Origin of the sequence: Barnesiella sp. (genome assembly GCF_022723415.1) — a bacterium.
GTDB lineage: Bacteria > Bacteroidota > Bacteroidia > Bacteroidales > Barnesiellaceae > Barnesiella > Barnesiella intestinihominis.
In genome coordinates, this window is sequence record NZ_JAIJHU010000007.1 from 1 (window position 1) to 57,671 (window position 57,671).

Genomic DNA, 57,671 nt, shown 5'->3' on the forward strand with positions numbered 1-57,671 from the left:
CCTTTTCGTCTGCGATGTAAAACGTTGGAACGTAATAGTAATCATATTGGTCTGCAATATCGGGGTGTTCGGTTTCTTCAATGGTTTCGATGATAATGTCTTTATATTCGGGACGTTTTTTCAATTCGTCGATGTAATTGAATGCCCGTTTACAAAATGGGCAACGAGCTTGATAGAATAATTTGATGGGCTTCATTTTCGTAGATTGTTTTTTATATACAAATATACTTTCTATTTTGGAGTGTAGTATTTTTACTTGTATTATTTTTGTATGAAATGTAAAATATGAAAATATATGAAACGTTTTTATCAAATGGGTTTAATTGTTACGGTGATTTCAGTATTATCGCTCGTATCGTGCGGAGTGCACAGTAAAAATTCGTATTTGAAAGAGTTCGAATCATTTGTGGATAAAGTGGAGAATACCGATTTCGACACCGAGGCGGAGTGGAACGAGGCATTGAAAGAATACGAGCGGTTTACCACAACGTATTATGAAGAGTATAAAGATAAACTGACCGAAGAAGATTTAGTGGAGATTGGACGCTTGCAGGGACGTTTTATGAAAGCATCGATGACAAGAGGTGCTAAATTTATCGAAAAAAATTTCAATGATGCCATACAGCAGGCATCCGGATTACTCGATGGTCTATTCGAAGAGAATGAAGACGAAGAATAAGAAGCTGTTTTAAATTTATTGAGAAATAATATTATCATTTCAAGCAGGTATGTTCCGGCCATGTTGAGCCCCTGTCTCGCATCTTGAATCCCTTGATTTTTGTCAATAGCCCGCTATTGACTGCATATCTCGGACTCCAATCTGCTTCAACATGGGTCTCAATCTGTCTCGGAATAAATTTAAAACAGCTTCTAAATTTTAACGTCTTGTTTTTTATCCCCGGAGCGATCCTTCGGGGCTTTTTTATTAAAAGCCGGTTCGAATAAAAAATTACGGAGATAGACTTTGTTCCCTTGTGATGTTTCTTTGTGTTTGGATATAAGGTGCGATTCAATAGAAAAAATAAGTAAAACTCTTTTTTCTGCACTTACCTTTCACTACTTTTGTAAAGTATGTGAAAATGAAGTATGACTTGGCGGAATAAAATTCTGTGTTTGTCTTTCGTTATTTTTGCAGGGGAGAGGGGCAGCCCTTTCCATACATATTAAATTAAAAAGAAGCGTTATGCTTGTCTTGTAGTTTGAAAACCTGAGAAATTTTCTAAACGAGATACAAGGTTAGGCATGGTGGTTCTCGCGCATCACGGGCGTGGGCTGCTATCTCATATCTGTATCTCGGGTTTTCTCAGGACCTTCAAACTGCGGTGTGAGTGTTCAGTTCCACGCTTCGTTGTTATATTAAACCTTCTTATGGGGACGGTAAGAAGAATCTTTTCGCTATGAAACCGATAGGGGAACTCATTAAAGAGCGATTGAAAGCCGAGGAGCGCAGTGTCGCTTGGTTTGCCCGCAAACTCTCTTGCAGCCGGGCCAATGTGTACAAGATATTCTGCAAAGAGTATATCGATACCGAGTTGCTCACCCGTATTTCTCGAATCTTGAACTACGATTTTTTTCAATATTTCTCTGAACACTTGAAAGAGGAGTAAGCCGTTTGTTTGACTTTTTGACGGGATAAATGTTTCACGTAGAGGGCTGTGAAGGGGTTTCCAATCGGTGTTCAATTTCTACTTATTTGCGACAGTAGTGTCAATTTATAGATGATATGAGATTGTTCTTAATTTCTCTTTTTGGGATTTTATTTGCATAATAAAATAATAAAGAGGAAATGAGAAAATTCAAACTACTATTGATAAGTGTTTTGTTTCCGTGTATGTGTATGGGTGAAGGTGCTTATCATGAGGATAATGAGTTTATTATAAGGGCTGGATTCACAGGCTCTCATTTGCGTTATAAGGATAATATAGGGGGGACTGTAAATGTATCGTATATTCCATTTGAAATAAATTCTTGTGGGATTGGGTGGAATGCCAATTTTACAAAGACTAAGGATTATTATAGTATCAGTCCGTTGGGTGCGACAGCAACATTATTAACATTCTTGGGGTATACAGTGTCGTCAGAGATGGATAGTTGGATTCGGACTGTATTGTTTTGTATGGCCGCAGAAAGTATGGGATTGTATATTCCCATTGGGAAAAATTTTGAGTTACAGCCCTATTGGAGTTTATTAAGATTATCCAAATGGCAGAAAGAAAAAATACTTATTACCGGAGCTTTTGGTTTAGCCGCTACGGTTTATATAAAAAAGTTTTCTATAACTGCTTATGGAGAGTATTCCTATGGATATGGAAATTCCGATTGGTGGGGCGAAACACTTAGTAATGTTTTTACAGATGCAGAGGACACTTATTACAATAGGTATGAAAAGCCCTGTACCCCTTTCAAAGGTTGGATCTATGGGGTTACATTAGGATTTAGTTTTAATCTTTAATATTGTGATCCAGAGTTCTAAATAAATAGATAAGGACAAGCCGAAAACCTTATAGAGTAGGCATTAATATAAATTATTTATTATGAGAAAGTTGTTTTTATTAGGAATGCTGGTTGTTGTACCTTTTGTATTTGCAGTGCAATATTCTGGAACCGACGTGGAAGAAATGCAAAAAGAACGGTGTGGAGGCTATTCCAATCCTCCTTGTAAATGTTGTGATGGTAAGGGGCGTACTGAGTGTACAATGTGTGACGGTACTGGGTGGCGTATATGCTCTTTTTGTGGTGGTGAAGGAACTATTGATCGAGGAAATGGGAAAGAAACATGTGCTAATTGCAATGGAAAAGGGCAATTTAAGTGTGGATATTGCAAAAAAGGAGAACGTATATGTACCTGTTGTAATGGAACTGGTAAACAGAGACATGTAGGACGATGAGTTGTTATTCGGTTGTGCCTTTATTGTTTCGTTTTTTTAGTCTATTTGTGAGAGTTCAGCTCTAAGAATAAGCTAATTAACGAGATGACAGATGTGAAAAAGACTGTGTTGAACCGCATTATGAGATTAGAAATTTTATAGAGTAGGAGTAAATATGATTTTGATTATGAGGAAGATATATTCGAAATTGATTGTTTTATTCTATGTTTTATGTTGTAACACATCAATTCTGTTTGCCCAAAAGGATATAGAACAAGAGAAGATAGGCTGTTATTGTAATACAGTGGAAGTAGAAAAATCTTGTCATCGATGTGGAGGTAAATTAAAAAGTGCAGTGATAAAAGGAAAGAAGAAGTGTCCTAATTGTAAAGGCTCCGGAACTGTTAAAAGCTACGATAATGGAAGATCGGTGAGGGTGAAGTGTACGGTAGAGCATAATGGGTATGATGCCAGTGTTGGTGGTTATTTTATTTATGAGTATAAATCTGGATTGAAATGCGAAAATTGTGGCGAAGAATATAGCCGATAATAAAACAGACGGAATTGTAAAAAAAACAATTCCGTCTGTTTTATTATTGTATAAGTATTCAATACTTATTATACGAAATCACCTCGTCGGCAGATTTTCGTTTTTTCTCCCGAAGCGGTTGGGTGGAGTATCCCACTACGATGTCGAGAATGACTCGTTTCTTATCGGGAATATGCAGTAGTTTACGCACGGCTTTCTCGTCGAACCAACCGAGTATGCAACTGCCCAATCCTTCGGCAGTGGCGGCGAGGGTGATGTGTGCGGCAGCTATACCGATGTCGAGCAGCGGAAATTGTTTGTCCTTGATGAGCCCGCCTATGCCCGATGTGAAATTGGGTCGCTCCTCCACGACAAGGATATGCACGGGAGCCTGTTTGGTGAAGTGGTTCATGCCCAATATGCGGCTGGCCACGGCATCGGCCACTTGGTTTCGCAACTCGGGTTCGTCCACTACGATGAAGTGCCACGGTTGCGCATTGCAGGCCGAGGGTGCTATACGGGCGGCTTCGAGAATACGCCGTATTTTTTCGGGTTCGACCGGACGTTCGGGATCGTACTGGCGGTCGCTTTGCCGGTGGTTGATAATTTCGTAGATATCCATTTTGTTCTAATCTTTTTCGAAGTGCATGATACGGCTGATGTATTTGCCGATAATGTCGAATTCGAGGTTCACTATACTGCCTTCCTTGATTTGGTGGAAATTGGTATGCTCGTAGGTGTAGGGAATGATCGCCACTTGGAAACTGTTGTCTTGCGAGTTGCATACGGTGAGGCTTACCCCGTTCACGGTAACCGATCCTTTCTCTACGGTCATATAGCCTTTGGCAGCCATTTCGGGATTGAGGTCGTAGGTGAAGGTATAGTATCGGCTTCCGTCGACAAGATCGATTTTTGTGCAGCGGGCTGTCTGGTCCACATGGCCTTGCACGATGTGTCCGTCGAGGCGGCCGTTCATGAGCATGCTACGTTCGAGATTCACTTTGTCTCCGACAGAGAGAGTCCCTAAGTTGCTGCGTTCGAGGGTTTCTTGTATGGCAGTGACCGTATAGTGATCTCCTTCGATGTTTACGACCGTGAGGCACACGCCGTTGTGAGCGACGCTTTGGTCGATTTTCAATTCGTGAGCGAACGAACTTTTGAGCGTAAGGTGCAAATTCCCGTTATCCCGTTTCAAGGCAACGATGGGAGCGGCTTCTTCGACAATTCCTGAAAACATAATTTAATGAATTAGGGGTTATAAATAGACAAAGTCAAAAATACGAAAATTGTTCGGATTGTTATGCCGTTTATTCCCGAAAATAGTTATTTTTGAGAAAGGATTTCCTTTCATGTTAAAAAGTGCTACTATGGAAATATTGCTCCCGAAAAGAAACGATAGCGCACAAACCGAAAAACTGTTGTCGCGGACGGTAACGGTCGTTGGCGCGAATGGAGCCGGAAAAAGCCGGTTCGGAGTGGAAATAGCTCGACGGATACAAGACCATGCTTTTTGGCTTTCGGCTCAAAAGGCATTGTGCATTATGCCGCCTCACGAAGTTTGGCCGGGGTCTATCGAAGCCATGTATCAGGAGTTTATGGAGTATTCTTACTATGTATCGAAGGATACCCCTACCGAATTCGACCAGTTGCTTTTCTTGCTGTTGAGCGAGGAGTGCCGCAATCTGTTCGAGTATAAATTCAAAACGCCAAAGGGGGGGCATATCGACTTCCCCGAGACTCGTTTGGATAGAGTTCAAAAGCTGTGGGAACGGGTTTTCCCGAGAAATAAAATGTTGCGGGCCGAGGGGCGTTTGTTGATTCAAAGCGAGAATTCGGAGCCTTTCAATCCTTTGCGACTGAGTTCGGGGGAGAAGGCGGTGCTCTATTATATAGCAGGTGTGCTGTTTGCTATGCCCAATGCTGTGATTTTGGTGGAAGATCCTGAATTCTATCTGCACCATTCCATTATGAAATCGCTGTGGGATTCGATTGAGAACTTGCGCAAGGATTGTACTTTTGTTTATCTGACGCACGATTTGGATTTCGCGGCTTCGCGTGTCGAGAGTACTTGTATTTGGGTCCGTTCGTTCGATGCCGACCGCATGAGTTGGGACTATGAGTTTATCCGTAACGACGACTCTTTTCCCGAAGGCATGTATTTGGATATATTGGGCAGCCGCAAACCGGTATTGTTTATCGAGGGAGCAGCTACCGGAAGTATCGATGTGAAACTCTATCCCTATATTTTCCCTGAATACACCGTGAAGCCGTTGGGTGGTTGTAATAAGGTAATAGAAGCGACAAGGGCTTTTGCCGATTTGAAGGAGATACACCATCTCGAATCTAGGGGAATTGTCGACAGGGATCGGCGGACGGAGCGAGAAGTCGAGTATTTGCGCAGTCGTCATGTGTATGTGCCCGAAGTAGCGGAAGTGGAGAATCTGTTAATGCTCGAAGGGGTGATTCGCTCGGTTGCCCGACGTATGAAACGAAACGAGAACAAAGTATTCGAAATAGTAAAAAACAATGTCATTCAGTTGTTCGCACAAGAGATAGAGTCGCAGGCATTGTTACATACCCGTCACCGCATACGGCGTGATTTGGAATATAAAATCGACCGGAGGTTCAACGATATCGGTTCGTTCGAGGACCATATCGACCATTTGACGGACGATACCGATGTACGCGGACTTTATAATATGATTTGCAGTCAATTCCGTACATTTGTCAAGAACAGAGATTACCGGTCGATATTGAAGGTTTACAATCAGAAGTCGATGTTGACGAACAGTAATGTCTGTAACCTGTGCGGATTGGCGAATAAAGATAAATATTTGAGGGTGATACTTTCCATATTGCGGGAAGATAGACCGGAAGCCGAGGGCATACGCTCTACGATACGGGCCTGTTTCGGATTGGATAAAGAAGAGTCTCATGGTTAAGGATTGGATTTCGGCGGCTCGTCCGCGCACGCTGCCGGCATCGGCCAGCCCGGTGATCGCCGCTTCGGCTTATGCCTTTTATGCCGGTACATTTCGTTGGGTTCCCGCCGTGTTGTGTTTGTTGTTCGCTTTATTGGCACAAGTCGCCTCTAATATGGCGAACGACTACTTCGATTATGTGAAGGGGAGCGATAAAGCCGGTAGGGTAGGACCTCGTCGAGCCGTCGCTTCGGGCGATATAACTCCGCGAGCCATGCTTATGGGTACATTCTGCGTTTTAGGAGTGGCTTGTGCGGTAGGATTGGGACTTGTTTTTTTTGCCGGTTGGCAGTTGATACCGATAGGTGTGATTATAGCGGTGTTTGCATTGGCCTATACGGCAGGTCCTTATCCGTTGGCCTATCACGGATTGGGCGATGTAACCGTGTTTTTGTTTTTCGGTCTGGTTGCTGTGAACATGACCTATTATGTACAGGCTTTACAGTTCGATGCAGATGTGTTTCTGCTGTCGATCGCTATGGGATTGTTGTCTATAAATATTCTGTTGGTGAATAATTATCGGGACATGGAAGAAGACGCTGCGGCGAATAAACGAACGACGGTGGTGCTGTTCGGGAGGCGTTTTGCTTTGTGGTGGTATTTTGTGAACGGGGTGATCGCCGTTTTGTTGCTTTTACCTTGTTTGGCAGATTTCGGAATCGTGTATATATTTTTACCAGCCATTGTATATCTGTTTCTTCATATAAAGACAGGGTTGGCGATTAAGCAGCGGGTGGGTGAGGCATTGAATCCCCTGCTGGGAGCGACGGCTCGGAATCTACTCGTTTTTACGATTTTGGTTTCTGTGGTGTGGATATGTAAAGGATTAGGATTATGAGCAGGACGATTTTATTCATTGCCGCATTTTGGTTGGCTGTGCCATTGTGGGGGCAGTCGGGTATTATGCCGCGCCGAAGTTCTTCTATAAAAATTCCGAGTCAGGAAACAATGGAGAAAATAACCGAAGCCGACCCCGAGTTGGTAAGTCGGGAACCGGTATCGACATTATCCGATACGATATCTCGGGCGTTGCTGTTTTCTCCGGTAGCTGTCGATATGTTAGGGTTCGATAAACGTATGAGCGATACGAAAGAAAGTTTCCTTTTGCGAAACAATACACCTTATCGGTTGTCTCGGGTAGTCTTGAAAATGATTTATCGTACCCCAGACGGTCAAATGATCGATTATCGTACTCGCATGGTGGATTGTGATCTTTTGCCTCGTTCGACTCGCAAGTGTGAAATCGAGAGTTTCGACCGTTCGAAAAATTATTATCATGTCGATTCTCCCCCGTCTCGTGTGTCTGGACGTCCGTTCAAAGTGAGTTTCCTGCTATTGAGATATGATATTGTGATAGAGCCGTAACTCTTTTTTATAACTTCTCGTCAACTTTAACGCCTTACGGTTGACCCAAAAGGGGTATCTCCTTGTTTTAAGAGTGATTGTCGGAATAACCCGGCAACGTTAATTTATAAACTTATTTAGGAGGTATAATTATGACACCTGCAAAGCATCAACAAAACTGGCTCCCCGGAATTTTTAACGATTTCTTCGGAAATGAATGGATCGCTAAAACTAGCAGTGCGGCTCCGGCCATTAATATTGTAGAAACGGAAAAGGAATATGAGGTCCAAATTGCAGCACCGGGTATTACCAAAGACGACTTCGATATAACGGTCGACAAAGAAAATCATTTGGTCGTTACGGTAGAGCACAAACAAGAGGAAAGCGAAAAGGATAAAAAAGGACGTTATTTGCGCCGAGAATTTTCGTATTCGCAATTTCAACAGACTTTGATTTTACCGGATAATGTCAATACGGATGCCATTGAAGCACATCAGAACAACGGTGTATTGACAGTGATGATTCCGAAAAAGCAAACTCCTATGATGGCAGAAAAAAAGAAAATTATGGTAAAATAAACTTTTTCTGCATGGATAGCATACATAAAAGAGAGGGCTGCAATTTGCGGCCCTCTCTTTTATGTATTATCGCCACGTGAAATTCTTTTTTCTCGTTACAGAACCTATTACCTTGAAATAAAGGTTTATACATGGTTGTATGAAGGAAAAGAACGGTAAGGAGAAAAAAAGTCTCGGTTTGCGGAGTATTTTTGCAGCCCGTCGATAGACGATGACTTTGATCGAGAATAAAGACAAGGCCAGTATCGAGGCCAAAACAGCGGTTGTCCAATTATGTATGATGCCCTCTACCCATAGACAAACGAACAGAATATCGAAAGCATAATCAAAGAACTTAGCTATGCCGAATATCGATTTGGCTGTGGTATGAAGGTATTTGGAAGTAAAGTCGTATTGTAGCTTCAATTCTTTCCATGCTTCGTAGTTATCCTGATAAGTCGCGGTCATTTGTCCCGCTTCGGATATTTCTACACGGGTGTTGGTTCGGTTGGCTATCTCGTTGATGAACAGGTCGTCGTCTCCGTAGTGCAGATGTAGAAATTTGGAAAACCCTTTATTTTTGAAGAATAATTCTTTACGGTATGCCATGTTGGAACTTACTCCCATATAAGGCCGATTGATGAGGGCGAAAGACAAATATCGGATAGAAAATAACAGTTGGTCATAAGAGCAATACCAGAAAGAGAATTTTTCTTTTTCCTTTCGTTCAATGGCCGTATAGCCTAAAACAATGTCGATTCCGGGAACGAAGTTTCGGGCGATAGTGGCCAACCATTCGTTGTTTCTTGGATCGCAATTGGCGTTTGTGAATACGACTATATCGTATCGAGCGGCTTTTATACCGAGGGTCAGAGCCAGTTTTTTATGGCTTAGGTTGCGCGATCCTTCCGGTACGTAGGTGTGGTATAGATTTTTATATTGCGTCTCCAAAACGGAGAGTATGTCTTTGGAATCGTCGGTTGAATCGTCATTGACTACGATGACTTCGAATTCGGGGTATGCCTGATTTAGAATTTTGGGCATGTATTTAACGAGGTTTTCGGCATCGTTTTGGGCATAAACGATTACCGATACCGCAGGATATTGGTGGGTATATTCTATTTTTCCGTTTTTTTCTTTTTGATAAAAGTGAAAGGGGCGATTGAAAAGATAAAATTGATAGATTATTTCGATAATCCAAATCAGAATCAGTATCCCCAAGCAATATATTTCTGGGGTAGAAAAATCCCAAGAAAAGTTTAAATCCATAACGTGTGATAAAATGAATTACAAACGTACATAAACTTTTTCAAACAGACCGTTTGAAATGATTTTAATATTCTTTTTTATCGAAGACCGATAGAAAATAGTATATTAAGAAGCTGTATGTAAGAACTTTTCGTGAATGGTGAAAAATTGTAAGAAAAAAATTGTAATAAAGGTTCAAAAAGATGTTGAGATATGTATAATAAAAGGGCTTGGTACAACGTTATAAAATAGAATTATACCGGGCTAATCCGGACGGAAAAGAATAATGTAATGAAAATAAATGTGTTAAGTGCTATTGTCTTATTGCTTGTGGTTTCTTCCTGTTCAACCAGTAAGACTGCTTATTTTGAAAATTTGGATATTGAAGAGATGAGCGGAAAGATGGATGTAGGCAATTATGAATTGCGAATAGCTCCCGACGATATGCTATCGATAACGGTTTCGTCGGTTGTTCCCGATGCGGCCGCACCTTATAATTTACCGGCTGTTTCCTATTCTGAGCCGGGGAAGCAAGAGCTGACGATTGTGCCTAATTTACAAGTCTATACGGTAGATAAAAATGGCTATATCTATTTCCCGATAGTAGGGCGTATTCGAGCCGAAGGAATGACCCGCAATGAACTGTCGAAGTTTATAGAGGATAAAATTCGTCCTGAGCTGAAAGACCCTTTTGTATTGGTACAATTCATGAATTTTAAAGTCGTTGTACTGGGCGAAGTGAAAACCCCGGGGCAGATATCGGTACAAACAGAGCGTATGTCGATACTCGATGCCATAGGTGCGGCAGGAGATTTGACTATCTATGGTGAACGGAAAAATGTATTGTTGATGCGGGAAGAAAATGGTAAGCGGATTTTTCATCGTTTCGATTTGACCGATCAATCTCTATTTGAATCGCCCTATTTTTATTTAAGACAGAACGATGTCGTTTACGTTATGCCGAATAAAGCGCAGCGAAATAATTCGAATTACAATCAATTGGCACAATATCGCATATCTGTGGTGAGTACTGTTGTGAGTGCCATTTCGGTGTTGGCATCGTTGGCGATAGCATTGTTCATTAAGTAATGAAAAGATTTTTTTTATGGAAGAAAAATATACCTCGGAAAGAAGAAATGATAATATCGATATCGTCGCTTTATGGCGTGCCGCATGTAGAAAATGGTATCTCTTTGTAGGGTCGATTGTTGTTTGTGTAGCGTTGGTAGTTTGTTATTTGAAGATTGCCAAGCCTGTATATGAGGTTTCTGCCGATATTCTTGTCAATGAAGATGAGAAAAAAGGCGGTGGCGGATTGTCTTCATTGATGGGGGATATTGCAGGAGGCGGATTCTCGTTAGACGGTATGATAGGTGGTGGCTCGGTGAATGACGAGATATTGGTTATTTCGTCGCATTCTTTAATTCGAGAAATGGTTCAAAGACTCGATTTGAATATATCATATACGAGCAAAAAAAACTTTTTCAAAAAGAAAGAGTATTATCGTAATTCTCCCCTTACCGTAGAAATTCCCGAATCGATGGTGGATACATTGTCGAGTGGATTTGTAGTTAAAGTTCAAACGGGTGACTCTGACGATAAAATCAAGGTCTTGTTGAAGAAAGGGTTCTTTACGACTTTGGTCGAAATGGAAGCGACATCGTTCCCGATAAAGGTAGATTATGGAGAGGGGATTATTATCGATAAGACCCAATTTTATGAGCCGGGCAAGAAGTTGAAGTTTGTCGCTCATGTTAACGGGTATGACGGCGAAGCTGAAATATTGGAGAAAAGGCTGGATATCGATTTGTCGGATAAAAAAGCTAATTGCATTTCATTAAAAATAAGGGAATCGAATAAGCAAAGAGGAAAAGATATACTCAATACGTTGATAGAATGTTATAACGAGGATGCTGTGCTGAATAAAAACTTGAAGGCGCAAAATATGCTTTCGTTTATCGATGAGCGTTTGATAACGGTAAAAGAAGAACTCCATGAAGCCGAGAGGATTGTAGAACGGTATAAAAGAGAAAACGATTTGTCCGATATAGATGCCGAAGCCAAAATCATTCTTGAAGCAAACAGTCAATACCGCAAATTACTGTTGGAAGCCGAAACACAATATTCGATTATTTCGATGGTAGATAGTTTCCTGAATAAGCCGGAAAACAAGTATTCTTTGGTTCCTGTTACGACCGGTTTGCCCGATCGGGGAGCTGCCGAGGCGATTAATGAATATAATAAATTGCTATTGGAGAGAATGCGTTTGCTTCGTACAGCAAAGGATTCGAACTTGGCTTTACGTACACTTACCGCTCAAATAGATGTCATGCGTGAGAATATATTGAATACGGTGTCGAAAGCGAAAGAAAGTTCGGATATAGCCCGTACCGATTTGAAGAAACAAGAGGAGGATTTTCGGTCTAGGTTGCGGGGATTCCCTGAGCAAGAGAGAGAGTATATGGATATAAAAAGGAATCAGCTTATTAAGAATGAATTATATACTTTCTTGATGAAGAGGCGGGAGGAGAGCGCTATGACATTGGCGGCGACTTCGCCTAAATGTAGGATTGTCAATCCGGCTTATAGTAAAAATAAACCGGTTGCACCGCAATCTTTGATTCTTTTATTGATCGCTTGTGGAATCGGATTGGTACTGCCCGTTGTCTACTTATATGGAAAGACTGTTTTCTCTGTGAAGTTCAATAACAAAAATGATTTGCGCAGATTGACAGATTTGCCTATTGCTGGTGAAATTTGTCATAGTTCTACTTCGGGCTATGTCGTTTTGAGAGAAAACAGTGTTTCTCCTGCCGCTGAAATGTTCCGTTTATTACGGTCTAATTTACAATTTATGTTGCCGGGTGGAGGAAAGGGTATTCTGTTGGTAACCTCGTCAGAACCGGGAGAAGGAAAATCGTTCGTCAGTCTTAATCTGGCTTACTCGATAGCTTTAATGAGGAAGCGTACGGTTTTGATCGATTTGGATTTGCGGAATCCGAAAATTGCTGATTATTTGGGGCTCTCGGTGACTACTGGGCTGACGAATTATTTGGTTTCGAATAAAGAAGGTGGAGAGAACGATTTGATTCATCATGTGGCACAAGAAGGCTTTCTTGATGTCATAACGGCCGGCCCCGTTCCACCGAATCCTTCCGAGCTTTTATTGTCCGAAAAATTGGATAGTTTAATGGCTCGTCTTCGAGAAAAATATGATTATGTAATTGTCGATACAGCTCCTGTGGAGAGAGTTTCTGATACGTTCTCGTTGACTCGTTTTGTCGATGCCACGTTATATGTTTGCAGGGCTGATTATACGCATAAAAATAGTGTATTCAATGTCGAGGATTTTGTAGCAGAGGGTTCTTTGAAAAATGTAATGTTCGTCTTGAACGATACGGAAATAAAAAAGACTTATGGGTATTCGGTGAAACATACAAGGGGATAAGCGATGATTTCCTTGAATAAAATATTCTATGGGCTGTTTATTCTGATGCTTGTGGCGGGGATTTATACCTATCAATTGATGTGGTTTAAAAGTTCCGACGAGTTGATTACATTGCTTTTAGCTCTTTTATGTGTACTGGATATATTAAGTAATAAGAACCATCGGCGTTATAAAGGTCTTTTTTGGATCGTAGGGATAATGACGTTTTACCTGTTGTATTCGTTGGTTGGCGTTCATTATAATACCCCTAAGGCGATATTCTATGATTTTTTTATTCAAATCAAGCCCTTCATCGCTTTTTATGTAGCTTATGCTATGGGGGTAAGGTTTACGGGAGCTCAAAAACTTTTTTTGAAAAAACTATGCGTTGTTCTCAGTGTGGCGATGCTGGGAATAATACTTGTAGGCTTAGGAGAGGCTTTCTTCTTTCATGTAGCGTACTATGGTCTTATCAGTACGGTTTTATTTTTGATATATTATTATTGCTCTTGCCAGGATATGTGCCGTAAGGACAAGATTATCATGCTGTTTATCTTGTCTGTGGGGTTTTTTAGCACACGCTCCAAATTTTATGGATTTTATGTGGCCGCACTGTATCTCTTTTTGTGGTACAAACCGGGACAATTGTCGAAAGTAAAGTTAAAGCAGTGGGTAATGATGGCTTTGGTTTTCTGTGGCGTCTTATATGTAGCTTGGGATAAAATCAATTATTATTTTATTTCTTCCGGTTTGTTTTCCGGGGAGGAGAATATGGACGAATCCTTTGCTCGGGCTGCACTATATATCAGGGCTCCTCAGGCTTTGATGGACCATTTCTTTCTGGGTTCTGGATTGGCATCGTATGCCACCTATTCTTCGGGAATAATAGGCTATTCGCTTTTGTATAAAGAATACAATTTAGATGAGGTTTGGGGACTGTTGGAAGGCGATTGTCCGTTTGTTTCCGATACCTATTTCCCGGAGTTGGTACAATTTGGAATGGTAGGGATTGTATTGTTCTTTTATTTTTGGATATGGGTATATAAAAAACTGAAAATTATTATAGGTTCTCCTTATGCGGTGCACCTCCATAAAATAGGCTTGATGATCATTTTGTTTATATTCATTGAGTCGGTTGCGGGTAGTGCTTTCTTGCAAGGTTCCGGTATTGTTGTAATGATTCTGTTGGGCTTTGTCGTAAGAGATATTTCTGTGATAAGAGAGAAAGAAACAAGGGTATCAAAAGAAGCGATGGTGAAGAAATGAATAGAAGTACGAAATTTATAAACGATATTTTTATTTATGCCATAGGAAACCTCGGATCCAAATTGATCACATTTCTTTTGGTTCCTCTATATACATATTATATATCCCCCGATGATTTTGGATATTATGATATTGTCCTGACTCTTACGTTTTTGGCAATGGGGTTTATAACGTTTCAATTGCGAGACGGTACTTTTCGTTTTTTGCTCGATAATGAAGACGAATATACTCGTAAAGGAGTCGTTTCGTTTTCCTATAAATTGATGGCCCAATCCTCTTTGGTGGTATTGTTGGTGGGGATTGTTTTTTCTTTCTTTTACGATATACGGGATTGGGGGTGGATTGTCGCATTTGTAATCACGCTTTCGTTGTATGAGGTAGAAGTCCAAATCGTAAGAGGCTTGGGACAAAATAAATCTTTTGTCTTGGCCGGTATATTGACCGCCTTTCAGATAGGATTGTACAGTTTGATTTTTGTTGCTTGGTTACGAATGGGAATTGCGGGCATATTTTGTTCCAATATATTGTCCCGTTTGGTGACAATGGTTATTATAGAATTTCGGGCACGAGTATTTAAACGCTATTTTATCGTTAGTTTTAGAGATAAGTCTCTGAATAGAGCTCTGTTGAAATATTCTTTGCCTTTGTTGCCGAATGCTGTTTGCTGGTGGCTTTTGGGAAGTTCCAGTCGATTGTTTATAGAACATTTCTTAGGTTTGGAGGCCAATGGTATATTTGCGGTAGCCATGAAATTCTCTACTATATTAGAGACATTTTCGGTGATCGTATATCAAGCATGGCAAGAGACTGCTATTAAACAGTACGGGGCGGCAGACCGGTCGAAGTTCTTTTCCAGAATATTCAATACATATATTCTCATATTGTCCGTTTTAGCGCTGATTTTTGTTTTCGTGCTGAAAATCAATTATTCATGGCTGGTGGATTCTCGTTATTTAGAGAGTTTGCAATATTTATATCCGATGTTTATCTCGGTAATTTGTTTTGCATTGGCATCGTTTTACGATTTGGGCTATCAATGTTCGAAGCAGACCGTGAGAAATCTGCCGGGAGTGATTACTACAACGGGATTGAATTTAATCATGAATTATGTTTTCATTCGTTTTATGGGTATTTGGGGAATTGTCCTTTCGTCCATTCTTTCTTATCTGTTTATGCTTGGTTTCCGGATAATCGATACGTGGAAATTTTTTCCGGTGAAGGTATCGATGGAAATCATTTATCCGATTTTGTTCTTGATAGGAGGGGCGATAGTATTTTATAGGGTAGATTCGATTATATTGCAAATCATTTATATTACAGTGATTGTGATTCTTAGCTATTGTATTCAACCGAGAACGATTCGGCAGGAATTACAAATGAAGATAAAAGCCTTGTTTAATTGAATAAAATTTTGGCATAAATAAACGAGTTCGTTGGTAATCTTATTTATACGAAGACTTACAGCATGTTGCGAAAATAGGTTACACTTGGCAGGGCCAAATTTATTTGTTTCTGCTTTCGTTTGTGCTATCTTTGCGGTAATAAATAGACTTTACGTATGAAAATCATAGTTATCAATCCCATTCTTTTTACTCATGAAAAAGGAGTTATACCACATGTAACTACTATAAAAGAGACGATGATCTATGATTTGTGTTTGGCTTATCATCGAGCCGGGCATGCTGTCACATTGATAGCGGCAGCCGATTATGCACCTGAGAGAGAGGAGACGTATGATTTTGAAGTCGTCTTTTTGAAGTCGATTGGACGAAAAATATTTCAACCGAGTGTACTTCCCTTTTTACCGGGAGTATGGAGGTACTTACAGCAAAGAAAAGGTGATGTCGATATGGTTTTAGCAAGTGAGACTTTTTCTATACCGTCATTGTTTGCTTCGCTCATTGTCCCTCGTAAAACTGTAATTTGGCAGGAATTAGGAGCTCACAATCGCAAGATGAAAACTTGGCCTTCTCGCATTTGGTATAATATAATAGCTCGCTGTTTTATGCGTAAGGCTTGGATTATACCTCGGTCGTATGTCTCGCAGCGGTTCATTCGGCGATATATGCCTCGTGTCGGCGACCCCATAGGACATGGGGTAGTAGTGACATTGGAGAAAGAGATGTCGAATAAAAAGAGCCAGTTCTTGACTGTCGGACGTTTATTTTGGGAAAAGAATGTCATATCTGTTATTCGTAAGTTCGATGCTTTTCTTTCAAAATATCCTCAATACAGAGATTACATATTGTATATAGCCGGCGATGGCGTGTTGAGAGAAGAGTATGACCGACAAATAAAAGAAATGGGGCGAGAGCGGCAAATCGTCCTATTGGGGAAACTGCCTCATAAAGAATTGTTTCGGTATTATCGGGATTCGAAGGCTTCTTTGTTCGATTCTCTGCGAGAGTTGAATATGCTGGCGATTATGGAATCTGTGGCGATGACAACGCCGGTGGTTACGAATCGTGTGCCGTTTGATAGTGAGATAGTAGAGAAGCGAAAGTTGGGAATCGCTAAAAATGACTGGAACGAGGACGATATAGCTCGAATGATAGAGCGAAATGACGAGTATGTGGAAAATTGCAGGGAATATGCTTCTTTAATTACTGTCGATGCGGTCGCTCGACGAATTATAGATTCGTTTGAGAAGGCTTCGAAATATAATAGCTGATGGGAAAGATTCGGGATATAACGTTCGATATAGCAAAGGGAATAGGGATTGTATTGGTCGTTATCGGGCATTATATTCCCGATAACGCTCCTTCGTGGTATATCGGATTTGTAAGTTTTGTCTATCATTTCCACATGCCTCTTTTTTTCATGATCGCTGGTTTTTTTTATGAGCGTTCTATAAAAAAGATAGGTTATTGGCGGTTTGTACGCTCGAAGTTCGAGCGATTGATGTTTCCCTATTTTATTCTTTCTTGGGCGATTATAGGGATTAAAATACTGGTCGACGGGTTTATGCAAGTCGATCACCCGGTTTCGATAAGCGCTTTATATCGAGTGTTTTATTTTCCGGAAGCCGGGTATTTTTTATGGTTTGTTTATGTTTTGTTTTTAATATTTTGTATCGTCCCGGTTTTTAAGTCAGGGAATCGCTTGGTACTATTGTCTCTTCTTTCGCTGGGGCTCGCTTTTTGGGATACGGCTCCCGAATATTTTTGTATTGAACAGTTTTGTTTGAATTCGATTTTTTTTGTATCAGGAATGTGGGTGGCCCGAAAATCATGGATAGAGCAAGCGATATACCGGTATTCTATTCTTTGGATTGTAATTACGATCGGCTTCTCGATCATATATGAATTTATTTCCGATAAATTTTGGATCGAAACTTTGGCCGTCCTCCTCGGTGTCACCGGTAGTTTTATGATTCTGGGCATATCCAAGTCATTATCTCGTTTAACTGTCTCATTTGTAGAATGGTTGAAGTATATAGGAACTATGTCCATGACTATATATTTGTTTCATACTCTATTTATGGGTGTGGTAAAGTCAATTTTAACACATATATTGTCGGGCGGAAATATAATAGAATTTGTGTTCGTTACGTTATTTATAGTAGGAACGGGAATAGTCTGTCCCATTTTATTGTATAAATGGGTATGGATAAAAAATAAATTTACGTCCCGAATATTTAAATAACCTGAACACGACCCATGAAGCGAATGCCACGTATCCTTTTGGTAAATAAATTTTACTATCCGAGAGGGGGAGATTGTATTTGTATGATCAATCTCGAAGCCTTGTTACGTCGTCTCGGATATGAAGTGGCCGTGTATTCTATGGTTTATTCTCAGAATTTGCCCAGTGAAATGTCGGGCTATTTTGCATCGGAAATTTCATTTTCCGATGGACTTAAAAATAAGACAAGAGCGGCTTGCCGTATCTTTGGATTAGGAGATATAAAAAAATCGTTTAAGAAGATATTGAATGATTTTCGTCCTGACATAGTCCATTTTCACAATATTCATTCTTATCTTTCTCCGGTCGTCGTAAAATTGGCGAAAGAATATGGCTGTCGTACTGTTTGGACGCTACATGATTATAAATTGTTATGTCCATCGTATAACTGCCTTTGTCAAGGGAAAATTTGTGAAGCCTGCTTTACCGATCGTTTTCAAGTATTTCGTCGGAAATGTATGAAAGGAAGCCGGATAGCCAGCGCATTGGCTTATGGAGAAGCCTTATGGTGGAATCGGAAAAAACTGCAACGCTGGGTCGATACTTTTGTTTGCCCTAGTTCTTTTATGGCACAGAAGATGAGAGCCTGCGGTTATGATTACACGAAATTATCCGTAATTTGTAATTTTATAGAACAGGATAAATTGGATTTTTTTCATTCGACAGAGATAAATGAAGGGGAAAAGTCGCGCTACTATTGCTATGTAGGTCGTTTGTCCGAGGAAAAAGGTGTACGCATGTTGCTCGAAGTGGCAGAGTCTCTGCCATTCCCTCTGTATATTGCGGGAGATGGGCCGTTGCTGAATGAGTTGCAGGCAAAATATAGTTCGGGAAATGTCATTTTTTTAGGACACCTTTCGTCTATGGAGATAGTACGATTGGTGAAACATGCGCAGACGATGGTAGTTCCTTCCATTTGGTATGAAAATAATCCGTTAAGTGTGATAGAGTCTTTGTGTATGGGAACGCCGGTTATCGGAGCCGAAGTCGGTGGAATACCGGAACTGATACGTGAGGGCGATGGTATGTTGTTCCGCATGGGAGATAAGGAAGAATTAGCCTCGGCTATTGTTTCTGTGATGTCTAAGGACAACGTGGATACACAAGGTATTGCACGACGAGCCCAAAAACGATTCTCGGAGGAACGATATTGGGCGGAATTGAAGAGTGTGTATGACTTGTGAAAACAAGATGTTCGATATATAAAATTTTTGATAGACCGGTGAAAAAGGTTTATCTTTGCATAATATTTGTAAGAAATGAAAGTTTTTGCGCCTACCGATATAAGCATTATTACCACTTATCGCTGCCCCATGCAGTGTAAGATGTGTAATATCTGGAAAAATCCGACAGATCCGCGGCTGGAAATTCAACCGGAAGAATTGGAGATTTTGCCGCATGTGAAATTTATCAATATAACAGGGGGAGAACCTTTTATTCGTGAAGATTTAGATAAGATTGTGGAGGTCGCTTTTCGAAAAGCCCCCAGAGTTGTTATTTCCACGTCGGGGTGGTTCGAGGAGCGAGTATTGGAGTTGGCGAGAAAATTCCCCAAAATAGGAATACGTATCAGTATCGAGGGTTTATCCCAAAAGAATGATGAATTACGGGGAAGAGCCGGAGGTTTTGATAAAGGGTTGAGGACTCTCTTGTCACTTAGGGAAATGGGCGTGAAGGATATTGGGTTCGGTATAACGGTGTCGAATAATAATTCCGAAGATATGCTTTCCCTATATCGTCTTTCCAAAGCCTTGAATATGGAGTTCGCTACCGCTGCGTTTCATAATTCGTATTATTTTCACAAAGATGACAATGTGATTACCAATCGCGATACCGTTTGTGGTAACTTTGCCGAGCTGATCAATATGCAAATGAGGGAAAAACACCCCAAATCATGGGCACGGGCATTTTTTAATATGGGATTGATAAACTATATCGAAGGAAATCGCCGTATGTTGCCGTGTGAAGCAGGTTTGATGAATTGTTTCATAGATCCTTATGGCGAAGTTTATCCTTGCAATGGGTTGGAAGCTAAGTATTGGAAAGAGAGTATGGGAAACATTCGACAGGCGAACTCTTTTTCGGATATTTGGAGCAGCGAACAAGCCCAACATGTGCGTAGTTTAGTACGCAAATGTCCGAAGAATTGTTGGATGGTCGGCACGGTCTCTCCGGTTATGAAGAAATTTGCTTATGCCCGTCACCCCATGGGGTGGATTATCAAAAATAAATTACGTTCTCTTTTAGGGAAACCTGTTTGTCTGGATAAGAAATGGTACGACGTGGGGCAAGATCCCATGCAGGGGAATTTAGGACGTGAGTAAACGGGGGAGGGGAGTGTTGCGATGAAGATAGTTGTAGTCGGTACTCGTGGTATCCCCGATATTCAGGGAGGTGTGGAAACACACTGTGAGGAATTATATCCCCGATTAGCTGCTATGGGACATGATGTGACGGTTGTTCGTCGTTCGTGTTACGTCACTCCCCAAAATAAGATTAAGGAGTATAGAGGTGTTCATCTAAAAGATATTTATGCTCCCCGCAGAAAAAGTATAGAAGCCATTGTTCACACTTTTTTAGCGATTATTTATGCTCGTTGGGTCGGTGCTGACGTTTTACATATCCATGCTATCGGCCCGGCTTTGTTAACCCCGTTGGCCCGGTTGTTGGGATTACGAGTGGTGATGACCCATCACGGTCCCGATTATGATAGGCAGAAGTGGAATAAGACAGCTAAGTCTGTGCTCAGATGGGGCGAACGAATGGGGGCGAATTATGCCAACGAAGTGATTGTAATTTCTACTGTGATAGATAATATTTTACGTGAAAAGTATGATCGCACGGACGCGCACTTGATTTATAATGGCGTGAATAAGCCTGTGCCGGCAAAAAACGACAGTTATATTCGGTCGTTGGGGTTGACACCTCGACGATATGTTTTGGCCGTAGGACGTTTTGTGGAGGAGAAAGGATTCGATTTACTCATAAAAGCATTTGCTCGTATTTCCGATTCGAACTGCAAATTGGTCATAGCTGGTGATGCCGACCATGAAGATCATTATTCTGTCTCTTTAAAACGGCTGGCAGAAGAACACCATGTCGTTCTCACAGGCTTCGTAAGGGGGGCTAAATTGAATGAGCTCTTTTCCCATGCGCGTTTGTTTGTCCTTCCGTCTTTTCATGAAGGACTGCCCATTGTGCTGCTCGAAGCGTTGAGTTATCGGTTGCCGGTATTGGTCAGCGACATTCCGGCAAATAGGCTTGCCTGCCTCGATGCCTCCGATTTTTTCGTCACGGGGAACATCGGCTCGTTGGAAGAGAAATTATCTTGTAAATTAGAGGGAGAAATGGAAGAACGTCATTATGATTTATCTCCTTATAATTGGGACTATATTGCGTCTCAGGTAGATTCTGTATATCGGTTAGGTAAGAAACCCCGATAATAAAAAATATTCCTTCGATAAAAATTTCCGCTATTTTCGAACTATCTTTTGTCGGTTTTGTTTTTGGAGTATAACAATGGTGTTATTACATAACAATCAAAACAAAACTGATATGAAAAAACTAATCCCAATTCTTTTTGTCGTAGCGGTATTAGCTGCATGCCAAAAAGAGCCCAGCCTTTCCAAGCTGGATGATGATTATGTGGTGTTTACCGATTATGATAAATCGGCCGACTTCGGCGAATATCTCACCTATTATATGCCGGATAGTGTCTTACTCATTACGAATAATGAAAAAGCGACCTATTGGACAAATGAAGATGCCGATTATATTCTCGAAACATTTGCCGACAATATGGCTGCTCGGGGATTCACATTGGTCGATTCGAAAGAAGATGCCGATTTAGGGTTACAGGTAAGCTATATTGAAGACGTACGTTATTTCGTCGATTATCCCAATGACTATTGGTGGTGGGGATATCCCGGATATTGGGGACCCGGATATTGGGGATCATATTGGAACAGTTGGTATTATCCCTATCCCGTAGTATATAGTTATAGTGTGAATTCATTTTTGGCCGAGTTAGTCGACTTAACGAATAAAAACAGTAGCAATCGACGGTTAACGATTCTTTGGGATTCCTATATGGCCGGATTGAAGAGTGGCTCCCCTAGATTAAATAGAAATTTAATAATCCAAGCGATAGACCAGTCGTTTGTTCAGTCTCCTTATTTGACGAATAAATAACGGGCTACCCCATTTTGTATATTAATAAAAAGAAAACGAATTATGAAAACTATTAAACACATATCGTTATGGGTGGTAGTCGCTACTTGTATGGTAGCCGTGTCGACCCGGGGAAACGCACAAGCCGTTTCGAGTACTTATTTTAATGTCGATTGGCAGTTTAACGCTCCTGTTGGGAACAGTTATGCCGATAAAGCCAGTGGATGGGGTATGAATTTTGAAGGTGGTTATTATGTAATGCCTAAAATGGCTATTGGAGCTTTTATTTCTTATCACACGAATAATAAATATATAGACAGGCAGACTTTGATGTTAAAGAGCAATTCGGCTCTTACGACCGACCAGCAACATTCGTTGTTTCAGCTACCCTTTGGTCTGTTGGCAAAATATCGCTTTACGACCGACGGAATTTTAGAACCTTATGCAACGGTGAAATTGGGCGCCAATTATAGTCGCATGTCTTCTTATTTGCAGGCTTGGGAGATTTATGATGATACATGGGGTTTTACCGTGTCTCCCGAAATCGGAGTGAGTATTTTCCCGAATCCGAGTGTCCGTTATGGTTTCCACGTAGCTTTATATTATAATTATGCTACTAATAAGAGTAAAGTATTGACCTATGATATCGATGGTCGTAACAATATAGGGTTCCGTTTAGGTGTCTCTTTCTAAAAAGGTTAGTCTCGGTATAAAGGGGGAATAAATGTATATTCATACACTTTATTCCCCTTTTTTGTTAAATAAAGAAAGGGGAGTTGTGCCGTAGTGCTTTATATATTATTTTTGTCTCGATTATCAATAATATTCATACATTATGTATCATCGTTTGAGAGTAGGATTATTAGTCGTTTTCTGTTTATCTATCGGAAATTTATTCGGGGTTTTTGCCCAACATTCGACAGATTACTATTCTTTGTCGATGGCCGGAAATGCCGGAAACGGGATTTTTGCACCGTATTATTTGTCTGCCAATAAGCATGGGTTGGTAACACACAGTAAAAGCGGATATTTGCGAGCCTCGGTTTTTAAAGGCTTGGAGATGAACAAACGGTTTTCCTATGAGTTCGGTATCGATTTGGTTGGATTGATGTCTTCTACATCTCCGGTATCCTATTATTCAGACGGAAACCTGAAAACGTATAATCCGGGTGTGTCGTCTTTCCTCATACAACAAGCCTATATAGGCATGAAATACCGCATGATTTTTATATCGGCAGGTTGTCGGGAGCTTACCGATGAAGTAGTGAATTTTGAGTTGAGTTCCGGCGGGTTGGTCTGGTCGGGTAATGCACGGCCTATACCCCAAGTTAGAGCCGGATTTATCGATTTTGTAGATATTCCGTTTACGAAGGGCTGGGTACAGATTAAGGGTGAGCTCGCGTATGGAAAGTTTATGGACAACGATTTTTTAAGAGACCATTACAATTATTATAATCAGTATATTACGACCGATGCTTTATATCACCATAAATCCATTTCGTTTCGTTCCAATCCCGACAAACCCTTTGTCGTAACGATCGGAGCCGAACTGGCAGCACAGTTCGGAGGCACAAAACGGTATTATAAAGAGGGCGTTTTGATAGATTCTCTCACGATGAAAAGTCCGACACGCTTGAAAGATTTTTTTAAAATCTTGTTTCCGTCGTCTGGTGATGGTCAGTCCAATAAAGGCGATCAGGCCTACTACTATGGAAACCATGTGGGACAATGGAATTTATCGGCGGAATACAGGTTCAAAAACAATTCTTCTGTAAGAGGTTACTTCGAATGGTATTACGACGATGCATCGGGAATGGGGAAGTTCAATGGTTGGGACGGTCTATGGGGGCTTGAATATAAGAGCGGTAAGAAAAACTGGCTGTCGAATGTCGTTTTAGAATATTTGGATATGACCAATCAAAGTGGGCCTCTGAATTGGTGTCCGAGTGATTATAATGATCCTAAATTGGATATAGAAGCCACAGGAGCCGATGATTACTACAATAACTATTTCTATAACGGTTGGGCGCATTACGGCCTTTCCAATGGTACGGCAATGGCTAAATCCTTGTTGTACAATACAGATGGTTATATGAGATACAAGCATAACAGAATACGAGGAGTCCATTTAGGAGCGTCGGGTTATATCGCTCCTGAATGGAAATATAAAATATTAGCGTCGTATCGAACCTCTTGGGGAACGACTTTTCTTCCGTTAGCCGATACCCAACACGATATGTCGGGGCTGATAGAATGTGTTTATTCTCCGATAAAACTTTCGGGGTGGTCGTTTTCCGCTTCTTTGGCCGGAGATTGGGGCGAATTGTATGGAGATAAATGGGGTGTTGCTATCGGTATCAGGAAAAGTGGAATTTTAACAATTGGAAAATGAAGAACAAGATGATGATTCGCCGTATTTTAATAGGATTGTTTTTGGGGATTGTTGTCACCTCTTGTACTCATAATGATGGGTATATAGGTCCTCTTTTCGGGAAATGGCAATTGATTGAGATGTGGGAGAATGGTACAATGACCCCACATGATAGTCTTTACTATAATTTTCAGAGTAGTGTCATAAAGTTACAATTGGTTCATCGGGGAGGAATAGAAAATGCAACAGACAATTATTTCGGGAGTTACGTTCGCGAAGATGACATACTGAAATTTAAAATAATGGAACCCTCTTGGTTTGAAACAGAACTACCTCCTGTTTTCAAGTTGAAAATGAACGAGGAATATACTTTTTACATTGAGAAACTTACCTCTTCCAAAATGATTTTGACCCGGGGTGAAGATGAACGCTTTGTTTTCCGAAAGTTCTGAATTTACAGATATCGGATTTCCCGATTTTCAGAATTCTCCGAGATTTGCTTGGGATATAATTTAATGAATCCTGACCGGGGATCGAATAAGTCTTCTAATTTTTTAGCGCTGTTTCCTGAGAATAAAATGCCGTTGAGGTCAGAAGTTAGTCTGGCCGAAAACCTTTTGGGGGCGTAAAGTATTGCACCTGTCAGTTTATGTTTATAGAGCCAGATGAAACAAGTGTTAGGATTTACTCCGCGAGTTAAGTACCCTAAAATAGTTCCGACGGGAATTTCACTGCGTACCGACGAATCCAATTTAACGATTCGGTGTGTAAAGATTTCGGAAAATCGAATGTCTTTAAACCGTTCGATAGCGACTCTTTCTCCATTTTCTGTCAGGAGCCAAATACCTTCCCAACTGTCGATTGGAGCTGTATCGAAATAATGTTTGGCACTTTCTTCGGTATAATTTTCAAGAATGAAACTACGATAAGGAGGCTTACTTTCATAACGCCCTTCTTCATCTTTTATCGATGAGGAACAGAGCATACCGATGCATAGTAAAACTATGAGTTTGATTCTCATTAGAATTTATAGTTGAATCCGAAACTTAGTAATTCTTTCAGTTGGAAATGTCCGAAGTCTTTGTTCAGCGCGCGAGCATCGTCATATCGCAGATGAACAAACAAACGAGTAGAGAAGAAACGGTTGAGGATAAAGTCGAATGTATTTTCCATATCCCCTTGTACATGATCATAGTTGGTGAAATAAAACAGTCTGCAACTCCAAACCATGTTATGATAGAACTCCCATTTGATGCGCCCTTCGAAGGAGGAACCGTATTGACTCATGCTTTTCCCCGATTTGATTCCGAAGCTGGCCGCATCCATGTCGTCGTTAACGATGAATTGCAAGTTGTAAGAAAGTGGGGAGAGCGATATCGATGTCTCGAAACGTTTTTTATCGTTTTTATATTGATAAGACATACCTAAACCCAAATTCAACTCAGCAGGAGATAGAAATGCAGCCACCTTGTTGTTGGAATTAGCGGCATAACTGGTGAAAAATTGTGTCTTGAAATTCATGGTCGCAGTGTAGTACCATTTGTTGTAGGCTTTAAGACCGAATTTCGAGTTTATCTGGAATAAATCTTCACTGATTTTTACGGAATGCAATGTGTCTTCCGGGGCACTGTTGATGTTCAATCTCCATTGTACTAAATTCTCGAATAAGATACGTTGCTCTTTGGGATCGTTATATTTGATAGAGAATTGTTGATCGCTTAGCAGATTGACATTGCTCGTCCCTCCTTGATACCAATTCTCCGAAACATAGACTTGGGAAAATTGTATGGACGATTGGAAATTGATTATCCATCGTTTTAGTTTGATTTTTTCTTTTCCCACGTCATTTTTTATAATTAGCGGCTTTTCTTTGATAGAAAGAATATGTTTGGCCGGATCGTTTTCGATCACGTATTGTTTAGGCACTTCCGGTAGATTGTCTGTATTGTAATGTATAAGTTTCGGGTAATTGACGATTACATAGTTCTGTGCTAGATTTCGGGTCTTTTCGGCTTGAATCTCGTCTTGTAACCATTTATCGTCCACCGAAAGAGACTTTGGTTTGAATGGGCATTTTTCGGCCGAGGGTAAATGTTGAAAAGGAGTAGACATCTGTTTTTCGAACACGATAGGTAAGAAAAGTGGGTTGACAGGTATTTCGCCCGACCCTTGCATAGCTCTTATGCTGTCAGCATATTCGAGCATACGCAACATTGTGATAACCGGTAAAATCTGCTCGGTTGAGTCTGTTTCCAATAATGAAAGTAAATTCTTGTCGGCCTCTTGCTGGCGAGCGATCGAGTCAGTATCGGTAACCTGTATGGTTATAGAATCTGATGGTATGGCCATTGTTATACTGTCAGATACGATTTCGTTCGTTATACTATCGTTCTGTTCTATGACAGTCGTTGCGAATACTCCGGTTACAGAAAGAAGACTTATGAGAATAGCTGTAATTCGTGAGTTCATAAGAGTATATGTTTGTATTTTTTAAGATAGTGCAACAAGTAGAGAGTAGAAATAGGTTTATTCGATTATGGCAAGGCGTAGCCTATTTTCGCATCTGTTTGCAAAGATAGTGCCAATGAGGGCAAAAGCAAGCTTGCTTGACTTTGCCGAATGCAGCCTATTTTCGCATCTGTTTGCAAAGATAATGATTATTTGATACAAATTGTTTACCGATAGTCTTTCTTTTGGGTAAAAATTGTAAAGTGTTTCTATCTGTTATGGGCTTTTCTCTTCATAGCAAATGAAAAGTGATAATTCTGTTGAATGTTGCGATAGATTGTGGATTATTTTTCCTAATTTTGCGCCTTGTAAATGTAACACATAAACCATATTTTATCGTGGAGACTAAGTATATATTCGTTACGGGGGGGGTAACCTCGTCGTTGGGTAAAGGTATTATTTCGGCTTCGTTGGCTCGATTGCTTTTGGCAAGAGGTTATAGAGTAACTATCCAAAAGTTCGATCCTTACATCAATATAGATCCCGGAACATTGAACCCTTATGAACATGGAGAATGTTATGTGACGGTCGATGGACACGAAGCCGACCTTGACTTGGGTCACTACGAGCGATTCACCAATACTCCTACGACTCGCGCCAATAATATTACAACAGGGCGTATTTATCAAAATGTAATAGATAAAGAACGACGGGGCGATTATTTGGGAAAGACGGTGCAGATTATTCCGCATATTACAGATGAAATTAAACGTAACATTAAACTTTTAGGATCGAAGAACCAGTTCGATTTCGTAATCACGGAGATTGGGGGAACGGTCGGGGATATCGAATCTTTGCCCTATCTCGAAAGCGTACGTCAGTTGCGTTGGGAAATGGGGAAAAATTGTGTATGTATTCATTTGACCTATGTACCTTATATTGCTGCCGCTAAGGAATTGAAAACCAAGCCGACCCAACATTCGGTAAAACAATTGCAGGAGGTAGGTATCCAACCCGATATATTGGTATTGCGTACCGAGTACGAGCTATCTCTTGCTTTACGTAAGAAGGTGGCATTGTTTTGCAATGTAGATCCTGCGGCAGTGATTCAGTCGATAGATGTTCCGTCTATATACGAAGTCCCTTTGAAAATGCATCAACAGCATTTAGATGAAATCGTATTGACGAAAACCGGTTTACCCATAAACGGAGAACCTCATTTGGAGCCGTGGTTGAATTTCTTGCATCGCATGAAAAATGCGACTAAGACCGTACGTATCGGATTAGTCGGCAAATATGTAGAACTTCCCGATGCCTATAAATCTATCAATGAATCTTTGTTTCAGGCGGCGACCTATAACGATCGCAAACTCGATTTGCAATATATTCATTCCGAGAAGTTAAATAGCGGAAATGTGGACGCTATGCTTTCTTCTTTAGATGGCGTGTTGATCGCTCCGGGATTTGGGCAGAGAGGTATCGAAGGAAAATTCATCGCTTTGAAATATGCTCGTGAACACGATATTCCGACATTTGGCGTATGTTTGGGCATGCAATGCATGGTGATCGAGTATGCCCGTGATGTGTTGGGATATACCGATGCTAACTCTACCGAAATGGACGTGACGACCAAGCATAATGTAATAGACTTGATGGAGGAGCAGAAAAGCATAACCAATATGGGTGGGACGATGCGTTTAGGCGCCTATGACTGTATATTGGCCGAAGACTCTATTGCTGCTAAGGCTTATGGAACGACCCATATTCGCGAACGGCATCGCCATCGTTTCGAATTTAACAATGAGTATCGTAAAGCTTTTGAAGATGCCGGAATGCGTTGCGTGGGCGAGAATCCCGAAACTCATTTGGTCGAAGTTGTCGAGGTTCCGTCTTTGCGTTGGTATGTGGGAGTACAATATCACCCTGAGTACAATAGTACGGTTCTTAATCCGAATCCCCTTTTCGTTGACTTTATTAAAGCAGCGATTTCAAAAAAATAATTTAGTAATCTCAAAATTGAAGAATGGATAAAAACACGATTTTAGGTCTTGTATTGATGGTCGTAGTTGTGCTGCTTTTCTCTTGGTGGATGCAGCCTACACCCGAACAATTGGAGGCACAGCGTCGGTATAACGATTCGATTGCCGCTGTGGAAGCGGAACGTATGGCCGAGGCCGCTTTGGCAGAAACACCCGTTTCGACCGATACCGTTTCGGGAGAAGTTGCCGATTCATTAAAAAATGCAGGTTTGATAGCGCGTTTCGGCGAGTTCGCTCCTTGTGCCGAAGGTTCGGAAGAATTTACTACTTTGTCCAATAATAAGGTGACATTGAAGTTTTCTAATAAAGGAGGTCGTCTTTATGAGGCTGTTTTGAATGATTACATGGCCTATGATTCCACGAATGTGACTCTGTTTACCGGAGACGAAAACGACTATGGATTCATTATTCGTACGAATGCGCGCGTGATCGATACACGCGATTTATATTTTACTCCCGAAATCGATGGTAATGCTGTAAATATGACATTACAGCTTGCCAATGGAAGTCAGATGGGCATTCGATATTCTTTGCCGGAAGACAGCTATATGTTGAAAATGGATATCTGGCAGAAAGATATGGACCGGGTAATTCCGTCGAGCGCTGTTTATTGGGATTTTATTTGGGATCAGAAAATGCGCCGTCAAGAACAAGGACGTATGTTTGAGGAGAGAAATAGTGCCTTGTATTATAAATTTGCAGGAGACGATGTAGAGCATTTGAGCGAGTCGGGTAACGATGAAGAGAAAGCGACTACGAGCCTCAAATGGATTGGTTTTAAAAACCAGTTCTTCTCTACTGCTTTTATTGCCGATGGAAAATTTAACGACGGAATTTTTACCTCTCGGTCTTTGGAAGAAGACAGATATTTGAAACAGTTTCATGCCGAGAGTACGATAGATTATGATTCGAAAGAGTCGCAGGTTGCCGGATTCAATATTTTTCTCGGACCGAATTCTTATCCGTTATTGTCCTCTTATGACGACGATCTTTCGGGAGACCAGACACTCGATTTGGATAAGCTCGTTCCACTGGGATATAAGTTTTTCCGTTGGATAAATACACTCATCGTTATACCGGTATTCACCTTCTTGGGTAAATTTTTCAGCAATTATGGCGTTATCATTTTGTTGTTGACGATATTTATAAAGCTCGTTTTATTCCCCTTCACGTATAAATCTTATAAGTCGCAGGCTCGTATGCGGGTTTTAGCCCCTCAAATTAAGGAGATTAATGATAAGTATCCGGGGCAGGATAAAGCGATGGAGCGTCAGCGTTTGACAATGGATCTGTACAGCAAGGCGGGAGTGAATCCTATGGGCGGGTGTTTGCCGTTACTTTTACAAATGCCTATTCTTATTGCGATGTTCACCTTCTTCCCGTCTTCTATCGAGCTTCGGGGTGAATCGTTCTTGTGGGCGAAAGATTTGTCGACCTATGATGCGATCGTAAGTTGGGATACTTATATACCGTTGATAACGCCCTATTTTGGTAATCACATCAGCCTTTTCTGTTTGTTGATGACTATTACCAACTTGATATACACCAAAATCAATATGCAGAATACCGCCGGACAACAACAGATGCCGGGTATGAAGTTCATGATGTATCTGATGCCCGTCATGTTCTTGGTATTCTTCAATAATTATTCGGCCGGGTTGAGTTATTATTATTTCTTGTCGTTGTTGATTACGATTATTCAAACCTATGTATTCCGTAAATGTATCAACGAGGAGAAGGTTCTTGCCGAGTTGAAAGAGAATCAAAAGAAACCTCGCAAGAAGAGCGGTTTCATGGCTCGGTTGGAAGAAGCGCAACGCCAGCAGCAGGCTGCGTTGAGAGAACAACAGAAGCAACGAAACAAACAACAGCGTCGTCGATAAATAACGAAGGGGAGCATTGCTCCCCTTCGTTATTTATGATAGTTTCGGATTTTTCCCGTTTTATTTTACAGGGAAGATATCAAAAACAGATTTAGCCGATAACACGTTCGGGTATAAGAAAAGAGATTATTCCAACAAGTGGAATAATCTCTTTTCTATATGGTAATCTATTTGCCGGTTAGTTATTTTCGGGGCGTAATTTTCGAACGGTCACACCGGCTTGCCACATCTCGCTTTCTCGCAACTCTTTCAACTCTTTGTTCAGGCCATCGCGATATCCTTCTTTACTGTTCGTGTCGATAGAACGTTGAGCTTCGTTCCCTTTGGCTACCTCTTCATACAGTTCTTCGAATACGGGTTTGGTAGCATCGCGAAACTTTTTCCACCAGTCGAGAGCTCCTCGCTGGGCTGTTGTCGAGCAGTTGGCATACATCCAGTCCATGCCGTTTTCGGCGACAAGAGGCATCAGTGATTGGGTAAGCTCTTCGACCGTTTCGTTGAATGCTTCCGAAGGGCTGTGTCCGTGTGCGCGCAGTGTGTCGTATTGTGCGGCGAAAATACCTTGAATGGCCCCCATGAGAGTTCCCCGTTCTCCGGTAAGGTCGGAATAAACCTCGCGTTTGAAAGTAGTTTCAAAAAGGTATCCCGAACCGACTCCGATACCGAGAGCTATAACTTTCTCTTTGGCGTGCCCGGTCGCATCTTGGAAAATAGCATAGCTCGAATTGAGTCCCCGACCTTGCAAGAACATGCGCCGTAAACTGGTTCCCGAACCTTTGGGCGCAACCAGTACTACATCGACATCGGCAGGAGGAACGATACCCGTGCGCTCTTTGTAGGTGATGGCGAATCCATGAGAAAAATAGAGTGTTTTACCGGCGGTAAGATGTTTTTTCACTTTGGGCCATACCTCTATTTGAGCTGCGTCGGAAAGAAGGTACTCGATAATTGTTCCACGCTGGCAAGCCTCTTCGATTTCGAAAAGCGTTTCGCCGGGAACCCAGCCGTCGGCCACCGCTTTATCCCATGTCTTCGAGCCTTTTCGCTGTCCGACGATGACATTGAATCCGTTGTCCCGCAAGTTCATACTTTGTCCGGGACCTTGTACGCCGTATCCGATAACGGCGATGGTTTCGTCTTTGAGGATTTCTCTTGCCTTTTCCAATGGAAATTCTTCCCGGGTGACTACATTTTCGTCAACACCGCCAAAATTCATGATTGCCATTTTCTTTTTTGTTTAGAGGTTAATTAAATTGGTTTTATCTGTTTTCAAATATGATTCTTCCTTTGCAGTACACGGTTTGGTCGTCCCGTATTTCTAAGGTAAAATGATCCGGTGCTTCTTCCTCTTTCAGCAGTTGCAGGGTAGAACCGTATCGAGCTTCGTTGGCATAGCTTATCTCGAATCGTCGGATACGTTGTTTGTCATACCGTTCGAAAGGGAAAAGGTCGAGTTCGTGCTCGATGTATTTCACACTGTTGACGTGTCGGTTCAAATCTATATCGTTATAAGTCACAGGATAGATTACTGCATTTTCGTCATGTACATCGCGTACTCTCGATTGCTTTTCGATGGGACATGCTTTGTCCGATATGTTCTCGGCGATATATTCGAATTGACTTATATCTACCGATGTGCGACTATCCAAATCGATAACGACCCAAATCGTGCGGGCATATCCGCAGGGAGAGCCGTCCTCTCCCAGTATGGCGAAGTTTCTCGATGAAAAATGCTTGTTATACCCTTCGATCCATGTTTGTAAAGTATAATGCTCGTTGATGAGCGGATAACGGTACATTTCGACGGTGAGCCGGGAAAGTACCCATACTTGCCGGTTTTTGATGAGCGTACTGTATCCCACGCCCCACGATTCGGCATGTAACGTAGCCACTTCGAGTATTCGTTTGGCGAGCAGGGTGAGCGGCAACTCCTGTTGACCGTTTCCTTCGGCCGGCTCTACGGTATAAGTTTTGGAGTAGACCGGTTCTGTTTGTCGTTTGGATTGTTCTTCTTTTTCTTTCATAGTTGGTTTTGTCGGTATTGTTGTTCTTGTAGGAATATGCTTACGTGCTCGACGGTCGATTTGGTTATGGCGACACGTCCCGACCGGACGAATTGCATAACATCGTATCGACTCAGTTCTTCGAACAGAGATTGAGTTTCGTCGGGGTGGCCCGATTTCTCGATGACGGTATATGTGCGGTTTACTTCCAAAATGCGGGCATTGTGTTTGCGAATCAAATCTTCGATGCTCCTGTCGTCCAATAGTTTGTCGGTAGGAACCTTGTAAAGTGCGACCTCTTGAAAAATGATTTCGTCATCGGTATAAAAGAAGGCGCGTAATACGTCTATTCGTTTTTCTATCTGCTTGACCAGTTTTTCCATCGTTTCGCGGTCGCTGTATGTCGTGATGGTAAATTTGTGTACACCTTCGATAGCTGATCCCGATACCGACAGGCTCTCGATATTGAGCTGTCGGCGTGTAAAGATAATCGAAATCTGATTCAGCAATCCTACTTGGTTTTCAGAATAAACGGTTACGGTATATAATGTCTGTTGAGTCATATCGGTCTTAATATTTTTCAGTGGCGTTGAGCATGATATGGGTTACACAGCTCCCGGCGGGAGTCATCGGGAATACCATGCAATCCGGGTCTATTTGTACATCGAGCAGGTAAGCTCCGCGGTGGTCGAGCATACGTCGTATGGCAGAGTCGAGTTCTTCGCGGGTGGCGACCCTTTCGCCGGCTATGCCGTAAGCTGCCGCCACGCCCGTAAAATCGGGATTCAGCATTGGGGTTTCGGAGTAGCGATGGTCGAAGAACAGGTCTTGCCATTGTTTTACCATACCCAAGAAATTATTATTGAGAATAATGATCTTCACATCGATACCATATTGCATGATTGTACCCAGTTCTTCGATTGTCATTTGCAGTCCTCCGTCTCCGGTAAAAAAGCAGACCGTGCGGTCGGGATTGCCTATCTTGGCTCCGATAGCGGCGGGAAGGCCGAACCCCATAGTGCCCAATCCGCCGGAGGTAACGATACTGCGGGAGCTTTTGAACCGGTAATATCGGGCCGATAGCATTTGGTTTTGTCCTACGTCGGTCACGAGAATACTGTCGTTGCCCGTGGCTTCGGATACCTTTCGGGCGACCTCTCCCATATTCATCAATGGTTTCCGGGGGTGTATCTCCGGTTCTATGACCTTTTCTTTTTCCACCTTTTCACACACACAGAAAGATTCTATCCATTCGGAGTGTTCGGCGGGAGCGATTTTTTCATTCAGCTTTTGCAATACGGCACGGGCATCACCCAGTACCGATACATCGCACTTCACGTTTTTGTTGAATTCCGACGGGTCGATGTCTATGTGAATTACTTTGGCTTGTCGGGCATATTGTTTCAAGTCGCCCGTTACTCGGTCGTCGAACCGCATGCCGATGGCGATGAGCAGGTCGCATTCGTTGGTCTTGATGTTGGCGGCTATGCTGCCGTGCATGCCTAACATGCCTTTGTATAGGGGGTGGCCGGTCGGTATTGCCGATAATCCCAACAGAGTGCAACCTACCGGTATATCGGCTTTTTCGGCCAGTTCCGACAATTCCTTTTCAGCATGGGAGATAATTACCCCCTGACCGGCGAGTATGAACGGTTTGCGAGACTGGTTGATAAGCCGGGCAGCTTCCTCTATTTCGCCGGGTTGTATGTCGGGATAAGGGTTGTAGCTGCGAATGAATTGACAGGGCTTGTAGTCGAATTCGGTCATTCCCGTTTGGGCATCTTTGGCAATGTCGAGAACCACGGGACCCGGACGGCCGTTCCCGGCGATATAAAAAGCTCTTGCTACCGCCCAAGCTATTTCTTCGCTGTGACGTATCTGGTAACTCCATTTGGTCACCGGCTGGGTGATTCCTACGACATCGGTTTCCTGAAAAGCGTCCGAGCCCAATAGGGGAGAGGCGACCTGCCCGGTGATGACGATGAGCGGCGTGCTGTCCATCATGGCATCCGAGAGCCCCGTGATGATATTGGTGGCGGCGGGACCCGAGGTGACCATGACGACTCCGGTCTTCCCCGATACTCGTGCGTACCCTTGTGCGGCATGTGTAGCTCCTTGTTCGTGTCTCACGAGGATATGTTTCAATTTGTCTCGATAATCGTAGAGAACATCGAATACGGGCATGATGGCTCCTCCCGGATATCCGAATATATACTCTGTCTTTTCTGCGATGAGCGATTTGATGAGCGCTTCCGCTCCGCTTATTTTCTCTGTTGCCATAGTCGTTTTGTACAATTGGGACTCTGTTTCTTAGATAATTCGTACAGCACCTTTGTCGGCCGAGCTTACTAAGGCAGCATAGGCTTGCAAGGCTTTCGATATGTTTCGTGTTCTGTGTCGAGGGGTGAATGCCTCTTTTCCCCGGGTATTTTCTTCTGCTCTGCGACGTTCCATTTCTGTTTCTTCGATAAGCAGGTTGATGCTGCGGTTGGGAATGTCTATTTCGATGAGGTCGCCGTTCCGCACTAATCCTATGTTTCCGCCGGCAGCTGCTTCGGGCGAGATATGTCCGATGGAAAGTCCCGATGTCCCTCCTGAGAAACGCCCGTCTGTAATGAGGGCACAGGCTTTGCCGAGGTGTTTCGATTTGATATACGAGGTAGGGTAGAGCATCTCTTGCATGCCGGGGCCTCCTTTGGGTCCTTCGTAGATGATGACGACCACGTCTCCGCTCTTCACTTTCCCGCCGAGTATGCCTTCGCAAGCCTCTTCTTGCGATTCGAATACTTTGGCTCTTCCTTTGAAGCGGAAAATGTTTTCGTCCACTCCGGCTGTTTTAACGATACAGCCGTCTTGGGCGATATTACCGAAAAGTACGGCCAGTCCACCGTCTTTGACATAAGCGTGTTCGAAATCGCGAATACACCCTTTCGAACGGTCGGTATCGAGCTTGTCGTAATAGTTTTCCTGAGAGCCCATCACGAGGTTGAACCGGTTGCCCGGTGCGCTTTTCCAAAGCCTTTCCGCTTCGGGGGGACATGTTCCGTTTCGTATCGCATACAGTTCGATGGCTTCGGTTAAGGACAGTCGATCTACTCGACGGACAGATGTGTCTATCAGCCCCTCTTTTTCGAGTATGGCGAGAATCGAGAGAATACCTCCCGCACGGTTCACGTCTTGTATGTGATAGTGCGAATTGGGTGCTACTTTACAAAGCACCGGCGACTTGCGGGACAGGGTGTCTATGTCTTGTATCGTAAAGTCTACTCCGGCCTCTTGGGCTATGGCGAGCAGGTGCAATACCGTGTTGGTAGAGCCCCCCATGGCAATATCGAGAGTCATCGCATTGAGGAATGCCGCGCGAGTAGCGATGTTACGGGGCAATACGCTTTCATCGCCGTCTTGGTAATAAGCCCGGCAGTTCTCCACGATTTGTCGGGCAGCTTGTATGAATAATTGTTCCCTGTTGCGGTGGGTCGCTACGACAGTACCGTTTCCGGGAAGAGCTAGACCGATGGCTTCGTTGAGGCAGTTCATGGAGTTGGCGGTAAACATGCCCGAGCAGGAACCGCAGGTAGGGCATGCGGCATGTTCTACTCGGCGCACTTGTTCATCGCTTATGGTTTCGTCGGCCGATTCGACCATGGCATCGATTAAATCGAGTCCTTTTCCATCGAGCTGCCCCGCTTCCATAGGACCTCCCGATACGAAGATGGTAGGAATGTTGAGCCGCATGGCCGCCATGAGCATGCCCGGTGTGATTTTATCGCAATTACTGATACAGATCATGGCATCGGCCTTGTGTGCATTGACCATATATTCGACGCTGTCGGCGATGAGGTCGCGGGAGGGAAGGGAATAAAGCATGCCGTCATGTCCCATAGCTATGCCGTCGTCGATAGCGATCGTGTTGAATTCGGCAGCAAAGCATCCTGATTTCTCGATTTCTTTTTTTACCGTTTGCCCTATTTCATGCAGATGTACATGGCCGGGAACGAATTGGGTGAACGAATTGACGATTGCGATGATGGGGTTTCCCATCTCCGTTTCTTTCATGCCGTTGGCTCTCCATAGAGCTCTCGCTCCTGCCATTCTCCTTCCGCCAGTGCTCGTCGCACTCCGCAATTGATGTTTCATAATCTGTACTAATTAAAAGAAAAACCTTTCCGCAGTGTGGAAAGGTTTTTACAATTACTCTAATTTAACATTCTATGAGAAGTAACTACATACGCCTTTCCACCTTACCGACTCACGACAAGAAGCTCGCTAATGACCGATAGAGAAATGACGTGTAGTAACATAATTATCACAATAAATATTGTTTATGATGTTGCAAATGTATAACTATTTTGTGATATAAACAAATAATTTGAAAGAAAATATATGTTTACTATTTTAAATTGCTTGTATTTACGGAGTTTAATGTAATAAATGAAAATAAAAAACATCGTATAACTGTGTGATTGAAACCCGGTTAATTTTTGTCTTCTTGCTTCTGCCTAAGGAATGGCTGGAATTGAAAAAAATAAAGTGTATATTTGCAAGGTTTTATCCATCGAGAAAAAATCAAGTTATCGGAGAAGCGTTGAAAATTCGTCGAGTTATAAAGGCAAGTTTAGGAGCGATCGTCGGTATTGTTCTGGTTGCGTGTAGTCCTACCCGCCATGTCCCGGACGGTAGCTATCTGCTCGACCATGTAAAGATAGAGACCGATGATAAGTCGGTGAAACCTTCCGATTTGAAATCCTATTTGCGTCAAGAGCCTAATCACCGTATGTTCGGGTTGTTCCGCTTTACGCTCGGGCTATATAATTTGTCGGGAAACGATTCGACCAAATGGTATAACCGCTGGGTAAGGAATGCCGGTACACCCCCGATAATTTACGACCCGGTTTTGATAGAAAATTCTCGTATGCAAATGGAGAAGGCCATGAATAATAAGGGGTACATGGCTGCTCGGGTCGATGTCGATACGGTTTCGAAAGGTAAACGTATGGACGTGTTCTATCGAGTCTCGGCAAATACGCCGCATTACATAGACGATATAGACTATCGTATTTCAAACGATACGATTTCCCGGCTTGTCGAGCGGCAATATGTCTCTCATTCGCTTTTGAAGAAAGGATCGAATTTCGATAGAAATGTGTTGGACGAGGAAAGGCAACGTATTTCCGATATGTTGCGGCGCGATGGCTTTTATGCTTTTAATAAAGAACTGATTACCTATACGGCGGATACCGCCGACCGTTCGAAAGCAGTCGATCTCACTATGAATCTTGTTCCTGAGTCTGTTGCCAATGCTTCGGGGTATCGTCCGTACGAACGGTACTATATGAGGAAAATCTATTTTGTGTTGTCTTATGACCCGACGGCGACCGACCAAATCGATGTTGCCAATGCCGGTACATATAAGAATTATTATTTCGTGGAAGGCGATCGCCCTTATATTCGACGGGAAACATTGGTGGAGAATTGTTTCATTCGTCCGGGGTTGTTGTTCAGTAGTCGAGATGTGGACAATACCTATACGGCATTCGGGAGATTGCGTATTGTCAAATATGTCAATATTCGCTTCGAGCCGGCCGGTCGGAACGACGAAGGTGTAAATCAATTGGATTGCTATATCTTGCTCAGCAAGGATAAGCCGCAGTCTGTCTCGCTCGAATTGGAAGGTACTAATTCCGAGGGCGATTTAGGTTTTGCCGTGGGAGCTACTTATCAACATCGTAATATCTTCAAGGGTTCCGAAACTTTTTCGGCTAAGGTGCGCGGTGCTTATGAAAGTTTGTCGGGCGATTTGAGCGGACTCATCAACGACCGATATACCGAGTTGGGAGGGGAGATAGGTGTTACTTATCCCAAATTTCTTTTCCCATTTTTGCGTACCGATTTTCGGCGGCGTATGAAGGCTAGCACCGAATATAGTATAAACCTTAATTTCCAGCAACGTCCCGAGTATACGCGAGTCATTTGGGGAGCAGCTTGGAAATATAAGTGGACGACCAACCGGGGATTCTACCGTCACAACTACGACCTGTTGGATATAAATTATGTCTATTTGCCCCGTAAGACCGACGGATTTCTCGAAAACATAGCCCCCGATAATCCGCTTTTACGATACAGTTACGAGGATCACTTCATCATGCGTATGGGGTATACCTTTTATTGCTCCAATCTCAATCCCTCCAATCCGGTGCAGCGTCGCACCAATGTCTATACGTTGAGGGCTGCGGGAGAAATAGCGGGCAACGTGCTCAATGCCTTTTCCAAACTTACCTCGAAAGAGCCCGATGGGGGATACAAGATTTTTGGTATCCGATATTCCCAGTATGCTAAATTCGATTTCGATTATAGTTTTACTCATTTGATTGACGAGCGAAACTCTATTGCTTTTCATGTAGGCGGAGGAATAGGCATACCCTATGGGAATTCCGATATTTTACCTTTTGAGAAACGCTACTATTCGGGTGGAGCCAACAGTGTGCGGGGGTGGTCGGTAAGAACGCTCGGTCCCGGTAGTTATAACGGCAATAATTCTGTATCCGAATTTATCAATCAATGTGGAGATATACGCCTCGATATAAATCTTGAATATCGCACCAAACTATTTTGGAAAGTAGAGTTGGGAGCTTTTATCGATGCCGGTAATATTTGGACGATTCGTGATTACGAATCACAGCCCGGCGGTCAGTTCCGACTGGATTCGTTTTATAAGGAAATCGCGTTGGCCTATGGATTGGGAATCCGTCTGGATTTCAGTTATTTCTTACTTCGCTTCGACATGGGAATGAAAGCCTATAATCCGGCGGCCGGACAAGACCATTGGGCAATTGCTTCGCAAAACTTCAAACGAGATTCTGCGTTTCATTTCACGGTAGGGTATCCTTTCTGATACTTCTATTTTATATGAGGTCTACAAAAAATAGGATACATATATTTGGAATATCCCGAAATATCCCTAACTTTGCAGCACTTTTTCATAAAAGGTCGGTTGAGTAGCTCAGCTGGATAGAGCAACAGCCTTCTAAGCTGTGGGTCTTGGGTTCGAATCCCAACTCAATCACTCGAAAGGGAAGCAAATTTTTTGCTTCCCTTTCGTTTTTATACAACTTTATCAATTCTCTCCCTATCCCATCTACTAAAATTTCACACTCCTCCGCTGTCGTGCCCCGTGGCATTACGGGGTGTCGCAAAGCGATATAGGTGCACTTCTCTGCAATGAATAGAGGGTTATTTACCCTCCTCCCTGCTGTGTCCCGTAGTATTACGGGGTGTTTTTGCAACGCAAAAATATAGGGGAGGTGGCACGTAGTGACGGAAGGGTTAATTTAATAGAGGAGGTAGAAAATACCGGCAGTGGAGTTAAGTCTCGTCCACCTTTTGTTTATCATAAATGAGGTGGAGTGTACCACAGGACGAGGGAGAAATAAAACATACAAAAATTCCCCTGCTTAGCAACAAGTCGAGACGGGCTTGGAATAGAAATAAGATTCTTTTTGGAGGCGAATTTTGTAGGGGGATTTAGGCTTAATTCACCGAAAAGGAAGAGCTTTATGGGTTTATGTAGGGTGCTGTATTCAGCAATCGTTGCTGTCGAAACTTTCGACTTTCACCCGTTTGCGCGATTTGAATACCAGCATATCCGCTACGAAATAGTTGAACAATCCCGAAATAAGCAGGGCGGCAAGATTACAATAGATAACGTCCCAACCGAATATCTTTTGGAAAATGAGTAGAAAAAACATTTTCATTAAGAAGCCGGCTCCCGATGAAAGATTGAACATGAGAAAACGAATACAGAAATCAGACGTCGAACGACGGCCGATTCTACTTTTCCATATCCAAAAATAAGAACATAGGAAATTGCTCAATACGGCAAATTCAAAACTGATGATAGGTGAAAGGACATATACCTCCCAGTAGCTGCTGAATATAAAAGTCGAGCATATCCACAGTATCAAGGTATCGACACCTGTGCCCAATAGCCGACTGACTACGAATTGTAGGTAAATACGCAGCTTTAACACCGTATCTTTATTATTTTTTAGGAGAATAGGGTTTCAATGGATCTTGTTTGGACAAAACGCGACGGTCGGTGATGAATTGAACCAACCATGCCACGAACAAGAAGCAGGCAATGAACAATCCGGCTACATCGAATATGCCCAATGTTTGTCCTTCGATGGTCCACTTTATTTCCGAGAGGGAAGTATACATGAACACCGTGTTGATAAGAATGACGATCAATCGGAATTCAGTTGGCCCGAGGCTGCCGTAAGTGAGCAGGAACTTACCGCTTAGGATTGTCGAGATATACGTATAAATAGAAAGAACCAAATAGCCCACTAATACCAACATCGCTACATCGAGCCTGAACATGGGCGAAAGACCGGCTCCGATACACATGATACAAATGGTGACGGCATCGAGCGTATGGTCGATAAAAAATCCATAAACGGGTCTTTGTGCATTCCTTACTCTGGCAAGAGTGCCATCGAGGCTGTCGCCATACCAGTTAATCACCAACCCGAGAGAAGAAATCCACAGGTAGTTTTTATCTATATGAGCCAATATGAATCCCACTGCGCATACGAGAGCTCCTACTACACCGGTGTATGTGAGGAAGTCCGAAGTAACCCATGCCGGTTGTCGTTGAGCCAGCCAAACCAAAACTTTTTTCTCTGCTGCATTGAGCACGGAAGTCTGTATTCTTTCAGATGTTTCTTTTCCCATTTCCTAATTTTTGTACAAAAGTACAGATTATTTAGCAAACCGAGTAAAAAAAGTGTATTAAATTATTCATGTTTTTGAAAGATTCGGGTATTCTGCGGAGAGCAAGGCGGGTAACTAAAACAAGTTCTTGGGTTCTGTTTTTATCCCATGAAGTTGTCGTCATGCCATTGACCGGAGTCATATCGACCGTCCGGATAGTACATGGTTCCATAGCCTTCTTTACAGCCATTGACGAAATCACCTTCGTATCGGTTCCCGTTTTTGTAGAAGAATACACCCTTTCCGGTACATTGCCCGTTTACGAAGTCTCCTTCGTATCGCTCTCCGTCAGTCCATATATAGATCCCTTTTCCATGACTTATCCCTTCTACGAAATCGCCGTAGTAACATTCCCCGCCTTTGTGAATGAAAACACCTTTTCCGGTACGTTTTCCTTCGATAAAATCTCCTTCATAGCGATCTCCGTCGGCCCAGAAAAAGAAACCTCTTCCAGAGGGTAAGCCGTCGACAAAGTCTCCTCTGTAACATTCTCCGTCTCTCTGGGTATAGACCCCTTTCCCGGTCTGTTTCCCGTGATCGTAATCTCCTTCGTAGCAACAGCCGTCCGACCATGTAAAAACGCCTTTCCCATGTTGTTCTCCGTTTACGAAATCACCTTCGTAGCGTTCTCCGTTTGCCCACGTGTAGATACCGCGACCTTCGAATTTGCCGTTTGCAAATTGGCCTTCGTATCGGTTTCCGTTTGGCCAAGTATACATACCGGATCCCTCGAACTTTTCATTGACGAAATCTCCTTCATATCGTTGTCCTTCCGGGAATGTCATTATACCTTTGCCTTGTATTTTTCCGTCTTGAAACTCTCCTTCGTATATAATCCCGCAGAGGTCGGTAAGTGTGCCCCAACTGGGTTTACCATCTTTGAGAACTCCTTTGAATGTACCGTCCGGGAGGCTGATACCCTCTCTCGGTGTTTCGCTGTAATAAGTCATGGTATTCTTTTATTATGATATCTTCAATCGTGTTTTCGAGATAACGATATGCGAATATAGGAAAATACAGTCGATTTTCCAAATGTCTCGGCAGAAAATTATATGGGTCGCGTGACGGAAAAATGGTCGTGGCTTAATTTGTATATGTCTTATAATGAATGTATTGTATTCGTTTTTAACCACGGGACTGTTTATACCGATAACCTTTTGTTATGAATGGTAAAAAAGAATGATAATCAAAATCAGGTTTCGCTTGTTATATTTGTAACGGAATAAAGAAAACTCATCATTTAAATATAACGAATATGGAATTTTTGACGAATGAAAAGCTCACGATCGTGGGTGCTGCCGGTATGATCGGTTCGAATATGGCACAGACTGCATTGATGATGCGTTTGACACCTCATTTATGTTTGTATGACCCTTATGCTCCGGCATTGGAAGGTGTTGCCGAGGAATTACGTCATTGTGCATTTAAAGGGGTAGATATAACCTTCACGAGTGACGTGAAAGAAGCTCTTACGGGAGCCTCGTATATCGTATCTTCCGGAGGGGCTGCTCGCAAAGCAGGAATGACAAGAGAGGATTTATTGAAAGGAAATGCCGAAATTGCCGCTCGATTCGGTAAGGATATACGCAGCTATTGTCCCGATGTGAAACATGTGGTCGTCGTTTTCAATCCGGCCGATATTACGGGGTTGATCGTATTGCTTTATTCGGGTTTGAAACCGTCTCAGGTATCTACGCTTGCGGCGCTCGATAGTACGCGTTTGCAGAGCGAGCTGGCAAAATATTTCCATGCGGTGGCCGATGAAATCGAAAATTGCCGTACCTATGGAGGGCATGGCGAGCAAATGGCGGTTTTTGCTTCGACGACAAAAGTAAAAGGAACTCCGCTCGCCGAGCTTATCGGAACGGAAAAATTACCGGCCGAAGACTGGGAGAAGATACGCCAGCAAGTCGTTCAAGGAGGCAAACACATTATCGATTTGCGAGGACGCTCTTCTTTTCAGAGCCCGGCCTATCTTTCTATCGAGATGATTGCTGCGGCAATGGGTGGAAATCCTTTCACGTGGCCGGCAGGTGTTTATTTGTCTGACGGGAAATTCAACCACATACTTATGGCGATGGAGACGATTCTCGATCGTTCGGGAGTACATTATAACCCGGTGTATGGTACGCCGGAGGAAGATAAAGAATTGGAGCGCAGTTATAAGCATTTGTGCGATTTGCGTGATGAGGTGATATCGATGGGAATCATTCCTCCGGTTTCGGAATGGAATAAACTGAATAAAAATATCGAATAAACAGCGTTGTCGAACCTGTGGAATCCTGTTATAAAAATAGCGACTTCTTACGAGAAGCCGCTATTTTTATCTTTATATTATACGGGAACCGGTAAATCAACGTCCGAAGTTAAATATGTCGGAGTGTATATGCTCCCGATCCATAATGACTTTCAACTCTTCCACTTTGTCGGGATAAGTATTAGCTAAATTATTGTCTTCATGCGGGTCTTCGGCAATGTTGTACAACTCATGAGTCGGGTTTCCGTTTTTGATATTTTGTCGAATCAGTTTCCAATCTCCGGCTCTTACGGCTTGGCGACCGTTTTCCTCGTGGAACTCCCAATACAAGAAGTCATGTTGCCGTTGTTCCCCCTTTCCGGTCAGAGTAGGGAGTATAGACAACCCGTCCATCGCCTCTTCGCGCCAATTCGTATCTTCACCCAACAATTCTACGAAAGTAGGCATCATATCCCAGCCGGCTGCCATCAAGTCGCTTATAGAGCCGGCTTCGATAGTCCCCGGCCAATAGGCGATATAAGGCACGCGCATACCGCCCTCGTACAAAGCTCGTTTCAATCCTCTCAGTCGTTCCTCTGTGTTGAAGAAAGTCGGATCTGCTCCTCCCTCGTTATGAGGGCCGTTATCGCTCGTGAATATAAATAAAGTCTTTTCGGAGATACCCAGCTCTTCCAGTTTATCGATGATTTGTCCCACATACGTGTCCAATCGGGTAATCATAGCCGCAAATTGTGCGCGGGGATTAGTTGCTGTACCATAATCTCCGTTGTCGTACCACGGGTGGGGCTCTTGAAATTTACCTTTATACATATCGACGATACTGTCTTGCGGCTGACACAGTTCGGCATGGGGAATCGTATATGTGAAATAACCGAAAAATGCCTTGTCCTTATTGTCTTCGATGAATTTCATCGCATGTTCGTGTATGGCATCTTGCGAATAACGTCCGTTTTGATACTCTTTTTCTTGGTTGTTCCACAAATACTCCGGGTAGTAAGAGTGCGCTTTACGCTGACAGTTGTATCCGTAAAATACGTCGAATCCCATCTTGTTAGCTTCTCCGCCCGAACCGGGATAACCCATACCCCATTTACCGAAACAACCTGTCACATATCCGTTTTGTTGAAACAGATGTCCCAACGTTTCTACGTTCGGATCGAGAGGCTCTTGTCCTTCAGGTTGTATTTCTTTATTTCCCCGTATTTTGGTATGTCCGGTGTGTTGCCCGGTCATCAACGAAGCTCTTGATGGAGCGCTTACGGCTGTACTTGCATAAAATTGAGTGAAACTCATGCCTTTATTTACGAGCCTGTTCAGATTGGGAGTCGATATCATTTGTTGGCCGTAGGCCTCTATATCGCTGTATCCCATGTCGTCGCAAAGCAAGTAAATGACATTGGGGCGTTCTGTTGTGGCGACAGCATCTCTTTCTTGGGCGAAGCACAAACCCGAAGTAAGGAGCAGGCTGCTTGCAGGGTATATAAATTTATTGGTATTCATACGTTTTATAAAGGTGTTTAAAGTTTGCTATCGAGAAGTTTGAGTGTGGTCGTTTTCCCGTTTTCCGGTTCGATGACTAAGACGATAAATCTTTCGGGATATTTCAATTCCCCTTCGAAGACGGTATCGGCAGAAAAGTAATTTCCTAACAGTTGGCCGGAGAGGCTCACTGCTTTGATCGTGTTGCGTCCGTTCAGTCCGGTTATGCTCAGTCGTCCGTCGTAGAGGTGAGCTTTGGGTGCTACGCTTCTGTCTCCGTTTTCAATTCCTGTGGGGGTTTTTAAAGGCACTCGATAAAAATACCACCCCGAACCTGTTCCTATACCGGCGTTGTATAGAACGACTCCCCATGTACCGTCTTGGGCGTTTAACAGATAGGAATTGTCGCCTTCGTACTTGATAGAGTAGCTCCCGTTTTCATGACCGCTGGATTCGATTGTGAATTGACTCCCGAGAGTAGAAGCGGTAAAATATTCTTTTTCTAAGACTTTCGACCCGGATATTTGCAAGTTCGTCCCTTTGTTTACGATATATACCCGATTATTTCCGGCATCTTCCAACCGCCAGAGAAATTTGTCTGTTTGGTTCGCCGGTTTTTCCACCCTCAGTGCGGTGGAATAATCCCCACCAGTGTTCGTATCATAGGCGATATATCTCTCTTTTCGGTTGGTGTCGGTGTGAGCATTCATGATTTGATACCAAATCGGGTCTTCGGCTGTGCTTATTTCGGGGGTGGCTAATACGGGAACAGCGGCTTCGAATATGGCTATCAGGCTCGTACTTTTCGTTACGGTAAATGTGTAGACCGATTCTTCACTCACGATTTCGTTTCCCTCTTGCCAACCTTTGAATTCTATGGCAGACTCCGAATTTTCATTGATAATAGCTTTTACGGTGACTTGTGTCCCTATTTCGTAACGGCCGGCGTCGTTTGCCGGTGTTTCGATAATGGCAGTTCCCAGTTCGTCGTTGTTCGATGATACGCTTATAAAGCGGTCGGTTCTATCCGATGCTTCCAAAACATACACTACGAAATCATATACCCGTCCGCTAATCGAGGCATCGGCCGAGGAGGGGGTTGTCGATTCTATTCTTATGCGTATGCGAGTTTTTCCGAGTTCTGCGTTTTCGGGTATCGCTATGGTCTGTACGAAACTTTTGGTGGAGGCTGCTACTTGGGCGGGTCGTGATTCCTTTTCGAATACACCGTCGCGGTTCCAGTCGGTGTAAGTCGAGAGGGTATAGTTCGACGGATCGACGGTCATAGTCGCATTGAACTCGAAAGTTTCGCCCGCGATCAATAAGGAAGTCTCTTTCGACACTATGGCGAAATAACTGCCGGGAGAGTTCGGTTTTGCATATCCCAACGGGTAGATGACAGCATCGCCCGAGGTCGTTGCCGAAGAGATATAGCCTCCGTTGGCAGATCCGGCCGGCATTTGGTATACGGGGCTTTTTTCGCTGATACGCCCCAGCCGTATCATGGTTTCGAAAGGGTTCGATGAAATGTAGTCGTTACTCGAATCGTCGGCGGCTATTGCCGGTATTGTCATTGTAGCAACGGTGGCCGCTGCCAGAAATTTAAAGAATATATTCATGTCTTATCTATTGGATATAAATACAAAAGCATAGGACAATATAATTTTATCCTATGCTTTTATATCAAAGTTATTTAATGAATTTGATCATTTCTCCGCCTACATTTGCGACATACACACCTTTTTCGAGGGTCGATACAGAGATTTCCGTTGCATTGTCTACTTGCAAGACAATCTGTCCCGACAAATTATAAACGGTGGCTTGGGTGGGATTGGTGGAAATCAAGAGTCCGGCGTGAGCATCGTAATAAACTTTACCGGAAGCTACTCCTTCGATTCCCGATGCAGGAGAGATAGCGATTTCAAAATCATAGGCAATACCGTTTCTTATCTCGTTATAGAATTCGGTGAAGACTTTCGAGGGCCAATCGCTGGACCAGGGATCGGGTCCCATGTAAACGACGCGCATGCGATAGGTTCCGGGAGCGGTTTCGGCCGGAACGGTTATCGTTCTGTCCCAACCTTCTGTAACATTACCGTCAGGATCGTCGAAAGTATTGTCGCCTGAGTTATTGCCTACGGCAGCGTAAATCTCGTTTTCGCCGCTGAATTCTTTATCGCTGTTCCAGTCTATGTAGAGTGTTTGGTAAGACCAGACGATTTCAGGCTCGCATACGATGTCTCTATATCCGTTGTTATAGGTGATATCCTCGTTATACTGCTTGAAATTCATGGAGAAGTTTTCAACACCCTCTTCGAGGCGGATCGGATTTTCGGTCTTGTCGATAACAGCTCCTTCTACTTGTGGTGTATGTAGTTTTTTATATTCGGTGAAGGGGAGTTCTTCTTGGGTTGCGCAGGTGAACAGAGTCTCGGTATTATCGCCTGCGGTATAAGAAACAGAGCCTAAATAACGGTTCTGTTGATTAAGGTCCGTGACGTAGAAACGGGTCATGATGGGATAATCCTTTTCGACGAATTCGGCGACGAGAGTTTTGTCTTCTGTTCCTTCGTAAGAATAAGTGTGTCTGTAACTTATAGCAGTTTCAGTTCCCTCTTCCACCCATCTGTAAAACATATAGTTGTCGGCTGCGGTCGCTTTTACGATAAGAGCTTCCGTTTCAGGAACTTCGACACTTGTCGACTCTTTTCCTTCTATGGATACCGACCCTTTTGACGAATCTGCCGATTTTACTGAGACGGTTTTGGTTGCCACCGGAGGAGTATATTGAGCCGGATAGAAAAACCAGCCCGAGGCTTGGTGTGTACCCATTTCATAAACGGTTACACCGTAATCCCATCCTGTATCTGCTGCGTTCAGATAAGCGGCTCCCGAAATCCCGGTGTAATCCAGACAGTATTGTTTATCGGCACACTGCGATTGTCCCGTGGAAGCAGATGTGGCCAGTACCCAAACAGCACCCTCGTCTGCACTCATCTCTAACATCGTATTATTGGTAGCGGTAGCTTCTACTGGAACAACAATACGCATACCGCTCGAATGAACCAGTACGCAGTAATTGTCGCCTCCGTCCGCTTTTTCCAAACGCCAGATGTAAGCATCGTCGGTTGGCGGTGTGGTTAGCTGGTCGGTACATAATCTCGAACCGTCCCATTTCATAAATCGGTTTTGTCGATCGGTAGCCGTGAGGTGGGACGACATCATTGTATACCATTTGGGGGATTCCGCTGTGCTTATTTCGGGTTCGACGGCCCCTGAAATAGGAGTAACCTGAGCTACGGATAAATTTGAAACAAGTAGACTTGCTACTAACAGTAACGAATTAAATAAAGATTTTTTCATACACAGAGTGTTTTTAATGGATCATTAATGTATTTGTTTATTTTTTTGATGATATTAGTAACGAACGGTTGTCTTTTATATAATTTTATTATGTGCTGTTTTTAGATGTGTACAATTTCATTATATATTATATAACCGATAAAAGGGTTTTATCCCTAGTGAAAAAATCTATTTTTTTCACTTAAAAAAAAAAGAAGAAGACATGAACCAAGCTCATCTATCCCAAGCCGTCATCAAACCTCTGTAACATAAAATCTTACACATAAAAAGCCGGACACATTATCACAATGTGCCCGGCTCGTCATCGCTTATCCATCTTTTGAAAACTCAATTTGCACCTTAAAATTCACATATCACATTTTTTTAACGGTCCGTTACTCATGCCTACATATCGATTCTCTTTTTCAGCACCCGGCTCTTTTCGGCCAAGAAGCCCATCACATGGCTTTCAATGGAAAGGTCGATGGTACTGGTCAAATAGGAAGTATCTCTATGAGCGACGGCCAGCACAAAGTCTTTCACTATCCCGAAATCGCCACCGGCATGACCTTCATATCCCGGCAAAGAAGATATATCTTTATTCCAAACCAATTTCTTATTTGTCAGAAAATCGGTTACAGTAAATTTTTTCATATCTCCCTCGATCCAGCCTTTCGTTCCCATAATACGGGTAAGACGGCCACCGGTAGCCGTAAAGGCTTCCATCGAGAAGGCTCCGGTAATATTGTTATCGAATTCGAGCGATGCCACGAAATGGTCGCATTGATCGTTATCGCATCGATAAACACATCGACCATAATCGGAGGTTCTGAGCTTATCGAGAATCAAGCTGTCGTACTTGTGGTTTTTACAATCGTTATCGGGAATATCGAACACATACAGGAATTGCCTCCTCTGCAAATATATCTTCTTGGCAGAATAAGGACACTGCGATTCTACCGGACAATCGAGACAACGCTCGGTAGAACCGTCGGGCGCATTCTCCCTCTTGAACAGTTTCAAACCTCCATAAGCCGATACCGATTTGCAGGGTTTGTTCACAAGCCACCGCATCATATCCATATCGTGGCACGATTTCGCGATAATGATGGGAGTCGTGTCCTTCGAGCTTTTCCAGTTTCCTCGTACATAGGAATGGGCCATGTGGTGATAACGAATACATTCCATATGTTGTATGCTGACCAACTCACCGATTTTACCCGAATCCAATACCTTTTTAAGCGCAATGAAATAAGGGGCATACCGCAAGACGTGGCAAATGCCTACAATACGGTCATAGCGCTTGGCGTATTTCAAAATATCCGTACACTCTTTTATCGACTGGGCGACAGGTTTCTCCAACAACAAATCGTATCCGGCAGCCATAGCCTTTAAAGCCGGCGCATAATGCAAGTTATCGGGTGTGGCGATGATAACTGCATCGGCAAATTTAGGGACATTGAATACTTCTTTCCAATCGCTGAAACAGTGCTCATCGGGGATACGATACAGATTCTTCATATACTCCTTACGCTCTGTATTGATGTCGGCTACACCTACGATTTTCAAAGAGTTAGGATAATGTTCCGAGTAACTGGCATACGTTCTTCCACGGGCTCCGGCTCCAATCACAATCGCTGTAACCGGTTTATCAACCACAGCCTCTTGACTTTCCAGATCGGACGAGAGTTCGTCGGCTAAATTGTCTGCCCCGACCGTTCCACCCTTCAACGTTCCGACAGTCTGCGATATCGCCTGAAAATCGGAAAGAGCGGCTGCAACCGTAGTGGCTCCCATCAACCTTAAAAATTCACTTCTTTTCATTTCTATCAATTATATGAATACAAGATAACTCCGGCCCCGGTTCAAAGGAACCGGAGTCATCTCGAAAAAAGTTTTCGATTACTTATCTCTTTACAATAAAAGGCTTGGTCGATTTACCCTCTTCCGTCGATAATACCAGATAATAAACTCCCGGTTGCATATCGGCAGTAGAAATTACCTCATCGAGTTGTACAACGTAATATGTTTTTTCCCATACACAAGTTCCGAGTGGAGTCACGACAGCTACCCGAGCCTTCATATCCTTACCGAAGTCGGCTTTCAACGTAATTTCTCCATAAGAAACCGTAGGATAGACTTGGAACGAATCGAGACTTACACGGTTTATTCCACTGGGAGTTTCGTCGGAAAGTATCATCGACAATTCCAATTCATCGTCACAACCCGATGCTCCGGTAGCTTTCACCGTAAAACTGCAAATTCCCGGTTCGTTGGATTCTGCCGGAGTCCCGGAAATCAATCCTTCGGGCGACAAAGAAAGGCCGACCGGCAACGAGCCTCCGGTAAGAGCGCAGGTAATACCTTCACCTTCTATTTCGAGTTGGAGCGAATAGGGATAACCTATGTATGCATCGGGACACTGATCGGTAACGATGAATACATCGCAACCTTCTCCCGATTTAATAACCAACGTGTATTCTTTTTGAATAGAAGAAACGTCATCGGAAATTTTGACGGTGAACGTATAAGAACCGTTCTTCGTCGGTGTACCGGCAAAAGCACCGTCTTTACTTAACGTAATACCGTCGGGAAGCGCGCCAGAAACGATTTCGAACTTCACTGCACCCTCTACATTATCCACAACGATATTGCTGTAATAAGGCTCATTGGCTACACCCGGCTCCAACGTTTTGGTCTTTACCATTAAGGTATAGGAATATAGAACCGTATAAATATCATAATCCCGTACAAACGGAAGAGTGAGCGAAGCCCCGTCAAAAACGGTGGCGCCATTATTAAAATATCCGGTTACATACACCTTATTGTAATCGGGAGACATCGTTACACACCAAGCGACTTCGTGCTGATTGGCATTATCGGGCGTAACCGTTTTTTCCAGTTGCATAAGTTCCCATGTAGAACCGTTATATTTAGCGACATAACCGTCATGACCTTTGAACGTATAATCTTTGGATTCTCCCCGAGGATTCATATTCACGGCAGTTCCTCCTTTCGAGCCGTCGCCGTTCACATTACCGGCGACATAAATATTGTCGTCTGCATCGACAAATAGAGATTTAGCTTCATCACGACCGCTCCCACCGAGATTCATACCGTCCAAATAGGCTCCGGCAGACGAGTATTTAATCAAAAACGAATCGAAATTCCCGTTAAATCCAAGAGGAGACTGTCCTTCGGGAGTAACCGCCGACTGACAATGTCCCCAAATATAAACATTTCCTTGTGAGTCGGAGTCTATCGAACGGGTATCGATACGATTGGAATTCGTTACATACGTAATCCATTGTCCCACACCTTCGTGAGACAATTTAGCCACATAGGTGTCTTGCGAAGATTCCGAGCCCACGGCAGTCGTCAGCGCTTCCCCGTCGGTCCCGGTGATTGTGAACGTCGTTCCGAAACGTCCGGTAAGCAGTATATTCTCTTCTTTATCGAAATTCACGGCCCAGCCATAGGATTGAACGGGGCTTGAACCGGCAATAGCCCACTGGCAGACCAAAGAATTATTATAGCAAGCCAAGAATGTTCCCGAATTACTTCCCTCGATTGTCACGGTTTTCTCATTTCCGAAATCGGTCGCTCCGACAGTCGATCCCGTCACAAAAATATTGTCGCTCTTGTCCACAGCCACCGAATAGCACAAAGATGCTCCCGCCGCTTTTATCTGAGCCGACGATTTATAATTACCGTCCTTATCATAAACGACGATACACCCGTCGGTAGATTGCGTACCGCTCAACGTCTGGTCCGTACCGTCGATAGTAACATCACCCGATATTTTACCGACAGCGACAATATCGCCCGCAGAGGTAACTGCAATGCGTTCGAAAGTATCGTCTTTACTGCCACCCACGGCTCTTGCCCACAAAAAATTAAGTTCGGCATCATATTTCACGATAACGGCATCCATACCGCCACGACCTTTAATCGTAGCTCCATCGGCAAACTCCACATCTCCACGGCACATACCCGAAATATAATAATTTCCGTCTTTATCCGTCAGAGAGCTGTAAGGCTCATCGGCTCCTGTACTACCGAAAGAAACACCTGTTTCAAACTTAGCGTCTTTCGCTACCGCATCTCCAATACAAAATAAAGAGAGCAGCAAGATTCCTGCACTTGTGTAAATTTTTCTTAGTTTCATAGCTTAATGTTTTTAATAGAAATTAATTAGACGACGATTAAAATTAATTTTTGAATATTATAACATGATACACTTTTATCTACATCGTTATTTGACAAATTCGAGGGTAACCATAATGGGATAATGGTCGGACAACTGGTTATCGGAAAAGACTTTCGTTTCTTTTACCACCCACCCATTGGCCGGATAGTAACCGATATGATCGAACTCCCGACTGAGAGCCAACGTCCATACGCTGGACAATTCGTTAATCTCGGCAGTTCCTACCCGACGGTTCATGTCCCCGGCTACAATATAATGTTTTCCCAACTGCGGAATACGGTTAACTTCTTTAATTTGCGACATGCCGTTGTCCAATTTAGACATATCGATGTGAGTGTCGACAATCGAAAACTCGGTCCCGTCGGGGAGCTTTATATCGGCAATGGCGGCATTACGTTGCTCTGTACCGGCCGCACATGGCAACATAATTCTACGAGTCTCGTCAAAACTGTGTTTACTCAAAATAGCGTTACCGAATTTACCGCCGTAGCATTTTTCGAGAGTTACATAAAACATTCCATGCATGCCTGTTAAATAGGCCAACTCATTCAACATATTGATATTGTTATTGATCGGCCTCGGCGTATTCGCCCCTGTTCGATTCGTATAGTATTCTACTTCCTGCAAAGCCACGATATCGGGATCTTGTTCCTTAATGAAAGCAGCGATGTCGGCGATAGGGGCATCATAACCTGCATGGATATTAAACGAGATTATTTTCAGTTGAGTCTGGGCAAACACGCCTCCACACAAACATATTCCTAACAGTATCGATATAATTTTTTTCATGATTCATTCTATTTATTATTTATTCAAAGAATATTCTTTTGCCAACACATCGTAAATGATGGTCGCTATTACTCTGTTTCCTTCCAATCCGGGGTGGACTCCATCAAGAAACAAATCTCCATACCCCCGCAAAGCCGTATGCAAATCTATGACCGTGAGATTCTGAGCTTCGGCAACCCGCTGAATAGCCGGAATAATTTCGCTCGTTATGATACCGTCGTCTATTCCGAACGAGTTGCTATACGCTATGGCCGGCGTACACAAAAAGACCCTCGGACGAGTTGACAGACTCCGTAAGGAAAGGACCAAATCCGTGAGATCGGACTCAAATTCGGAGCCATGACTAGACCAATTGCCCGACTTTGAATCATTCGAGCCCAATTTTACAATGACAATATTGGGTAAGAATGCTTTGGCATTGGTATATTCTTTGGTATTCCAATATGGAGAATTGCCATTCTTCAAAAGAGTTGTGCCACTACACCCAAAGTTGGCGACCTCGAAACCCTCTCCCAACATATTACCCAACAAAGCCGGGTAGCACTCTTTTTCCCTATCGTTTAAAAACTGTCTCGCCCCATAGGTTATACTGTTCCCTATGCAAGCTACCTTCCTAACCGACTCAATGCCAGCAGGTCTTTGTCCCTTCGGATAGTCTTCTTCGTTTTCAGAACAACCGGTAAAGAGCCCTGTGAGGAGAAATAGCATACATATTCCCCAGCCGGATACTCTGCCGAAATAATTATACTTTTTCATCTGCTCTTTATTTTAATCCTATACGCAAGAATAGAGCCTTATGATCCGAAACGGTTTGATCTCCCTTAATCTGAACCGCCTGTGTTCCCCAATTCTGAGACAAAGGAGTCAACACATAATCGAATCTCGATTCGGGTTGAACGGCAGGATATGTATTTTCCGAAGAGAACTTGCAGGAACGGCGATACTTCTTCTTCAAAATATTGAATACATTCCCCGATTCATTTTCATAGACAGAAGCACAAATAACGATGTTTTGCTTTACTTGGTCGGCATAAGCGGCAAGAGCTTCGGCCTGACGCACCCGTTTATTGGCATCTTCCTTATCGAACTGGCATGTAGCGATAAGAACCGTCTCGCCCGAACCCAATTCATAAGGAACAGTAAGCAATACCAATTCATCGTTCAAATTCACTTTATTCGTACCATAAAAACATTCCCGGACAAACAAAGCCACTCCTGTTTCTCCGCCATCTTCCCGACCGGTAGAGGCGAATATCCCCTGCCGGCGTTGACCGTCCTTGCTACAACGGTAAGCGACCTCGCCAACCAGATTCTTTTTTCCCGTGCGGGCAGTCCCAAAATCCACATCTTGCAATGCTACGACATCGGTATTATTTTCCTGAATAAATGCCGCTAACGGCTGGATATTATACGTCCCAGATGCCAACCCTTTACCGGCACTCAACGACAGAAGAGAAAACGAACGGTCGCCAGCCAACGTGACCAGAGTTTCATCGTCACCGCCGGTCCCGCCCGAACCCGGCAAATCCGGGTCGGACGAACCGCAAGCAGTTATCGATAAAATTCCAACGAAGCACAAAATGAATTTAAAATGAGTTTTCATATATAGATAACATTAATTGTGAAAGCTATCCTTATTCCCAACCGGGATTATTAGGGAGCAAATTGGGATTGCGTTGCGTTTGTGTGAACGGAATCGGCCATAAATAATTTTTCATATCAGAGAAAGTACGCCCCGTCATCAAAATCAAATTCCCTTTATCATCGGTAGGAATATCTTCGACATAAACATATTCACTGGGCGGAACCGTACTCTTACGCATACCGGTTACATCTTTCGCCAACAAATCTCCTTGTTTCCAACGTAACAAATCGAAATAGCGCTCCCCTTCGAGAGCCAGTTCGACCCGACGTTCCCGACGAATTTCGTCTCTCAGATTCAGCCCGTAAGCATTCAATTTGGTCAATACCATCTTGTCTGCTCCAACCCGGTCTCTAAGAAGGTTTATCGACTTATCTATATCCGGTTGAGTTATTGCATCGCCCCTCATCTCCTTCGCTTCGATCCAGTTCAATAAGACCTCGGCGTAACGCATCAACGGAATGGCGTTCTGGTCTTTGTTATAACGAGAGATTGCGGAGAGTTCGACAAATTTCGTAAAATACCAACCTGTCGTCGTGCGGCAACTGGTAGCCGAATTCGAGAACTTAGGCTGTTCATAGGTAGTCTTACCGGGATATCCGCCCCACTTCGCTCCGGGTTTCAAAATCGTCTGCGCCATACGTGGATCCCGATTATTGAAGATAGCTTCGTGGGTATTCTCGCGGTAACGGCTCGCCGGCAAAGTTATGGGAAGCCCATTACACAAATAGGCATCCATGAGCGAACGAGTGGGCGCATAACGAGCCTCCTCGTTGGGAACTTGCAATTCCCGGCTGAGGTTATGAGTTTGATTGGCTTCCTCACTATACAGACGAGTAACGATAAACTCCCGGTTGTTCTTATTAGTCACCGGATTGGCAGCCAAAGTAAACAACTCGTTATAAGTCGTTTCGGGATTCCCGTTATCGTACAATTTATGAAAACCGGCAGTCATTACCTCTTCTGCCGAAGAAACAGCCTTGTCCCAACGCTCGTGGTACAACGCAAACCGAGAACTAAACGCCCAAGCAGCCTCTTTTGTGGGACGACCGAGTTCGCTATCTTTCAAATCCTTAGCATAAGGCAATACCACAGCTGCCCGGTCAAACTCATCAAGAATCCACTCGATCATGGTTTCCTTATCGGTACGGGAGCCATAAAGTTCATCGTCTCCCACATCTATCGTATTGGTTACACGGGGTACATCGCCAAAGCAATTCACCAGATAACTGTACAAATAGGCTCTTATGAAAATGGCTTCTCCGGCATATCTTTCTCTTACAGATGCAGAAACCTTTTGAGCACGTTCGTAATTTTCAAGAAAGTGATTACAACGTCTGATACCGTCATAATCGGTCGTCCACTCCGAATTGATAACCGACAAATCACTCGTAAAATTTCCACTCCCGAGAGTCTTGTATTCCGACGAACGTTCACGAAAAACATTATCTCCCAAAAATTCCATATCGACACTCCTGCTTTTTCCTCTCAAATAATTGACGCAGGCATTAGATGCCAATATCAAATGTTCCTCGGTTTCCCAATATGTTTCATCGGTAAGTTCGTCCAACGGGATTCTGTCGAGGAACGAATCGTTGCAGCCGGGTAAAACAAACGCCGCACACAGCAGAATTGCTAAATATTTTGTTTTCATATATTCTGACATTTATATCGATAATTATTTGAATGTAATGCTCAAACCCAAAGAATACGAGGCCGTGATAGGATAGTAACCTCCACTGCTTACAGGAATCTCAGGGTCATACGACGAGAAGAAGTCGGTGAACGTCCACAAATTTTCGCCCGAAAAATATATTCTCAAATTCTCAATATGCATCTTGGAAATGATCCCTTTACGGGGAACCGTGTAACCCACTTGCAAATTTTTTACCCGCAGGTATGAAGCGTCTTCGAGCCAGAAAGAAGAAAATTCGTCCCGATTGTATGTTTCATCATACGTAAAACGTGGATAGGATGCATGAGGGTTTTGGTTTTCCCAAGTCCAACGATCGAGATGTGCCTTCTGCGGATAGTTGGCAAGCTCGGTAAACGCATGTCGTCCCATGCCTCCGATATACCCGTCACATTTACCCACACCTTGTAAAAAGAGGCTGAAATCGATTCCTCGCCAAGCGGCGTTGAGTCCGATCGTATAATTATATCGGGGGATAGCACTGCCTATATAGCAACGATCCTCGGTAGGCGTAATCTTCCCGTCACCGTCTATATCCACATATTTTATATCTCCCGGTTGTACCTTCGTGCGATACTCCTCGATAATAGGGGTCGTCGCTTTCGGCGTATAAGTGTTCGTGGCAATATCATAATCAAAATCATCGACCGTATAAAGTCCGTCGGATTTG

50 protein-coding genes and 1 tRNA gene (1 of these 51 running past the window's edge) are annotated in these 57,671 nt (G+C 43.1%); 27 read left to right on the forward strand and 24 right to left on the reverse strand.

What is annotated here, in order from left to right; genetic code table 11:
• On the reverse strand, positions 1 to 196 hold a 196-nt coding region (locus tag QVD32_RS02605), incomplete at its 3' end, for a thioredoxin domain-containing protein (RefSeq protein WP_287710122.1).
• A 99-nt stretch (positions 197 to 295) separates the two neighbouring features.
• Here QVD32_RS02605 and QVD32_RS02610 point away from each other — a divergent pair.
• The 5 genes from QVD32_RS02610 (at position 296) to QVD32_RS02630 (ending at position 3,417) form a co-directional block, all read left to right on the forward strand.
• Positions 296 to 679: a DUF6565 domain-containing protein gene (locus QVD32_RS02610; RefSeq protein ID WP_118687321.1), complete on the forward strand. Its 384-nt coding sequence runs from the start codon at positions 296 to 298 to the stop codon at positions 677 to 679.
• Between the two features lie 718 nt (positions 680 to 1,397).
• The gene (locus tag QVD32_RS02615; RefSeq protein WP_021891295.1) at positions 1,398 to 1,607 is read left to right on the forward strand and encodes a hypothetical protein; all 210 of its coding nucleotides are present in this window, start codon (positions 1,398 to 1,400) and stop codon (positions 1,605 to 1,607) included.
• 179 nt (positions 1,608 to 1,786) lie between these two features.
• On the forward strand, positions 1,787 to 2,452 hold the full coding sequence (locus QVD32_RS02620; RefSeq protein WP_008861463.1) for a hypothetical protein: 666 nt from the start codon (positions 1,787 to 1,789) through the stop codon (positions 2,450 to 2,452).
• A gap of 215 nt (positions 2,453 to 2,667) precedes the next feature.
• A complete protein-coding gene (locus QVD32_RS02625; RefSeq protein ID WP_147401594.1) occupies positions 2,668 to 2,880 on the forward strand; it encodes a hypothetical protein in 213 nt (70 codons plus the stop codon).
• 174 nt (positions 2,881 to 3,054) lie between these two features.
• Positions 3,055 to 3,417 carry a hypothetical protein gene (locus tag QVD32_RS02630; RefSeq protein ID WP_021891294.1) on the forward strand — a complete coding sequence of 121 codons (363 nt, stop codon included), beginning with the start codon at positions 3,055 to 3,057 and terminating at the stop codon, positions 3,415 to 3,417.
• A 58-nt stretch (positions 3,418 to 3,475) separates the two neighbouring features.
• Here the strand turns inward: QVD32_RS02630 and QVD32_RS02635 are convergent, their stop codons facing one another.
• The gene (locus tag QVD32_RS02635; RefSeq protein WP_008861466.1) at positions 3,476 to 4,018 is read right to left on the reverse strand and encodes a nitroreductase family protein; all 543 of its coding nucleotides are present in this window, start codon (positions 4,016 to 4,018) and stop codon (positions 3,476 to 3,478) included.
• A gap of 6 nt (positions 4,019 to 4,024) precedes the next feature.
• Positions 4,025 to 4,633 carry a riboflavin synthase gene (locus QVD32_RS02640; protein ID WP_008861467.1) on the reverse strand — a complete coding sequence of 203 codons (609 nt, stop codon included), beginning with the start codon at positions 4,631 to 4,633 and terminating at the stop codon, positions 4,025 to 4,027.
• 130 nt (positions 4,634 to 4,763) lie between these two features.
• Between QVD32_RS02640 and QVD32_RS02645 the strand changes: the two genes are divergently transcribed.
• The 4 genes from QVD32_RS02645 (at position 4,764) to QVD32_RS02660 (ending at position 8,299) form a co-directional block, all read left to right on the forward strand.
• Complete coding sequence (locus QVD32_RS02645) at positions 4,764 to 6,338, forward strand: DUF4435 domain-containing protein (protein WP_008861468.1); 1,575 nt, start codon at positions 4,764 to 4,766, stop codon at positions 6,336 to 6,338.
• Positions 6,331 to 7,215 (forward strand): 1,4-dihydroxy-2-naphthoate polyprenyltransferase, encoded by an 885-nt coding sequence (locus QVD32_RS02650; protein WP_008861469.1) that lies wholly within the window; start codon positions 6,331 to 6,333, stop codon positions 7,213 to 7,215. The genes QVD32_RS02645 and QVD32_RS02650 overlap by 8 nt, the downstream gene beginning before the upstream one ends.
• On the forward strand, positions 7,212 to 7,742 hold the full coding sequence (locus QVD32_RS02655; protein ID WP_008861470.1) for a hypothetical protein: 531 nt from the start codon (positions 7,212 to 7,214) through the stop codon (positions 7,740 to 7,742). The genes QVD32_RS02650 and QVD32_RS02655 overlap by 4 nt, the downstream gene beginning before the upstream one ends.
• A gap of 131 nt (positions 7,743 to 7,873) precedes the next feature.
• Positions 7,874 to 8,299 carry an Hsp20/alpha crystallin family protein gene (locus QVD32_RS02660; RefSeq protein ID WP_008861471.1) on the forward strand — a complete coding sequence of 142 codons (426 nt, stop codon included), beginning with the start codon at positions 7,874 to 7,876 and terminating at the stop codon, positions 8,297 to 8,299.
• 66 nt (positions 8,300 to 8,365) lie between these two features.
• Here the strand turns inward: QVD32_RS02660 and QVD32_RS02665 are convergent, their stop codons facing one another.
• Positions 8,366 to 9,547, reverse strand: a complete 1,182-nt coding sequence (locus tag QVD32_RS02665) for a glycosyltransferase (protein WP_008861472.1) — start codon at positions 9,545 to 9,547, stop codon at positions 8,366 to 8,368.
• A gap of 270 nt (positions 9,548 to 9,817) precedes the next feature.
• On the opposite strand from QVD32_RS02665, the gene QVD32_RS02670 reads away from it, so the two are divergent.
• From QVD32_RS02670 to QVD32_RS02730, 13 genes are all read left to right on the forward strand, one after another.
• Positions 9,818 to 10,615 carry a polysaccharide biosynthesis/export family protein gene (locus QVD32_RS02670; protein ID WP_021891291.1) on the forward strand — a complete coding sequence of 266 codons (798 nt, stop codon included), beginning with the start codon at positions 9,818 to 9,820 and terminating at the stop codon, positions 10,613 to 10,615.
• A 16-nt stretch (positions 10,616 to 10,631) separates the two neighbouring features.
• On the forward strand, positions 10,632 to 12,974 hold the full coding sequence (locus QVD32_RS02675; protein WP_021891290.1) for a GumC family protein: 2,343 nt from the start codon (positions 10,632 to 10,634) through the stop codon (positions 12,972 to 12,974).
• A 3-nt stretch (positions 12,975 to 12,977) separates the two neighbouring features.
• Entirely contained in the window at positions 12,978 to 14,219 is a 1,242-nt protein-coding gene (locus QVD32_RS02680; RefSeq protein ID WP_021891289.1) for a hypothetical protein, read from the forward strand.
• Positions 14,216 to 15,622, forward strand: a complete 1,407-nt coding sequence (locus tag QVD32_RS02685) for a lipopolysaccharide biosynthesis protein (protein WP_021891288.1) — start codon at positions 14,216 to 14,218, stop codon at positions 15,620 to 15,622. Before QVD32_RS02680 ends, QVD32_RS02685 begins: the two co-directional genes overlap by 4 nt.
• 155 nt (positions 15,623 to 15,777) lie before the next feature.
• Positions 15,778 to 16,890 carry a glycosyltransferase family 4 protein gene (locus QVD32_RS02690; protein ID WP_021891287.1) on the forward strand — a complete coding sequence of 371 codons (1,113 nt, stop codon included), beginning with the start codon at positions 15,778 to 15,780 and terminating at the stop codon, positions 16,888 to 16,890.
• Positions 16,890 to 17,864: an acyltransferase family protein gene (locus QVD32_RS02695; RefSeq protein ID WP_021891286.1), complete on the forward strand. Its 975-nt coding sequence runs from the start codon at positions 16,890 to 16,892 to the stop codon at positions 17,862 to 17,864. Before QVD32_RS02690 ends, QVD32_RS02695 begins: the two co-directional genes overlap by 1 nt.
• An 83-nt stretch (positions 17,865 to 17,947) precedes the next feature.
• Positions 17,948 to 19,087, forward strand: a complete 1,140-nt coding sequence (locus tag QVD32_RS02700; RefSeq protein ID WP_252206154.1) for a glycosyltransferase — start codon at positions 17,948 to 17,950, stop codon at positions 19,085 to 19,087.
• 75 nt (positions 19,088 to 19,162) lie between these two features.
• Positions 19,163 to 20,227, forward strand: a complete 1,065-nt coding sequence (locus tag QVD32_RS02705) for a radical SAM protein (RefSeq protein ID WP_021891284.1) — start codon at positions 19,163 to 19,165, stop codon at positions 20,225 to 20,227.
• Positions 20,228 to 20,248: 21 nt separating this feature from the next.
• Positions 20,249 to 21,346, forward strand: a complete 1,098-nt coding sequence (locus QVD32_RS02710) for a glycosyltransferase family 4 protein (RefSeq protein ID WP_021891283.1) — start codon at positions 20,249 to 20,251, stop codon at positions 21,344 to 21,346.
• Between the two features lie 112 nt (positions 21,347 to 21,458).
• Entirely contained in the window at positions 21,459 to 22,094 is a 636-nt protein-coding gene (locus QVD32_RS02715; RefSeq protein ID WP_021891282.1) for a DUF4136 domain-containing protein, read from the forward strand.
• Between the two features lie 42 nt (positions 22,095 to 22,136).
• Complete coding sequence (locus tag QVD32_RS02720; RefSeq protein WP_008861483.1) at positions 22,137 to 22,766, forward strand: outer membrane beta-barrel protein; 630 nt, start codon at positions 22,137 to 22,139, stop codon at positions 22,764 to 22,766.
• 142 nt (positions 22,767 to 22,908) lie between these two features.
• A complete protein-coding gene (locus QVD32_RS02725) occupies positions 22,909 to 24,465 on the forward strand; it encodes a capsule assembly Wzi family protein (RefSeq protein WP_021891281.1) in 1,557 nt (518 codons plus the stop codon).
• The gene (locus QVD32_RS02730) at positions 24,462 to 24,896 is read left to right on the forward strand and encodes a lipocalin-like domain-containing protein (RefSeq protein ID WP_046412427.1); all 435 of its coding nucleotides are present in this window, start codon (positions 24,462 to 24,464) and stop codon (positions 24,894 to 24,896) included. Before QVD32_RS02725 ends, QVD32_RS02730 begins: the two co-directional genes overlap by 4 nt.
• Positions 24,897 to 24,898: 2 nt before the next feature.
• Here QVD32_RS02730 and QVD32_RS02735 read toward each other — a convergent pair whose 3' ends face one another.
• On the reverse strand, positions 24,899 to 25,465 hold the full coding sequence (locus tag QVD32_RS02735; RefSeq protein WP_021891279.1) for a hypothetical protein: 567 nt from the start codon (positions 25,463 to 25,465) through the stop codon (positions 24,899 to 24,901).
• Positions 25,465 to 26,913 carry a DUF3078 domain-containing protein gene (locus QVD32_RS02740; protein WP_118687316.1) on the reverse strand — a complete coding sequence of 483 codons (1,449 nt, stop codon included), beginning with the start codon at positions 26,911 to 26,913 and terminating at the stop codon, positions 25,465 to 25,467. Before QVD32_RS02740 ends, QVD32_RS02735 begins: the two co-directional genes overlap by 1 nt.
• A gap of 374 nt (positions 26,914 to 27,287) precedes the next feature.
• On the opposite strand from QVD32_RS02740, the gene pyrG reads away from it, so the two are divergent.
• Positions 27,288 to 28,892, forward strand: coding sequence for a CTP synthase (gene pyrG / locus QVD32_RS02745; protein ID WP_040296059.1), 1,605 nt, complete (start codon positions 27,288 to 27,290; stop codon positions 28,890 to 28,892).
• A 23-nt stretch (positions 28,893 to 28,915) separates the two neighbouring features.
• Positions 28,916 to 30,814: a membrane protein insertase YidC gene (gene yidC / locus QVD32_RS02750; RefSeq protein ID WP_118687315.1), complete on the forward strand. Its 1,899-nt coding sequence runs from the start codon at positions 28,916 to 28,918 to the stop codon at positions 30,812 to 30,814.
• Between the two features lie 178 nt (positions 30,815 to 30,992).
• Here the strand turns inward: yidC and ilvC are convergent, their stop codons facing one another.
• From ilvC to ilvD, 5 genes are read right to left on the reverse strand one after another with little or no spacing between them, the layout of a single operon-like run.
• Positions 30,993 to 32,039 (reverse strand): ketol-acid reductoisomerase, encoded by a 1,047-nt coding sequence (gene ilvC / locus QVD32_RS02755; protein WP_046414794.1) that lies wholly within the window; start codon positions 32,037 to 32,039, stop codon positions 30,993 to 30,995.
• Positions 32,040 to 32,073: 34 nt separating this feature from the next.
• A complete protein-coding gene (locus QVD32_RS02760) occupies positions 32,074 to 32,838 on the reverse strand; it encodes an acyl-[acyl-carrier-protein] thioesterase (RefSeq protein WP_008861491.1) in 765 nt (254 codons plus the stop codon).
• Positions 32,835 to 33,380, reverse strand: coding sequence for an acetolactate synthase small subunit (gene ilvN / locus QVD32_RS02765; RefSeq protein ID WP_008861492.1), 546 nt, complete (start codon positions 33,378 to 33,380; stop codon positions 32,835 to 32,837). The genes QVD32_RS02760 and ilvN overlap by 4 nt, the downstream gene beginning before the upstream one ends.
• 7 nt (positions 33,381 to 33,387) lie before the next feature.
• Entirely contained in the window at positions 33,388 to 35,097 is a 1,710-nt protein-coding gene (gene ilvB / locus QVD32_RS02770) for a biosynthetic-type acetolactate synthase large subunit (protein WP_118687314.1), read from the reverse strand.
• Positions 35,098 to 35,127: 30 nt separating this feature from the next.
• Positions 35,128 to 36,954, reverse strand: coding sequence for a dihydroxy-acid dehydratase (gene ilvD, locus QVD32_RS02775; protein WP_118687313.1), 1,827 nt, complete (start codon positions 36,952 to 36,954; stop codon positions 35,128 to 35,130).
• 322 nt (positions 36,955 to 37,276) lie between these two features.
• Here ilvD and tamL point away from each other — a divergent pair, with 322 nt between their 5' ends.
• Both tamL and QVD32_RS02785 read left to right on the forward strand, forming a co-directional pair.
• Positions 37,277 to 39,709, forward strand: coding sequence for a translocation and assembly module lipoprotein TamL (gene tamL / locus QVD32_RS02780; RefSeq protein ID WP_271696620.1), 2,433 nt, complete (start codon positions 37,277 to 37,279; stop codon positions 39,707 to 39,709).
• A gap of 97 nt (positions 39,710 to 39,806) precedes the next feature.
• A tRNA-Arg gene (locus QVD32_RS02785) sits at positions 39,807 to 39,880 on the forward strand.
• 514 nt (positions 39,881 to 40,394) lie between these two features.
• Here the strand turns inward: QVD32_RS02785 and QVD32_RS02790 are convergent.
• The 3 genes from QVD32_RS02790 to QVD32_RS02800 form a co-directional block, all read right to left on the reverse strand.
• Positions 40,395 to 40,844 carry a GtrA family protein gene (locus QVD32_RS02790; protein ID WP_008861496.1) on the reverse strand — a complete coding sequence of 150 codons (450 nt, stop codon included), beginning with the start codon at positions 40,842 to 40,844 and terminating at the stop codon, positions 40,395 to 40,397.
• 10 nt (positions 40,845 to 40,854) lie between these two features.
• Positions 40,855 to 41,550, reverse strand: coding sequence for a CDP-alcohol phosphatidyltransferase family protein (locus QVD32_RS02795; RefSeq protein ID WP_021891271.1), 696 nt, complete (start codon positions 41,548 to 41,550; stop codon positions 40,855 to 40,857).
• Positions 41,551 to 41,690: 140 nt separating this feature from the next.
• Positions 41,691 to 42,539 (reverse strand): MORN repeat-containing protein, encoded by an 849-nt coding sequence (locus tag QVD32_RS02800; protein ID WP_021891270.1) that lies wholly within the window; start codon positions 42,537 to 42,539, stop codon positions 41,691 to 41,693.
• A gap of 305 nt (positions 42,540 to 42,844) precedes the next feature.
• On the opposite strand from QVD32_RS02800, the gene QVD32_RS02805 reads away from it, so the two are divergent.
• Positions 42,845 to 43,846 carry a malate dehydrogenase gene (locus QVD32_RS02805; protein ID WP_046417132.1) on the forward strand — a complete coding sequence of 334 codons (1,002 nt, stop codon included), beginning with the start codon at positions 42,845 to 42,847 and terminating at the stop codon, positions 43,844 to 43,846.
• 96 nt (positions 43,847 to 43,942) lie between these two features.
• Here the strand turns inward: QVD32_RS02805 and QVD32_RS02810 are convergent, their stop codons facing one another.
• The 10 genes from QVD32_RS02810 to QVD32_RS02855 all read right to left on the reverse strand — a co-directional run.
• Complete coding sequence (locus tag QVD32_RS02810) at positions 43,943 to 45,346, reverse strand: arylsulfatase (RefSeq protein WP_021892750.1); 1,404 nt, start codon at positions 45,344 to 45,346, stop codon at positions 43,943 to 43,945.
• Between the two features lie 17 nt (positions 45,347 to 45,363).
• Complete coding sequence (locus QVD32_RS02815; protein WP_118687312.1) at positions 45,364 to 46,944, reverse strand: GEVED domain-containing protein; 1,581 nt, start codon at positions 46,942 to 46,944, stop codon at positions 45,364 to 45,366.
• Between the two features lie 70 nt (positions 46,945 to 47,014).
• Entirely contained in the window at positions 47,015 to 48,688 is a 1,674-nt protein-coding gene (locus tag QVD32_RS02820; RefSeq protein WP_118687311.1) for a T9SS type A sorting domain-containing protein, read from the reverse strand.
• 384 nt (positions 48,689 to 49,072) lie between these two features.
• Complete coding sequence (locus tag QVD32_RS02825) at positions 49,073 to 50,491, reverse strand: Gfo/Idh/MocA family protein (protein ID WP_252206111.1); 1,419 nt, start codon at positions 50,489 to 50,491, stop codon at positions 49,073 to 49,075.
• Positions 50,492 to 50,573: 82 nt separating this feature from the next.
• The gene (locus tag QVD32_RS02830; protein WP_021891664.1) at positions 50,574 to 52,835 is read right to left on the reverse strand and encodes a putative Ig domain-containing protein; all 2,262 of its coding nucleotides are present in this window, start codon (positions 52,833 to 52,835) and stop codon (positions 50,574 to 50,576) included.
• An 87-nt stretch (positions 52,836 to 52,922) separates the two neighbouring features.
• Positions 52,923 to 53,666, reverse strand: coding sequence for an endonuclease/exonuclease/phosphatase family protein (locus tag QVD32_RS02835; protein ID WP_021891665.1), 744 nt, complete (start codon positions 53,664 to 53,666; stop codon positions 52,923 to 52,925).
• Positions 53,667 to 53,681: 15 nt separating this feature from the next.
• Positions 53,682 to 54,422, reverse strand: coding sequence for a GDSL-type esterase/lipase family protein (locus tag QVD32_RS02840; RefSeq protein WP_021891666.1), 741 nt, complete (start codon positions 54,420 to 54,422; stop codon positions 53,682 to 53,684).
• Between the two features lie 7 nt (positions 54,423 to 54,429).
• Entirely contained in the window at positions 54,430 to 55,269 is an 840-nt protein-coding gene (locus QVD32_RS02845) for an exonuclease/endonuclease/phosphatase family protein (RefSeq protein WP_021891667.1), read from the reverse strand.
• A 31-nt stretch (positions 55,270 to 55,300) separates the two neighbouring features.
• On the reverse strand, positions 55,301 to 56,962 hold the full coding sequence (locus tag QVD32_RS02850) for a RagB/SusD family nutrient uptake outer membrane protein (RefSeq protein ID WP_021891668.1): 1,662 nt from the start codon (positions 56,960 to 56,962) through the stop codon (positions 55,301 to 55,303).
• Between the two features lie 24 nt (positions 56,963 to 56,986).
• Positions 56,987 to 57,671, reverse strand: partial view of a SusC/RagA family TonB-linked outer membrane protein gene (locus tag QVD32_RS02855; RefSeq protein ID WP_008863101.1) — the final stretch only. Its footprint extends 2,651 nt past the window's final position; only the last 685 of its 3,336 coding nucleotides appear in the window; the start codon falls outside the window, past its right edge; its stop codon occupies positions 56,987 to 56,989.

What these genes read in the sequence shown, in the direction of transcription:
- QVD32_RS02610 (WP_118687321.1), top strand. Translation starts at nt 296, where the DNA reads ATGAAACGTTTTTATCAAATGGGTTTAATTGTTACGGTGATTTCAGTA.
- QVD32_RS02615 (WP_021891295.1), top strand. Translation starts at nt 1,398, where the DNA reads ATGAAACCGATAGGGGAACTCATTAAAGAGCGATTGAAAGCCGAGGAG.
- QVD32_RS02620 (WP_008861463.1), top strand. Translation starts at nt 1,787, where the DNA reads ATGAGAAAATTCAAACTACTATTGATAAGTGTTTTGTTTCCGTGTATG.
- QVD32_RS02630 (WP_021891294.1), top strand. Translation starts at nt 3,055, where the DNA reads ATGAGGAAGATATATTCGAAATTGATTGTTTTATTCTATGTTTTATGT.
- QVD32_RS02635 (WP_008861466.1), bottom strand. Translation starts at nt 4,018, where the DNA reads ATGGATATCTACGAAATTATCAACCACCGGCAAAGCGACCGCCAGTAC.
- QVD32_RS02640 (WP_008861467.1), bottom strand. Translation starts at nt 4,633, where the DNA reads ATGTTTTCAGGAATTGTCGAAGAAGCCGCTCCCATCGTTGCCTTGAAA.
- QVD32_RS02645 (WP_008861468.1), top strand. Translation starts at nt 4,764, where the DNA reads ATGGAAATATTGCTCCCGAAAAGAAACGATAGCGCACAAACCGAAAAA.
- QVD32_RS02650 (WP_008861469.1), top strand. Translation starts at nt 6,331, where the DNA reads ATGGTTAAGGATTGGATTTCGGCGGCTCGTCCGCGCACGCTGCCGGCA.
- QVD32_RS02655 (WP_008861470.1), top strand. Translation starts at nt 7,212, where the DNA reads ATGAGCAGGACGATTTTATTCATTGCCGCATTTTGGTTGGCTGTGCCA.
- QVD32_RS02660 (WP_008861471.1), top strand. Translation starts at nt 7,874, where the DNA reads ATGACACCTGCAAAGCATCAACAAAACTGGCTCCCCGGAATTTTTAAC.
- QVD32_RS02665 (WP_008861472.1), bottom strand. Translation starts at nt 9,547, where the DNA reads ATGGATTTAAACTTTTCTTGGGATTTTTCTACCCCAGAAATATATTGC.
- QVD32_RS02670 (WP_021891291.1), top strand. Translation starts at nt 9,818, where the DNA reads ATGAAAATAAATGTGTTAAGTGCTATTGTCTTATTGCTTGTGGTTTCT.
- QVD32_RS02675 (WP_021891290.1), top strand. Translation starts at nt 10,632, where the DNA reads ATGGAAGAAAAATATACCTCGGAAAGAAGAAATGATAATATCGATATC.
- QVD32_RS02680 (WP_021891289.1), top strand. Translation starts at nt 12,978, where the DNA reads ATGATTTCCTTGAATAAAATATTCTATGGGCTGTTTATTCTGATGCTT.
- QVD32_RS02685 (WP_021891288.1), top strand. Translation starts at nt 14,216, where the DNA reads ATGAATAGAAGTACGAAATTTATAAACGATATTTTTATTTATGCCATA.
- QVD32_RS02690 (WP_021891287.1), top strand. Translation starts at nt 15,778, where the DNA reads ATGAAAATCATAGTTATCAATCCCATTCTTTTTACTCATGAAAAAGGA.
- QVD32_RS02695 (WP_021891286.1), top strand. Translation starts at nt 16,890, where the DNA reads ATGGGAAAGATTCGGGATATAACGTTCGATATAGCAAAGGGAATAGGG.
- QVD32_RS02700 (WP_252206154.1), top strand. Translation starts at nt 17,948, where the DNA reads ATGATCAATCTCGAAGCCTTGTTACGTCGTCTCGGATATGAAGTGGCC.
- QVD32_RS02705 (WP_021891284.1), top strand. Translation starts at nt 19,163, where the DNA reads ATGAAAGTTTTTGCGCCTACCGATATAAGCATTATTACCACTTATCGC.
- QVD32_RS02710 (WP_021891283.1), top strand. Translation starts at nt 20,249, where the DNA reads ATGAAGATAGTTGTAGTCGGTACTCGTGGTATCCCCGATATTCAGGGA.
- QVD32_RS02715 (WP_021891282.1), top strand. Translation starts at nt 21,459, where the DNA reads ATGAAAAAACTAATCCCAATTCTTTTTGTCGTAGCGGTATTAGCTGCA.
- QVD32_RS02720 (WP_008861483.1), top strand. Translation starts at nt 22,137, where the DNA reads ATGAAAACTATTAAACACATATCGTTATGGGTGGTAGTCGCTACTTGT.
- QVD32_RS02725 (WP_021891281.1), top strand. Translation starts at nt 22,909, where the DNA reads ATGTATCATCGTTTGAGAGTAGGATTATTAGTCGTTTTCTGTTTATCT.
- QVD32_RS02730 (WP_046412427.1), top strand. Translation starts at nt 24,462, where the DNA reads ATGAAGAACAAGATGATGATTCGCCGTATTTTAATAGGATTGTTTTTG.
- QVD32_RS02735 (WP_021891279.1), bottom strand. Translation starts at nt 25,465, where the DNA reads ATGAGAATCAAACTCATAGTTTTACTATGCATCGGTATGCTCTGTTCC.
- QVD32_RS02740 (WP_118687316.1), bottom strand. Translation starts at nt 26,913, where the DNA reads ATGAACTCACGAATTACAGCTATTCTCATAAGTCTTCTTTCTGTAACC.
- yidC (WP_118687315.1), top strand. Translation starts at nt 28,916, where the DNA reads ATGGATAAAAACACGATTTTAGGTCTTGTATTGATGGTCGTAGTTGTG.
- ilvC (WP_046414794.1), bottom strand. Translation starts at nt 32,039, where the DNA reads ATGGCAATCATGAATTTTGGCGGTGTTGACGAAAATGTAGTCACCCGG.
- QVD32_RS02760 (WP_008861491.1), bottom strand. Translation starts at nt 32,838, where the DNA reads ATGAAAGAAAAAGAAGAACAATCCAAACGACAAACAGAACCGGTCTAC.
- ilvN (WP_008861492.1), bottom strand. Translation starts at nt 33,380, where the DNA reads ATGACTCAACAGACATTATATACCGTAACCGTTTATTCTGAAAACCAA.
- ilvB (WP_118687314.1), bottom strand. Translation starts at nt 35,097, where the DNA reads ATGGCAACAGAGAAAATAAGCGGAGCGGAAGCGCTCATCAAATCGCTC.
- ilvD (WP_118687313.1), bottom strand. Translation starts at nt 36,954, where the DNA reads ATGAAACATCAATTGCGGAGTGCGACGAGCACTGGCGGAAGGAGAATG.
- QVD32_RS02795 (WP_021891271.1), bottom strand. Translation starts at nt 41,550, where the DNA reads ATGGGAAAAGAAACATCTGAAAGAATACAGACTTCCGTGCTCAATGCA.
- QVD32_RS02800 (WP_021891270.1), bottom strand. Translation starts at nt 42,539, where the DNA reads ATGACTTATTACAGCGAAACACCGAGAGAGGGTATCAGCCTCCCGGAC.
- QVD32_RS02805 (WP_046417132.1), top strand. Translation starts at nt 42,845, where the DNA reads ATGGAATTTTTGACGAATGAAAAGCTCACGATCGTGGGTGCTGCCGGT.
- QVD32_RS02810 (WP_021892750.1), bottom strand. Translation starts at nt 45,346, where the DNA reads ATGAATACCAATAAATTTATATACCCTGCAAGCAGCCTGCTCCTTACT.
- QVD32_RS02815 (WP_118687312.1), bottom strand. Translation starts at nt 46,944, where the DNA reads ATGAATATATTCTTTAAATTTCTGGCAGCGGCCACCGTTGCTACAATG.
- QVD32_RS02820 (WP_118687311.1), bottom strand. Translation starts at nt 48,688, where the DNA reads ATGAAAAAATCTTTATTTAATTCGTTACTGTTAGTAGCAAGTCTACTT.
- QVD32_RS02825 (WP_252206111.1), bottom strand. Translation starts at nt 50,491, where the DNA reads ATGAAAAGAAGTGAATTTTTAAGGTTGATGGGAGCCACTACGGTTGCA.
- QVD32_RS02830 (WP_021891664.1), bottom strand. Translation starts at nt 52,835, where the DNA reads ATGAAACTAAGAAAAATTTACACAAGTGCAGGAATCTTGCTGCTCTCT.
- QVD32_RS02835 (WP_021891665.1), bottom strand. Translation starts at nt 53,666, where the DNA reads ATGAAAAAAATTATATCGATACTGTTAGGAATATGTTTGTGTGGAGGC.
- QVD32_RS02840 (WP_021891666.1), bottom strand. Translation starts at nt 54,422, where the DNA reads ATGAAAAAGTATAATTATTTCGGCAGAGTATCCGGCTGGGGAATATGT.
- QVD32_RS02845 (WP_021891667.1), bottom strand. Translation starts at nt 55,269, where the DNA reads ATGAAAACTCATTTTAAATTCATTTTGTGCTTCGTTGGAATTTTATCG.
- QVD32_RS02850 (WP_021891668.1), bottom strand. Translation starts at nt 56,962, where the DNA reads ATGAAAACAAAATATTTAGCAATTCTGCTGTGTGCGGCGTTTGTTTTA.